This window comes from Chromobacterium haemolyticum DSM 19808 (genome assembly GCF_000711885.1).
Lineage (GTDB): Bacteria > Pseudomonadota > Gammaproteobacteria > Burkholderiales > Chromobacteriaceae > Chromobacterium > Chromobacterium haemolyticum.
In genome coordinates, this window is sequence record NZ_JONK01000007.1 from 1 (window position 1) to 57,671 (window position 57,671).

39 protein-coding genes are annotated in these 57,671 nt (G+C 62.5%); 21 read left to right on the forward strand and 18 right to left on the reverse strand.

Going from position 1 to position 57,671, the window contains the following annotated elements; genetic code table 11:
- Both BR71_RS23360 and BR71_RS06545 read right to left on the reverse strand, forming a co-directional pair.
- Positions 1–279: transposase (locus BR71_RS23360; protein ID WP_156038851.1), on the reverse strand; the 279-nt coding region annotated here is incomplete at its 3' end.
- A 119-nt stretch (positions 280–398) separates the two neighbouring features.
- On the reverse strand, positions 399–6,080 hold the full coding sequence (locus BR71_RS06545) for an alpha-2-macroglobulin family protein (protein ID WP_244269595.1): 5,682 nt from the start codon (positions 6,078–6,080) through the stop codon (positions 399–401).
- Between the two features lie 481 nt (positions 6,081–6,561).
- Between BR71_RS06545 and BR71_RS06550 the strand changes: the two genes are divergently transcribed.
- From BR71_RS06550 to BR71_RS24060, 6 genes are all read left to right on the forward strand, one after another.
- Positions 6,562–8,238 carry a ShlB/FhaC/HecB family hemolysin secretion/activation protein gene (locus BR71_RS06550; protein WP_052370385.1) on the forward strand — a complete coding sequence of 559 codons (1,677 nt, stop codon included), beginning with the start codon at positions 6,562–6,564 and terminating at the stop codon, positions 8,236–8,238.
- 28 nt (positions 8,239–8,266) lie between these two features.
- Positions 8,267–21,478 (forward strand): hemagglutinin repeat-containing protein, encoded by a 13,212-nt coding sequence (locus BR71_RS24055; protein WP_043634516.1) that lies wholly within the window; start codon positions 8,267–8,269, stop codon positions 21,476–21,478.
- The gene (locus tag BR71_RS23455) at positions 21,475–21,684 is read left to right on the forward strand and encodes a DUF4926 domain-containing protein (RefSeq protein WP_081862574.1); all 210 of its coding nucleotides are present in this window, start codon (positions 21,475–21,477) and stop codon (positions 21,682–21,684) included. Before BR71_RS24055 ends, BR71_RS23455 begins: the two co-directional genes overlap by 4 nt.
- A 20-nt stretch (positions 21,685–21,704) precedes the next feature.
- Complete coding sequence (locus tag BR71_RS06560; protein ID WP_156038853.1) at positions 21,705–22,070, forward strand: hypothetical protein; 366 nt, start codon at positions 21,705–21,707, stop codon at positions 22,068–22,070.
- 265 nt (positions 22,071–22,335) lie between these two features.
- Positions 22,336–22,602: a hypothetical protein gene (locus BR71_RS06565; RefSeq protein WP_156038855.1), complete on the forward strand. Its 267-nt coding sequence runs from the start codon at positions 22,336–22,338 to the stop codon at positions 22,600–22,602.
- A gap of 721 nt (positions 22,603–23,323) precedes the next feature.
- Positions 23,324–23,761, forward strand: a complete 438-nt coding sequence (locus BR71_RS24060; RefSeq protein WP_156038857.1) for a hypothetical protein — start codon at positions 23,324–23,326, stop codon at positions 23,759–23,761.
- Positions 23,762–23,919: 158 nt separating this feature from the next.
- On the opposite strand, the gene BR71_RS06575 is transcribed toward BR71_RS24060, so the two are convergent.
- Positions 23,920–24,912: a DUF2860 family protein gene (locus BR71_RS06575; protein WP_162179192.1), complete on the reverse strand. Its 993-nt coding sequence runs from the start codon at positions 24,910–24,912 to the stop codon at positions 23,920–23,922.
- A gap of 318 nt (positions 24,913–25,230) precedes the next feature.
- On the reverse strand, positions 25,231–25,443 hold the full coding sequence (locus tag BR71_RS24065; RefSeq protein ID WP_156038859.1) for a hypothetical protein: 213 nt from the start codon (positions 25,441–25,443) through the stop codon (positions 25,231–25,233).
- A 214-nt stretch (positions 25,444–25,657) separates the two neighbouring features.
- On the opposite strand from BR71_RS24065, the gene BR71_RS06580 reads away from it, so the two are divergent.
- The gene (locus BR71_RS06580) at positions 25,658–26,242 is read left to right on the forward strand and encodes a hypothetical protein (RefSeq protein WP_156038861.1); all 585 of its coding nucleotides are present in this window, start codon (positions 25,658–25,660) and stop codon (positions 26,240–26,242) included.
- Positions 26,243–26,310: 68 nt separating this feature from the next.
- Here BR71_RS06580 and BR71_RS06585 read toward each other — a convergent pair whose 3' ends face one another.
- Both BR71_RS06585 and BR71_RS06590 read right to left on the reverse strand, forming a co-directional pair.
- Positions 26,311–27,120, reverse strand: coding sequence for a hypothetical protein (locus BR71_RS06585; protein WP_043634541.1), 810 nt, complete (start codon positions 27,118–27,120; stop codon positions 26,311–26,313).
- A 1-nt stretch (position 27,121) separates the two neighbouring features.
- Positions 27,122–28,804, reverse strand: a complete 1,683-nt coding sequence (locus tag BR71_RS06590; RefSeq protein WP_043634544.1) for an ABC1 kinase family protein — start codon at positions 28,802–28,804, stop codon at positions 27,122–27,124.
- A 342-nt stretch (positions 28,805–29,146) separates the two neighbouring features.
- Between BR71_RS06590 and BR71_RS06595 the strand changes: the two genes are divergently transcribed.
- The 12 genes from BR71_RS06595 (at position 29,147) to BR71_RS06645 (ending at position 40,768) form a co-directional block, all read left to right on the forward strand.
- Entirely contained in the window at positions 29,147–29,923 is a 777-nt protein-coding gene (locus BR71_RS06595; RefSeq protein ID WP_043634549.1) for a C40 family peptidase, read from the forward strand.
- Between the two features lie 74 nt (positions 29,924–29,997).
- The gene (locus BR71_RS06600) at positions 29,998–30,219 is read left to right on the forward strand and encodes a hypothetical protein (protein ID WP_174243663.1); all 222 of its coding nucleotides are present in this window, start codon (positions 29,998–30,000) and stop codon (positions 30,217–30,219) included.
- A 79-nt stretch (positions 30,220–30,298) separates the two neighbouring features.
- Entirely contained in the window at positions 30,299–31,543 is a 1,245-nt protein-coding gene (locus tag BR71_RS06605) for a lipoprotein-releasing ABC transporter permease subunit (protein ID WP_043634552.1), read from the forward strand.
- Positions 31,536–32,237, forward strand: coding sequence for a lipoprotein-releasing ABC transporter ATP-binding protein LolD (lolD, locus tag BR71_RS06610; RefSeq protein WP_043634555.1), 702 nt, complete (start codon positions 31,536–31,538; stop codon positions 32,235–32,237). The genes BR71_RS06605 and lolD overlap by 8 nt, the downstream gene beginning before the upstream one ends.
- A gap of 34 nt (positions 32,238–32,271) precedes the next feature.
- Positions 32,272–33,555, forward strand: coding sequence for a mechanosensitive ion channel family protein (locus BR71_RS06615; RefSeq protein WP_081555873.1), 1,284 nt, complete (start codon positions 32,272–32,274; stop codon positions 33,553–33,555).
- 18 nt (positions 33,556–33,573) lie between these two features.
- Positions 33,574–34,197: a response regulator transcription factor gene (locus BR71_RS06620; protein ID WP_043634558.1), complete on the forward strand. Its 624-nt coding sequence runs from the start codon at positions 33,574–33,576 to the stop codon at positions 34,195–34,197.
- A complete protein-coding gene (gene nudB / locus BR71_RS06625) occupies positions 34,197–34,661 on the forward strand; it encodes a dihydroneopterin triphosphate diphosphatase (protein WP_043634562.1) in 465 nt (154 codons plus the stop codon). The genes BR71_RS06620 and nudB overlap by 1 nt, the downstream gene beginning before the upstream one ends.
- On the forward strand, positions 34,658–35,338 hold the full coding sequence (gene creB / locus BR71_RS06630; protein WP_043634566.1) for a two-component system response regulator CreB: 681 nt from the start codon (positions 34,658–34,660) through the stop codon (positions 35,336–35,338). Before nudB ends, creB begins: the two co-directional genes overlap by 4 nt.
- 2 nt (positions 35,339–35,340) lie before the next feature.
- On the forward strand, positions 35,341–36,759 hold the full coding sequence (gene creC, locus BR71_RS06635) for a two-component system sensor histidine kinase CreC (protein WP_043634570.1): 1,419 nt from the start codon (positions 35,341–35,343) through the stop codon (positions 36,757–36,759).
- A gap of 94 nt (positions 36,760–36,853) precedes the next feature.
- Positions 36,854–38,203: a cell envelope integrity protein CreD gene (gene creD, locus BR71_RS06640; RefSeq protein WP_043634573.1), complete on the forward strand. Its 1,350-nt coding sequence runs from the start codon at positions 36,854–36,856 to the stop codon at positions 38,201–38,203.
- A gap of 172 nt (positions 38,204–38,375) precedes the next feature.
- Positions 38,376–38,552 carry a hypothetical protein gene (locus tag BR71_RS24070; protein ID WP_156038862.1) on the forward strand — a complete coding sequence of 59 codons (177 nt, stop codon included), beginning with the start codon at positions 38,376–38,378 and terminating at the stop codon, positions 38,550–38,552.
- A 17-nt stretch (positions 38,553–38,569) separates the two neighbouring features.
- A complete protein-coding gene (locus BR71_RS06645) occupies positions 38,570–40,768 on the forward strand; it encodes a phosphocholine-specific phospholipase C (protein ID WP_043634576.1) in 2,199 nt (732 codons plus the stop codon).
- A gap of 62 nt (positions 40,769–40,830) precedes the next feature.
- On the opposite strand, the gene exaC is transcribed toward BR71_RS06645, so the two are convergent.
- Positions 40,831–42,351, reverse strand: a complete 1,521-nt coding sequence (gene exaC / locus BR71_RS06650) for an acetaldehyde dehydrogenase ExaC (RefSeq protein ID WP_019100764.1) — start codon at positions 42,349–42,351, stop codon at positions 40,831–40,833.
- A gap of 374 nt (positions 42,352–42,725) precedes the next feature.
- Here exaC and BR71_RS06655 point away from each other — a divergent pair, with 374 nt between their 5' ends.
- The gene (locus BR71_RS06655; RefSeq protein ID WP_043634579.1) at positions 42,726–44,537 is read left to right on the forward strand and encodes a sigma-54-dependent Fis family transcriptional regulator; all 1,812 of its coding nucleotides are present in this window, start codon (positions 42,726–42,728) and stop codon (positions 44,535–44,537) included.
- 87 nt (positions 44,538–44,624) lie between these two features.
- Here BR71_RS06655 and BR71_RS06660 read toward each other — a convergent pair whose 3' ends face one another.
- The 8 genes from BR71_RS06660 to BR71_RS06695 form a co-directional block, all read right to left on the reverse strand.
- Positions 44,625–46,397, reverse strand: coding sequence for a ricin-type beta-trefoil lectin domain protein (locus BR71_RS06660; RefSeq protein ID WP_043634584.1), 1,773 nt, complete (start codon positions 46,395–46,397; stop codon positions 44,625–44,627).
- A gap of 117 nt (positions 46,398–46,514) precedes the next feature.
- Positions 46,515–47,672 carry an N-acetylglucosamine-6-phosphate deacetylase gene (gene nagA / locus BR71_RS06665; RefSeq protein WP_043634587.1) on the reverse strand — a complete coding sequence of 386 codons (1,158 nt, stop codon included), beginning with the start codon at positions 47,670–47,672 and terminating at the stop codon, positions 46,515–46,517.
- Positions 47,673–47,935: 263 nt separating this feature from the next.
- Positions 47,936–48,388 carry a PTS galactosamine/N-acetylgalactosamine transporter subunit IIA gene (gene agaF / locus BR71_RS06670; RefSeq protein WP_043634590.1) on the reverse strand — a complete coding sequence of 151 codons (453 nt, stop codon included), beginning with the start codon at positions 48,386–48,388 and terminating at the stop codon, positions 47,936–47,938.
- Positions 48,389–48,492: 104 nt separating this feature from the next.
- Positions 48,493–49,368 carry a PTS N-acetylgalactosamine transporter subunit IID gene (gene agaE, locus BR71_RS06675; RefSeq protein ID WP_043634593.1) on the reverse strand — a complete coding sequence of 292 codons (876 nt, stop codon included), beginning with the start codon at positions 49,366–49,368 and terminating at the stop codon, positions 48,493–48,495.
- On the reverse strand, positions 49,358–50,140 hold the full coding sequence (agaW, locus tag BR71_RS06680; RefSeq protein WP_240314916.1) for a PTS N-acetylgalactosamine transporter subunit IIC: 783 nt from the start codon (positions 50,138–50,140) through the stop codon (positions 49,358–49,360). Before agaW ends, agaE begins: the two co-directional genes overlap by 11 nt.
- Positions 50,137–50,634 carry a PTS N-acetylgalactosamine transporter subunit IIB gene (gene agaV / locus BR71_RS06685; RefSeq protein ID WP_043634597.1) on the reverse strand — a complete coding sequence of 166 codons (498 nt, stop codon included), beginning with the start codon at positions 50,632–50,634 and terminating at the stop codon, positions 50,137–50,139. Before agaV ends, agaW begins: the two co-directional genes overlap by 4 nt.
- A gap of 8 nt (positions 50,635–50,642) precedes the next feature.
- A complete protein-coding gene (locus BR71_RS06690; RefSeq protein WP_043634600.1) occupies positions 50,643–51,803 on the reverse strand; it encodes an SIS domain-containing protein in 1,161 nt (386 codons plus the stop codon).
- Positions 51,800–53,095 carry a D-tagatose-bisphosphate aldolase, class II, non-catalytic subunit gene (locus BR71_RS06695; protein WP_043634603.1) on the reverse strand — a complete coding sequence of 432 codons (1,296 nt, stop codon included), beginning with the start codon at positions 53,093–53,095 and terminating at the stop codon, positions 51,800–51,802. Before BR71_RS06695 ends, BR71_RS06690 begins: the two co-directional genes overlap by 4 nt.
- 271 nt (positions 53,096–53,366) lie before the next feature.
- Between BR71_RS06695 and BR71_RS06700 the strand changes: the two genes are divergently transcribed.
- A complete protein-coding gene (locus tag BR71_RS06700; RefSeq protein ID WP_043634606.1) occupies positions 53,367–54,167 on the forward strand; it encodes a DeoR family transcriptional regulator in 801 nt (266 codons plus the stop codon).
- A 51-nt stretch (positions 54,168–54,218) separates the two neighbouring features.
- On the opposite strand, the gene BR71_RS06705 is transcribed toward BR71_RS06700, so the two are convergent.
- The 3 genes from BR71_RS06705 to BR71_RS06715 form a co-directional block, all read right to left on the reverse strand.
- The gene (locus BR71_RS06705) at positions 54,219–54,827 is read right to left on the reverse strand and encodes a 3'-5' exonuclease (RefSeq protein ID WP_179140771.1); all 609 of its coding nucleotides are present in this window, start codon (positions 54,825–54,827) and stop codon (positions 54,219–54,221) included.
- Positions 54,827–56,632 (reverse strand): putative nucleotidyltransferase substrate binding domain-containing protein, encoded by a 1,806-nt coding sequence (locus tag BR71_RS06710; RefSeq protein WP_043634829.1) that lies wholly within the window; start codon positions 56,630–56,632, stop codon positions 54,827–54,829. The genes BR71_RS06705 and BR71_RS06710 overlap by 1 nt, the downstream gene beginning before the upstream one ends.
- Positions 56,633–56,699: 67 nt before the next feature.
- Positions 56,700–57,479, reverse strand: a complete 780-nt coding sequence (locus BR71_RS06715) for a class II glutamine amidotransferase (RefSeq protein ID WP_043634609.1) — start codon at positions 57,477–57,479, stop codon at positions 56,700–56,702.
- Positions 57,480–57,671 lie beyond the last annotated feature (192 nt).

Below are 57,671 nucleotides of genomic sequence, written 5' to 3' on the forward strand. Positions count from 1 at the left end.
GTGTTGGCGCAGTTGTATCAGCAGGGCTAGGTGTAGGCGGTCCCAAATGCCTAGCGCTTGCCAATCGCGCAGTCTTCGCCAGCAGGTCATACCGCTGCCAAAACCGAGTTCCTGTGGGAGGTCCTCCCAAGGAATGCCGGTAGTGAGAACAAACAAGATGCCGTTGAGGGCGGCAAAATCATCCAACCGCGGCCGCCCACCCCGGCGGGAACGCGGTGGTGGAGGAAGTAGTGGTTGCAATGACTTCCAGAGCTTCTGACTGACGACTTTCCGTTTCATCTTCGCCAAATGCGGGCATACGCATCTGACATCAAGAGGTTTTGTTAGCGGGTCTAAGAAATTGCGCACTGCGCACTTGCTGCCCCCTCTTTAATTTTGGCCACAGAGGGGGCGCTGCCTTAATTTTCCCCTTTCCCTACATGGAATACGCTATTTGGCAACATGCCGAACACGTCAGGCGCGTACAGCGCTTCCACCCGCGTCGGCGGCAGTTTGAAGGCGCCGGGGTTGTTCAGACGCATGGTGTAGCTGGTTTTAAGACTGCCGCGCGGCACGTAGCCGTAGTAGGCGCGGTAGCCGGAGAAGCGGCGCTCCACATAGTCGGCGGGGTCGCCGTCGTTGTCCGCCTTGGCGTTGATCGCCGAATCCCGGCCCAGGCCGGAACCCAGGATGGTGGCGCCGGCTGGGATCGGGTCGTTGACCACCACCCAGGTCATATCGCTTTGCGCCTGGATCTCCAGCGTGACCTTGACCACATCGCCGGGTTGGTACTGGCCGTTGGTTTTCTGGCTGACCGGGCTTAGCGTTTTCTTGATGCTGTAGCCGGCGTAGCGCGGAGCCTTGAGCGCAATGGCGGCCTCGGCCTGGACCGTGGCCCATGGAGCGCCGCCGCCGGCGTGTTTGAGCTGCAGGCTGCCGCCGGCAGCAGGCCAGGGCAGCAGGCCCAGCGCCTTGACGCCGTCCTGCGGCCAAGCCAGGTTCAGCTTGGCGCTGCCCAGCGCAGCGCTGGTCTGGCCGCTGACCGGCGTGGTTTCGAACTGACGCGAGAATTGCGCGACAGCCAGGCTGCCCCATAGATTAGAGGTGGTGGTGCCCCAATGGCCTTTTTGCTGTCGGCCGAGCAGGCCGGTGAGCAGGCGGGGCATGTCCGCCTGCCAGCCAGGCAGCTTGCGCACAGCCAGCAGCAGCTTGGCGGCGTTGACGTCGGCGTTGCCCATCAGCCACCAGGCGTTGTCGCTGGCCTCGGTGCTGAAGCCCATGCGGGTGCCCTGGTAGGTGAGCCTTGCGCGCAGCAGGTTTTCTGCCTCGCTCAGCCGCGCGGCGCGCTGCGGGATGTCGACGGCGCGGTTAAGCAGCGCCAGCCAGTCCACTAACATGGCGGTACTCATTTTCTGCGGGTTGAGGTCCAGCACGTCCAGCATGGCCGGACGGAAGCGGCCGTAACGCGCCAGCGCATCCATCGCGTTCAGACGGCGGGCGTCGGCGTCCTGGCGGCCCAGCGGCAGATCGCGTTTGAGCCGGCCTTCGACGAAGGCGGAAAGGCCGTCCAGCAGCCGCGCGCGCTGGGCTTCGGGGATGGAAACGCCGGCTTCGTGGGCGGCGGCCAGCAGATAGCTGCTGAGGATATCGCTGCCGCGGTCCGGCGCGCCTTCGGCCAGCGGGAAGTAGGCGGCCAGGCCGCTGCCGTCCAGGTATAGCGGCAGCTCGCTCATCAATTGATCCCAACGCTTGGCGTCGGCCAGGCCCAGCGCCACCGAGCTGCGCTGTTCCAGGCAGACATAGGGGTAGTCCTGGAACCAGCGGCGCACGCCGGGTAGTTCATTGCCCAGTTTGGCCTGCAGGCTGACGCGGATGCCGCCGCGGCCGGGCAGGGCGCCCGGCGGCAAGGCGACGGGGATGCCGAGCTCCGGCGCCACGCGCTGCAGCGTGGCTTGCTCCACGGTGATGGGCACCGCCGGTTCGATTTCCTGGCGCACCGCCAGCTTGTCGGCGGCCTTGCCGTCCACTTGCTGGGCGCTGAAGCTCCATTTCAGTTCCTTGACGTCGTTGGGCACTGTCACCGGCCAGCTCAATAGCCGCGCCTCGCCCACCGGCAGGCTGACTTCCTGCGGCGGCAGCGCCGGCAGGCCGGGCGCGCCGGCCTGAACCTTGACCTTGAGAGGCTTGTCGCCGCCGTTGCGCACGGTGACGCCGGCGCTGAACTGGTCGCCTTCGCGCGCCAGCGGCGGGATGCCGGAGCTCAGTTGCAGGTCCTGGGTGACGTTGAAACCGGCTTCGCCGGTGCCGAACAGGTCATTGCCCACATCGGCCACCGCCACCAGGCGGAAGCGGGTCAGCGAGTCGTTGATCGGCACTTTGACGCGGGCGCTGCCATTGGCGTCCAGCACCACGCGCGGCTGCCACAGCAGCAGGGTGTCCAGCAGCTCGCGGGTGGGCGCCTTGCCGCCGCCGCCGCCCGGCGGCAACGACTTGCGGCCGTAATGCCGCTTGCCCACCACTTCCAGCTGGGCGGTGGCGGTTTCCACGCCGTAGCTGTGGCGCTGGTACATGGCCTGCATCAGTTCCCAGCTGCGGTTGGGCTGCAGTTCCAGCAGCGCTTCATCCACCGCGGCGAAGGCCACTTCGGTGCCGGCCGGCGCCGGCTTGCCGCCGGGCAGCTTGACCTGAATGGCCACTTCGGCCGTTTCGCGGATGCCGTAGCTCTTGCGCACCGGGCTCACGGCCACGTCCAGCCGTTTGGCGGCGTCACCCACCTGGATTTCGGCAATGCCGTATTTGAAGGCCGGACGCGACAGGTCCACCATGCTGGTGGGCGGGGTGTAGTCGCCGCCTTCGTTCCAATAGGCGTCCCACCACTCGCCCGGCGTTTTCCAGCCCCAGGTGAAGAACGAGTACCAAGGCACTTCGCGCACGCGACCGCGCACCGCCAGCACCGAAACGTAGACGTTGGGCGTCCAGCCCGGTTCTATCTTAAGTTCGATCACCGGGTTCTTGCCTTCCAACTCCACCACCCGGGTTTCGATCACGCCTTCGCGTTCAATCGCCAGCCAGGCGGTGGCTTTGCGGAAGGGCATGCGCACCTGGAAACGGGCGGTTTCGCCGGGGGCGTAGCTGATTTTTTCCGGCAGGATGTCGATGCGGTCGTTGTTGTCCACGTCGAACCACAGCTCGTCGTGCTTGCTGACCCAGACGGATTGCGAGCTTTGCGCCAGGTTGCCGTTGTCGTCGGCGGCTTCGGCGATTAGCTCCATGTCGCCGGCGTCCTTGAGATTGACTTCACAGAACATCAGGCCGCGGCCGTCGGTGCTGCCGCTGCACACCTTGCCCTTGTCGTCGGTCTCTTCGTTGTGGTCCCAGGCGTAGAAGCCGCCCACCAGCCGCTTGCGGCTGGACAGGTAGCGGTGTTCGCGCAGGCTGATTTTGACGTTCTTGCCGGCCAGCGGCTTGCCGGCGGTGTCCAGCACCACGGCCTTGAGCTGCAAGGCGCGGCCGGCGGTGATCCAACTGTCCACGCTGATGCCCACTTGCAGGCCGGCCGGCCACAGGGGAATGCGGCGGGTCAAGGTTTGCACTTCGCCGTTGGGGTCGCGGTAGGCGGCCTCGGTGACCAGGTCATAACGGCGGTCCAGCTTGGGCAGCTTGTCCAGCGTGGTCTTGCCGTTGCCGTTGGCGTCCAGTTGCAGCGCGGCCTTGTCCAGCAGCACTTTGCCGTCCAGCGAGGATTCGGCCTGGTCGCGCTGGCGCTGCGGCGGCGAGAAGCTGTAATCCTCATAGCCCTTGATGCGCTGGTAGGCGTCGGCCAACATGGCGCTGACTTCCACCGGCCAGCCCTTGGCCGGGCCGCCGTTGCCCCAGGACAGGGATACGTTGAGCGGCAATTGCTTGGGCGCGATGCCGGCGTTCTTCACTGTGGACACGCGGCCAGTCATGGTGGGCAGGCGGAATTCCTCCACCCGGAAGTTGCCGCTGCGCAGCGAGTAGCCGTCCAGCTCCGGGCTGGACGGTTTGTCCTTGTCGTCCGGGCCGCGCGCGCCTTTGCGTTCCAGATACAGCGTGTATTCGCCCAGCTTGGCTTCCTTGGGCAGGGCGTAGCTGCTTTCCGCGTAGCGGCCGTTGCGCCAGCTTAGCGGCAGGCTGATTTCGTCGCCGCTGCCGTCGTGGACGATGCGCAGTTGCTGCGGCAGCTGGCCGGGCTTGAGCTGGGCCAGGCCGCGGCTGACCTGAGTGCGCAGCAGATGCTTCATCGACACGGTTTCACCGGCGCGGAACAGCGCGCGATCCAGGATGGTGTGGGCTAGGATGTTGGGGCTGTCGCTCCACTGGGTGGGGAAGGGGAAACGCCAGGATTCGATGCCGCGGTTCCAGCTGGAACGGACGAAGGACACGTCGTCGTTGCCGTTGGCGTCCTTGGCGGCGGCGGTGATGAACAGGCCGGACAGCTCCTCGTTGTCGCAGTTGCCGGCCGGCAGCACGGATTTGACCGTGGCCACCCCCTTTGCGTCGGTTTTGCCGGACCACAGCGCGTTGCCCTTGCAATCGTAGATGTTGACGCGGGCGGCCGGCACCGGCTTGCCCTTGTCCAGCGTGGTCACCCACACCGCGGCGTTTTCCTTGGAGCTTTTAAAGTGCACCGCCATATTGGTGACCAGCGCGGCGGTGCGCACATACATGGGCTTGGAGCTGGCCAGCAGCGATTTGCCCAGCAGCCGCGAGGATACTTCCACTACGTAGAGGCCGGGCTTGGGCAGGGGGATGCCCACCACTTCAAACGGCCATTTCCCCTGTTTGTCCGGCTGGCTGGGCAGCTTCAGCGGCTGAGCGGCCTTTTCCTTGGCCAGCAGGGACAGGCGCCGGCTTTCTATGGTCTTGTCCTTGCCTGCGGGCAGATAGCTTTCGTGATAGCGCAATACCTTGGCCAGCCAGGTCATCATGTCCTGGTCCTTGTTCAGCCGCAGCGCCTGGCCGCCCAATTGCACCGATTTGATGTTGAGGTCGCCCTCCACCCCGCGCAGGGTGATGGGCAGCGCCGCGTCCGCGCCGGACTCTATGATGCCAAAGGGCGCGGCGGCGAATTTGGCCAAGGGCGGGTAGTCGGCCAGCTTGATGGCCAGCGGGAAGCGCTCCGCGTTGACCAGCGGCCGGCCCACCTCGTCGCCAAACTCCTTGGGCAGCTTCAGCGTCAGCGTTTCCAAGGGCGGGAACGGCGGCGCAAAGCTGATGCTGTCCACCGGCTCGCCCTTGCTGCGCGCCTCCGCCTGCGGCGGGCGCTCGGCGCCGGCGCCGCTGAGGCGCACCGCCATCGCCAGTTTTTCCGGCACCGGCGAGCTGAAGTTGAGGGTAATGGGCTTGAACGGAATGCATGCGCCCTTAGCGTTCTCGCGCAGGCAGCTCATGCTGGCGGTGAACGGCGGCCGCACCTGGTAATTGAGCCGGTCCGGCGTGGCCGCGCCGCGCTGGTGCACCAGCGTGAGCTTGCTGTCCGGCGCCAGCCGCTGGCCGCAGCGCAACGTCAGCACCTTGGCGGATTGTTGTTCCAGTTTCAGATGCTTGAGCAGCGCCGCGCGCTCCCCGGCCGGCAAGGGCTGGACCGGGATGCGTTCCGGCAGGCTGGAAGATTGGCAATACAAGGAGGAAGCCGGCACGCCGGCGCCGTTGAATTGCAGCACGAAGGCCTGGTCTTCCTCGATGCGGCCACTGTGCGGCCAGCGTTCCACCACCACTGGCGCGCCGGTGTAGAAGCGGAAACTCAGGCCAGCGCCCACGACACTGCCTTGCAAGTCCTTGAGGCCGGGTTTGGGCGTGAAGCGGCAGTCGGTATTGGCGGCCGGGGTTTCGGATACGTCCAGCACCCAGGTCTTGTCGTCCACCCAATGCCCCTTGGCTTTCAGGCCGCAGCTCCAGGCGAACGGCGCCGGCGCGGCGCTATTGCCCAGTGGAATCATGCTGCTGTTGAAGGTGGCGCGCACCTGCTGCACTTCTTTGACTTCGCCCTGTGGGCTGAAGGTAGTGACGCCGGCGGCAAGAGCGGCGGCGCAGGCGAAACTCAAAAGAGCGGGGGCAAGGCGGAATGGCAAAGACATGGGCGAAGCTCCGGAAAATACCATGGCGATTATACGCGGCTGGCCTGCGCTTGAGCGTGGAAGAGCTGCAATCTTTGTTTGTTGTTTTGGAAGGAGTATTAAAAGCCGAACACAAACGAGTGGTTTTTACCATTTCACTGCGATTTTCTGAGTGAAACGCAGATGATTGTCATTTTGAAAAAGGTTTTTATGGGCTTCTACGCCGGGCGCCGTGAGATGGATCACAGCGCGCTGTACAACCTAAACAGACTGGCGGGGCGTCAAGAATTCTGACGGGTTGAGGGCGCATTGAAAAAAGCGTGCTTGTCTCGCTATAAGCTCTATTTAGTTATTGCTGATTTTGATGGGTTTTATTTTAATATCATGATTTTTCTTATTATTTTTGGGAAAAATCCTACACAACAAACCCAGGCAGTCATGCTACGGTCCGGACTTCATGTCAATGCGCTGAAACCCAGCAGACAGATGGTGAAATCTGGATATGTCATCAATACACTGGCCTGTTGCCCTGGTCTGTATCTTGGCCGGCGTCCATAGCTCTTGGGCCTGGTCCAATACCCATCCTTCCCCGGATCAGGCGCTGATCCTGCAGCAGGAGCGCGAGCGTGCCTTGCAAGAGCAGGTACTGCCGGCGGCGCCTGATGTACGTCTGCCGCGGCAGGCCGACGTTTTGGCGGACTATCCGGCCAGCGAGGCCCCGTGTTTCGCCATTCACGAACTGCGCATGGTTGGCGAACTGGCCGAGCGCTTCAGGTGGGCCTTGGCCGCCGCCGACGCCGTCGGCCGCTGCCTGGGCGCTCAAGGGGTGAACCTGGCGATGAAGCGGGTGCAAAACGCCTTGATCGCCCAGGGTTATGTGACTACCCGGGTACTGGTCACGCCGCAGGACTTGAAGCCGGGGGTGCTGACGCTGACGTTGATTCCCGGTCGCATCCAGTCCATCCGCTTTGCTGAACCGGCGTCGTGGCGCGTGCGCTGGTCAAACGCGCTGCCGGCGCGGCCGGGGGATGTGCTCAATCTGCGCGATATCGAACAAGCGCTGGAAAACTTCAAGCGGGTGCCGACGGCGGATGCCGATATCCAGATCGAACCGGCGGGCGCCGATGGTAAAAGCGACCTGGTGATTGCCTGGAAAGAGACCTTGCCCATCCGCCTATCCTTGAGCCTGGACGACGGCGGCAGCGACGCCACCGGCCGCTACCAAGGCAGCGCCACGCTGTCGCTGGACAATCTGCTCACCGTCAATGACCTGTTCTATTACAGCCAGGGCAAGGACTTGTTCCAGCATGATCCGTTGGGTTCTAAAAGCCGTTCGCTGCATTACTCGCTGCCCTTGGGTTACTGGCAACTGGGCCTGACTCTCAATGATTACCGCTACCACCAGACCATAGCCGGCGCCAACGAGAAATATCTGTATCGCGGCGATAGCGAGAACAGCCAACTGAACTTGTCGCGGGTGGTGTTCCGCAGCCAGGCGCACAAAACCACGCTCAGCCTGCGCGCCTACCAGCGCAAATCGCGCAACTTCGTCGAAGACACGGAAATCCGCCTGCAGCACCGGCAGACCGCTGGTTGGGAGCTGGGGCTGAACCAGCGTTCTTATCTGGGCGACGCCACGCTGGACGCCGGCCTTAACTGGCGGCGCGGCACCGCCATGCTGGGCGCCTTGCCCGCGCCGGAGGAGGAAACGGGCAGCGGCGGCTCTCGTCCCAGTGTCGTGACTGCGGACCTGAGTTACAACCAGCCGCTGCAAATCGGCGCGCAAAAGTTGCGGATCAACAGTCAATGGCGCGGCCAGTGGAGCAAGGGCGCGCTGGTGCCGCAGGACCGCTTCGTCATTGGCGGTCGCTACACCGTGCGCGGCTTCGACGGCGATCTGAGCCTGTCCAGCGAGCGCGGCTGGCTGTGGCGCAACGAGTTGTCCTGGGCAATGGGCCCCAGCGGCCAGGAATTGTATCTGGGGCTGGATCTGGGCCGCGTCAGCGGCGCAGCCAGCGCTCTGCTGATAGGCCGTCAGCTGGCGGGCGGCGCAGTCGGCATGCGCGGCAGTTTGTTCAAGCGACTGTCCTACGACATGTTCACCGCTTGGCCTATTCAGAAACCCGCCGGCTTCCAAACCGGCGCCGCGTCAGGATTCAGCTTGAATATTCAATTCTGAATATCTTAATTTTTTGGGGGAGTGGGACATGAACCGTCTTTGCTATCGTCTGGTTTTCAATCAAGCGCGGGGCCTGATCATGGCCGTCGCCGAGATCGTCAAGCCGATGGGAGCGGGCGGCGGCCGCTCCGCCGCGTCGGTGGCGGCAAGCCGGCGCTTGGGTGTGACCTTGCGCGGCATTGTTTGGGCCAGCTGGTGCGCGTTGGCTGGAGCATCCGCGCTGGCCGGCGGCATCGTGGCGGACCCGAACGCGCCAGCGGCCCAGCGGCCCAACGTGATCAATACTGCCAACGGTCTGCCGCAGGTGAACATTCAGGCGCCCAGCGCCGCCGGGGTGTCGCGCAACCAATATAGCCAGTTCGACGTCGACAAGCGCGGAGCCATTCTCAACAACAGCGGCACCAGCGTGCAGACACAATTGGGCGGGTGGGTTCAGGGTAACCCCAACCTCAATCCAGCCGCCCCGGCGCGGGTGATTCTCAACGAGGTCAACAGCGCTAACCCCAGCCAGCTGCGCGGTTTCCTGGAAGTGGCAGGCGGCCGCGCCCAAGTCATCGTGGCCAACCCTTCCGGCATTCTCTGCGACGGCTGCGGTACCATCAACGCCGGGCGCATGACCCTTACCACCGGCCGCCCGGAATTGAACCCGGACGGCAGCCTGGCCGGCTACCGCGTGGAAAGCGGGGTCATCCGCATTGAGGGCGCCGGCATGCAGGCCGGCAGCACCGAATACGCCGAACTGATGGCGCGGGCGGTGGAAGTGCAGGCCGGCATCTGGGCACCGCAGCTGAGCGTCAGCGCCGGCCGCAACCGCATCAGCGCCGATCATCAAAACATACAGGCCCTGGCGGCGGACCGCGCCGGCCGGCCCGGCTTCGCCATCGACGTAGCGCAACTGGGCGGCATGTACGCTGGCAAGATCCGCCTGCTGGCCACCGAGGCCGGCGTCGGCGTGCGCAGCAGCGGACAACTGAGCGGCGGCGAGCAGCTGAAGCTGGACAGCGCCGGCCAACTGACTCTGAACGGCCGCCAAAACGGCGGCGATATCCAATACCGTGCCGCCGGCAATATCGAGCACGGAGGCGCCAGCTACAGCCGCGGCAAGCTGGAAGTGAGCGGCGACGCCGCTTTGCGCCAGAGCGGCACCATGGCGGCGGCCGGCGATGTGAAAGTCAGCGCACGCGACATCGTCGCCAATGGCGATTTCGCGGCCGGCAGCGATGACAAGGGACAAGTGGGCACGACGGGCGCCCTGAGCCTGAAAGCCGGCGACAGCTTGCAACTGAGCGGCCATGCGCTGGCCGGTTCCAGCTTGGACCTCAACGCGGCGGCGATGAACGCCGCCGACGCCAAACTGCGCGCCAACGATAGCGTGACGCTGACGGCGGAGAACGGGCTGGGTCTCAGCCGCGCCAACGTGAACACCGGCCGCTTGGTGGTCCAGGCCGGCGGCCGCATCGATAGCGACGCGGCCACGCTGCAAGCGGGTCAGTGGCAGGCCAGCGCCGCCGCGCTCAACAACCTGGGCGGCGTTTGGGAGCAGATAGGCCAGGGCAGCGGCGACTTCCGCATCAGCCAACTGCTGGACAATCGCGGCGGTCGCATCGAGGCCGACAGCCTGGCGCTGAGCCTTGGCCAATTGGACAACGGCGGCGGCAAGTTGCTGGCCTTGAGCGACGCGGCGCAGTCCTGGAGCGTGCGGCAAAGTTTGAGCAATCGGGGCGGCTTGATCGGCGGCAACGGAAGCCTGAGTGTGAACGCCGGCAGCCTGGACAATGCCGGCGGCGCCGTGCAGAGCGCGCGTCGCCTTACATTGCGCATCGATGCCGCGGCAGGCAACCGTGGCGGCAAGCTGCTGGCAGCAGAGGGCTTTAGCCTGGACGCGGGCAGCCTGGACAACCGCGATGGCGGGCGCGTCGACGGCGGCGGGAGCCTGGTCTTGAATACCTCCGGTCTACTGGACAATCGGGCTGGCCTGCTGGCGGGCAGCGCCAATGTCGCCGTCAGCGCCGGGGCGCTGAGCAATGCCAAAGGCGCGATAGAAAGCCAGGGGGAACTGAGGCTCAGCGTCCAAGGCTTGCTGGACAATAGCCAGGGCAAGTTGCTGAGCGGCCGCGCGCAAACACTGAAGGCAGGCAGCTTCGCCAACGACGGCGGCAGCATAGGCAGCCGCGCCGGCTTGACCCTGGCAAGCGGCGCGGCCAGCAACCGCGGCGGCGAAATCCTCAGCCTGGGCGATGGCGAGCTCCAACTGGCCAGCCTGGACAATGCCGGTGGCAAAGTCCTTAGCGACGGCAAGCTGCGCGTGCGGGCGCAAGGCGACGTCCTGAACCAGCAAGGGGTGGTCAGCACGCTGAAGCAACTGGAACTGCATAGTGGCGACGGCAAAATAGACAATGCGGGCGGCAAGCTGCAAGCCGGCGATACGCTGGCGCTTAGCGCGCAACAGCTGAACAACGCCCAGGGCGGCGTCATCGACGGCGACGGCAAGCTGACGCTGAACAGCGCCGGTCAACTGGACAACGATGGCGGGCGCATCCGCAGCGGCGCGGCGGTGGCTGTGACGGCTGGCGGCCTGAGCAATGCCGGGGGTGCGCTGGAAAGCAAGACCACGCTTGTAGTTAAGGTAGATGGCGCGCTGGACAACCAAGGCGGCAAACTGTTGAGCGAACAAGCGCAGAGCTTGCAGGTCGCCAGCCTGAATAACGACAAGGGCAGCATAGGCAGCCGAGCTGGCTTGACGCTGGCAAGCGGCGCTGTCAGCAACCGCGGTGGCGAAATCCTCAGCCTGGGCGATGTCGAACTCAAGCTGGCCAGCCTGGACAACGCCGGCGGTAAGGTGCACAGCAACGGCGAACTAGCGCTGCGAGCGCAAGGCGACATTCTGAACCGCAAGGGTCAGCTCAGCGCGCTGAAGCAAATGGAGCTGCATAGCCAGGCCGGCAAGCTGGACAACCAGGGCGGCAAACTACTGTCCGGCGGTGTGCTGAACGCCGGCGCGCGGCAATTGGACAATCGCCAGGGCGGCATCATCAACGCCTCAGGCAAACTGACGCTGGATAGCATCGGCCGGTTGGATAATGCCGGCGGCCGGATCGATAGCAGCGCCGACATCGCGCTGCAAGCGGGAGACTTGCAAAATACCGGCGGTGTGGTGGAAGGGGAGGCCGCCGTCAGCGTCAGCGTAGATCAAGCGCTGAGCAATGCTCAAGGCAAGTTGCGCAGCAAGCAGGCGCTGAGCTTGACGGCCGGCAGCGTCAACAACGACGGCGGGGAGATCTCCAGCCATCAGAGCTTGAGCTTGCAGACCGGCGCGGCCAGTAATCGCGGCGGCGAAATCCTCAGCCTGGGCGATGGCGAGTTCCAACTGGCCAGCCTGGACAATGCCGACGGCAAGCTGCTTAGCGACGGCAAGCTGCGCGTGCGGGCGCAAGGCGACGTCCTGAACCAGCAAGGGGTGGTCAGCACGCTGCAGCAACTGGAACTGCATAGCCGCGACGGCAAGATAGACAATGCGGGCGGCAAGCTGCAAGCCGGCGACACGCTGGCGCTTAGCGCGCAACAGCTGAACAACGGCCAGGGCGGCGTCATCGACGGCGACGGCAAGCTGACGCTGAACAGCGCCGGTCAACTGGGCAACGATGGCGGGCGCATCCGCAGCGGCGCGGCGGTGGCTGTGACGGCTGGCGGCCTGAGCAATGCCGGGGGTGCGCTGGAAAGCACGACCACGCTTGTGGTCAAGGCAGACGGCGTGTTGAATAACCAAGGCGGCAAGCTGTTGAGCGAGCAAGCACAGAGCTTGCAGGCCGGCAGCCTAAACAATGACAAGGGCAGCATTGGTAGCCGCGCCAGTTTGAAGCTGGAAAGCGGAGACAGCAGCAACCGCGGCGGCGAAATCCTCAGCCTGGGCGATGGCGAACTCAAGCTGGCTAGCCTGGACAACGCCGGCGGTAAGGTGCACAGCAACGGCGAACTAGCGCTGCGAGCGCAAGGCGACATTCTGAACCGCAAGGGCCAGATCAGCGCGCTGAAACCACTGGAGCTGCATAGCCAGGCCGGCAAGCTGGATAACCAGGGCGGCAAACTACTGTCCGGCGGTGTGCTGAATACCAGCGCGAAGCTGCTGGACAATAGCAAGGGCGGCGTCATTGATAGTGGCGGCAAGCTGACCATGAGCAGCGCCGGCAGGCTGGACAATGCAGGCGGCCAGATCGGCAGCGGCGCCGACATCGCGTTGCGAGCGGGAGAACTGGAGAACGCCGGCGGTGTGGTGGAGGGAGAGGCCGCCGTCAGCGCCGTCATCGACCAAGCGCTGAGCAATGCTCAAGGCAAGCTGCGCAGCAAGCAGGCGCTGAGCCTGAAGGCCGGCAGCGTCAACAACAACAGCGGTGATATCACCAGCCTGCAAGGCTTGGACTTGCAGACCGGCGCGGCCAGCAACCAAGGCGGCGTCATCGCCAGCTTGGGCAATGGCGAGTTCCGGCTGGAAAGTTTGCGGAACGACGGCGGCAAAATCCTTAGCGGCGGCCCACTGCAGCTGCAGGCGCAGCGCGACATCCAGAATGCGCGCGGCCTGATCGGCTCCGATCAGCAACTGACGCTGAACAGCCTCAACGGCAAGGTAGACAATGCCGGCGGCAAGCTGCAGGCCGGCGATACGCTGGCGCTTAGCGCGCAGCAGTTGGACAACGGCCAGGGCGGCGTCATCGACGGCGACGGCAAGCTGACGCTGAAAAGCGCCGGTCAAATGGGCAACGACGGCGGACGGATCCGCGGCGGAGCCGAGGTGGAGCTTCAGGCCGGCGGCCTGAGCAATGCCGGCGGCGCGCTGGAAAGCAAGACCACGCTTGTGGTCAAGGTAGAGGGCGCGCTGGACAACCAAGGCGGCAAACTGTTGAGCGAACAAGCGCAGAGCTTGCAGGTCGCCAGCCTGAATAACGACAAGGGCAGCATAGGCAGCCGAGCTGGTTTGACGCTGGCAAGCGGCGCTGTCAGCAACCGCGGCGGCGAAATCCTCAGCCTGGGCGAGGGTGAACTCAAACTGGCCAGCCTGGACAATGCTGGTGGCAAGGTGCATAGCAACGGCGAACTAGCGCTGCGAGCACAAGGCGATATTCTGAACCGCAAGGGCCAGATCAGCGCGCAAAAACCACTGGAGCTGCATAGCCAGGCCGGCAAGCTGGACAATCAGGGCGGCAAGCTACTGTCCGGCGGCGCGCTGAACACCAGCGCGAAGCTACTGGACAATAGCCAGGGCGGCGTTATCGACGGGCGTGGCGCGCTGAAGCTATCGACCAACGATGGCTTGGACAACCGGGCCGGCAATATCAGCGCCGGTGCCGGCCTGACGGCGCAAGCGGCCAAGATCGACAACGCCGGCGGCGCAATGGAAAGCGAGGCCGCGCTGACCTTGAGCGCCAGCGGCCGGCTGAATAATGAGAAAGGCTTGCTGCTGAGCCACCAGCAGCAAAGCTTGAAAGCAGGCAACCTGAACAACGACGGCGGCGATATCGTCAGCCGAGCCGCCTTGAAATTGCAAACCGGCGCCGCCAGCAACCAGAGCGGGCGGATCACCAGCCTGGGCGACGGCGAGATCCAACTGGATCAATTGGACAACGGCGCCGGCAAGCTGCAAAGCGGCGGCGCGCTGACCTTGCTCAGCCAAGGCGAGATCAATAACCAACTGGGCCGCATCAGCGCCCAACGCGCCATGCGGCTGGACGGCGGCGCGCTGCGCAATCAGCAAGGTACGCTGGCCGGCGGCGAAGACATCACCGTGCGGGCCGGTCAGATGAGCAATCAGAATGGCGCGGTGGCCAGCCAGCGCGGTCTGAGCTTGACGCTGGACGCGCTGGACAACCGCGACGGCAAGATGCAGACCCTGGGCGAAATGACGCTGAACAGCGTCGGCCTGCTGAACAACCAGGACGGCAAGCTGGTGGCGAATCAAGGGTTGCAACTGAGCGCCGGCGAACTGGACAACCAGCGCGGTCTGATCTCAAGCGGCCAGGCCATCAGCGTGGGCGCCGGCGCGCTGCGCAATCAGCACGGCAAGCTGATCAGCAGCGGCGATGCGAGCTATCAGCTGACGCAGTTGCTCAATCAAGATGGCGAGCTGCAAAGCGGCGGCGCGGTGCAGCTGAGCCTGAGCGGCGCACTGGATAATAGCCGGGGCAAGATCATCACGGACCAAGGCCTGCAGTTGAAGGCCGCAGCGGTCAACAACGCTAGCGGTATGCTGAGCAGCCGCGGCGCTTTATCGCTGAGCGCCGGCGAGCTGGGCAACCGCTACGGCAGCCTGCTGAGCCTGGGCGACATCAAGCTGGGCCTGAGCGGCTTCGACAATCAATACGGCCAGGTGCAGACCGCGGGCGCGCTGGAGGCGCAGCTGAGCGGCCTGATCGACAACCGCCAGGGCAAGCTGATCGCCGACCGCGACCAGCGGCTGCGCGCCAGCCAGCTGCACAACCAAGGCGGCGCAGTCAGCAGCGGTCAGGCCTTGAGTCTTCACGCCGGGCAATTGAACAATCAGAGCGGCAATATGGTGGGGCAGACCAGCCTCAGCCTGGACTTGCAACAGGACTACGTCTTCCGCGACGGCGACACCCTGGCTAGCCAGGGGGCGCTGAGTTTGCGCACCAAAGGTAGCCTGCATAATGAAGGACGCTGGGCCAGTGCCGGCAACATCAGCTTGCAGGCAGCCAACATCAGCAACGCCAGCGGGGCCAAGCTGGTCTCGGGCGGCAGGTTGGACATCAATAGCGCCGGCCAGGCGCTCAATCAGGGTCGGCTGGACGCCGAGCAACTGAGCTTGACCGCGTCCGCGCTGGACAACACCGGCATGATCAGCGGCCGCGACGTCACGGTGAACGGCGGCGTCATCGACAACCACGGCGGCCAGGCGGTGCTGGCCGCCACCCGCAGCCTGAGCCTCAATGCAGGCAGCCGCCTGAGCAACCGCGACAGCGGCTACATCTACAGCGGCGGCGCCTTGAGCCTGAGCAGCGGCGACCTGATTGAAAACATCTCCACCACCATAGAGGCCGAAGGCGATGTTTCCATCCGCGCTGGCCGGCTCAACAACCAGCGCACTCATGTCGACATCAAGCGCGCGGCGGAAAGCGAAAACTATAGCTGGTACAAGTACAACTACTATTGGGACGTGTTCGAACGCGTGGGTGGCTGGGACTGGTCAGCCGTCACCAAATCCCTGCCCGTCAACGACGCTGAAGCGGCCAAGACGCGTTACGGCACCATCCTGCAGGTGAATGAAGCCAAGAAGCAGGCTCTGGTCCGCTTTCAAGGCACTCAGGAACGTTGGGTTAACTACAACGCCATCAAGAAAAACGACAGCGGCGGCTACGACATGACCTTCTACCAAGGCTACAGCTGCTTCCAGGGGGCGGCCTGTCCTTATGAGCACACTGTGTGGCGCGAGGTGTGGTCTGGCCGCAACGAGCAATGGAACCCGGCCATCCACATCAATCCGCTGGAATTGGACTTTGTCGATCCTAATAACAAGTTCAACTTGCGGAACCGTTCCGCCAGCGGCACCAAGACCCGCGACAAACTGATCTCCGTCGGCGAGGTCGCCAGCCTGAGCGCAGGCGGCAATATGACGGTGAACATCAGCGGCCAGCTCTTGAATGACGCCAGCCGCATTGCCGCCAATGGCGGCATCACCATCAACGGGGCGGACAATGGAGGCGGAGACGCGCGCGTGATCAACCGCGCCTATTCCGTCAACGAGCGCATTCAGGAAACCGGTACCGACCACTACGACCGCAACACGCGTCACTGGTTTCCCACATACACCTTGGACAAAACGGTGGCGTTGCAGACCATAGACGCCACCATCGCCGGCCACCAGGGCGTCAGCGTGCGCGCGCCCAGCATAGAAAACATCACCATCAACCCGGCCCAGGTTAGCGCGGCGGAGGCGGCCAAGGCCGCCGCTCAAGCGGAGCAAGCGGCCTGGGACGGCTCGCAAACCGCAGCCAACGCCGGTCAAGCTAGAGGCGGCCAAGGTCCGGAAGCCGGTCGTCTGGGCCAGGTGCAATCCGGCGGAGAAGCCTTGCCCTTAAGTTTGGGCGCGGGCGAACGCATCGCCCCAAGTGCCGGTAATAACGCGGTGGCCGCGGTGCAAGCCGGCACGGCGGCTCAGCAAGTCAAGATGGAACAAAACCCATCCACCGTCGGCCCGGCGCTTGAAGGCGCCAAACTGGCCCATACCCAGGCCGGCGGCGCCCCCGTCGCCGCGCAAGTGGCCACGGCCCAGCCGCGCGCGCAAACGCATCCGCTCAAGGGCAGCCCCGCCCAGCCCGGCTTGCTGGACCGCCTGCCCAACAACCAGCTGTTCCAGCAAAACCCCAGTCCCACGGCGCCTTATCTGATAGAGACCGACAGCCGCTTTACCGAGTACAGCAACTTCGTCAGCAGCGACTACATGCTGAAGCAGTTGAACTACGACCCGGCCGGCGTGCACAAGCGCCTGGGCGACGGCTATTACGAGCAAAAGCTGGTGCGTGATCAGATCCTGGCGCTAACCGGCCGCCCATCGCTGCGCGGCGAAGACGCCACCGAGCAATTCAAGGCGCTGATGAACCAGGGCGTGAGCGTGGCCAAGGACTTCCGACTCACCACCGGCGTGGCGTTGACTCCGGCGCAGATAGCCGCCTTGCAGCAAGACATCGTCTGGATGGTCAAGGAAACCGTCCACACCGCCAACGGCCCGCAAACCGTATTGGTGCCCACCGTCTATCTGGCGCACAACACCGTGGGCCTCACCGGCGATGGCGCGGTGATTGCCGGCAAGGACCTAAGCCTGTCTGCCGCCAGCCTGAGCAATAGCGGCAAGCTGCAGGCGGACCAAAGCCTGGTGGCCAAGGCCGATGTGATCCGCAACACCGGCGGCCTGATCCAGGCCGACACCGTCAAGCTGCTGGCGGACAGCCTGACGCTGGACACCGATCTGCAAAACGCCGGCCGTCAGGCCGCCGTCAGCGGGCGCGACATCAGCCTGAGCAGCGCGGATATCGCCTTGAAAGGCGCCAAGATCGACGCGACCGAACTGCTCAGCCTCAGCGCCAGCAACAATCTGACCTTGGGCACCGCGCGCAGCCGCAAGGAAGGCAGCGTGGACCTGATCGCCGGCAGCATGGGCAACCGCGACGCCACGCTGGGCGCCGACGTAGGTGGCAGCGGCGTCGCCACCGTCAGCGGCGTGTGGGAGACCGCGCAGGGCAGCAGCCTGCAATCCGGCGGCAAGCTCAACTTGAGCGCGGGCAAGGATCTGACGTTGACCGGCTCCAGCGCCCAGGCAAAGGGACAGCTCAATGTCAGCGCCGGCAACCGGTTGTCGGTATTGGCCGACAAAACCACCAACAACACCAAGCTCACCGCTGATAGCGCCAGCTCTCGCGTGGAGGCGCGTTATCAGGCCGATACGCTGATGGCAAGCCAGCTCAGCGGCGGAGCCGGCGTGGTCGCCGTGGCCGGCCAGGCGCTGAGCGTGCAAGGCAGCCGAGTTGCCAGCGATCAGGGCCAGGTACTGTTGTCCGGTACGCAAGTGGATATCGGCGCGACGGCGCGCCATGTGGAAATAGACGATTACGAAAACAACCACATCGGACAGACCCGCAGCCAGCGCCAGCAAGCCATTCGCGACACGCAAGCGCAGGGCAGCCAGATCGGCGGTCAGCAGGGGGTGACCATCCAGGCGCGCGATACCGACATCAAAGTGCAGGGAAGCGATATCGCCAGCGATAAAGGCGATCTCAAGCTCAGCGCCTCCCGAGACATCCAAGTGGGCGCGGCGGAGGAAAGCTACAGCTTCCAGGAACAATCCAGCAGCACCCGCAAGGGCTTGGCCAGCAGCAAGCAAAGTCAGGGCAAGACCGATAATTGGCAAACGACAGCCAAGGGTAGCAGCCTGTCCGGCGACAGCATTCGTATGCAAGCTGGACAGGACCTGACCGTGGCCGGCAGCAGCGTGGCGGCGACCCATGATGTGGACCTGCTCGCCGGCCGCGACGTCAGCATCGCCACCGCTGAAAATCGCCAGTCCAACCATCATGAAGAAAGCGTCAAAAAGTCCGGTTTGCTGAGCAGCGGCGGCATCGGCTTCAGCATCGGCAGCCAGAAGCAGCGCGACCAAGTGGGCGAAGCGAGCGTCAGCCATACCAGCAGCACCGTCGGCAGTGTGTTGGGCAATGTCAATATCGACGCCGGCCGCAATGCCTTGATCAAGGGTTCCGATCTGGTCGCCGGCGGCGACATCGACGTGCTGGCGCAGAACATCCGCGTGGAAGACGTGACCAACCGCTATCAGCGCGACGAGAAGCACGAAGCCAGCAAGAGCGGCCTGACCGTGGCCTTGTCCGGAGCGGTGGGCTCCGCAGCCAATACCGCGGTGCAACAGGCGCAGGAACTGAGCAAGGCGCCCAGCGGCCGCCTGGCCGCGCTGCAAGGCATACAGGCCGGCCTGTCCGGCTACCAAGCCTATCAGGCCTATCAGCAGGAAATGCTGAAGCCGGCGGAAGAGCAAAGCTTTGTCGGCGTCAGCTTGTCCGTGGGCAGCCAGAAGAGCGAATCCCACAGCCAGCGCCAGCAAAGCCAGAGCCAGGGCAGCCAGCTCACCGCCGGCGGCAATCTCAGCCTCACCGCCACCGGCAGCGGCGCGAAGGATACCCAGGGCAAGGCGCAGGACGGGGACATCAGCGTTACCGGCGGCCATCTCAAGGCCGGCAAGGACCTGACGCTGGACGCCGCGCGTGACTTGCAACTGCAAGCCGGTCATCACCAGGACAGCCAGAGCGGCGGCAACAACAGCAGCGGCTGGAACGTGGGCGCCAGCATAGGCATAGGCCAGGGCGCGGGCATTTCCGTGTTCGCCAACGCCAACAAGGGCAAGGGCAAGGAGGAGGGCAATGGCAGCCGCTGGAACGAAACCGTGCTCAGCGCCGGCGATACCCTGAACCTGCAAAGCGGCCGCGATACCAGCCTGACCGGCGCGCAAGCCAGCGGCAAGACCGTGGTGGCGGACATTGGCCGCAACCTGACGCTGCAAAGCCAGCAAGACCGCGACTACTACCACAGCCAGCAAAGCAATCTCTCCGCCGGCGCCAGCTTCACTTTCGGCAGCATGAACGGCAGCGCCTCCATTAGCGGCAGTCGCCAGAAGGCGGACAGCGACTTTGTCAGCGTGCAGCAGCAAACCGGCCTCTACGCCGGCCAGGGCGGCTTCGATATCCAGGTGGGCCGCCACACCCAGCTGGACGGCGCGGTGATCGCCAGTACCGCCAAGGCGGACAAAAACACGCTGGATACCGGCACGCTGGGCTTCAGCAATCAGCACAACCAGGCGGACTTCAAGGTGGAAAGCCAAAGCTTCGGCTTCAGCAGCGGCGGCAGCCTCACCGGCACGCAGAAAGGCACGCTGATGAGCCAAGGCGCCAGCAGCGTGCTGGGCGGCGGCAACAGCAGCGGCCACGCCGAATCCACCACCTACGCCGCGGTCAGCGAAGGCGCGATCAAGGTCCGCGACCAGGACAAACAGCAACAAGATCTGAAAGACCTGAGCCGCGACGCCGAACACGCCGCCAACGGCCTGAGCCCGATCTTTGACAAGGAGAAGGAGCTCAATCGCCTGCAGGAAGCGCAGCTGATCGGTCAGATTGGCGCGCAAGCCACCCAGATCGTCGCCACTGAGATGATGATGAAGGCGAACGAGGAGTTGCGACGGAACCCCGCATATGCGGAGAGCAAGGAATATAAGGAGCTGAACGACAAGTGGGGCACCGGCAGCGACTTCCAAAGAGCGGCGCAAGCCGCCACCGCAGCGCTTCAAGGCCTGGCCGGCGGCAATGTGCAGGCGGCCCTCAGCGGCGCCGCCGCGCCTTACCTGGCCGGCGTAGTTAAAAACCTGACCGACGGCAACAAAGAAGCCAATGTGATGGCGCATGCCTTGTTGGGCGCGACGCTGGCCCAGTTGAAGGGCGAGAGCGCGGCGGCGGGGGCCGCGGGCGGCGCAGCGGCGCCCATCGTGGCAGACTTACTGTTAACTCAGCTATACCCTGGGAAAAAAGTCGAGGATCTCAATGAGTCCCAGAAACAGACCATTTCCGCGCTGACGACGATGGCGGGCAGCCTGGCGGGCTCGCTGGCTGGGGGGGACAGCGCTGGGGCGTTGACTGGGGCGCAGACGGCTAAGAATGAGGTGGAGAACAACTACCTTAAGCATAAAGAGGCGAAGCGCCTTGAGGATCTGAAAACGAAAGCTAATTGTGATAGTAACTGTATAAAAGAAATTAAACAGCTCGAGGCAATTAGCAAGATTAGAGATCAGGGGCTGGATAAGTGTGAGGGAGTAAATAGCAATCAATGTAATCAGCTAAGACAGGAGGTAAGACAAGCTGGTGCGGAATATATTAGGGCTAATGAAAGCCTTCCTTCACTCTGGTATGGAACTGAAAAGGAAGAAGCCTTGCAACTGGCTCGCGACAGCATGGGCGGTATTTATGTGAAAGATGTTGCGGCTGGTTATGTTGGGACAGTGTTCGATGGGGTCGTACAGGCATTTGGTGCAGCGGGTACATTAGGCAAAGCCGTGCTGAGCGATGAACAAGCCAGTTCTCATATAAAACAGGCTGCTGGTGCTGCATGGGAGTATGTGAAGAACCCTGAGAATTGGCCGTATTTGTTAGGGATGATGACACCTGCGGATAGGGAGAAGCTGGCTCAGGCTTATGCTTCAGGAGATAGTAAGCAAATCGGGCGAATGATGGGTGAGCAAGCTGCGAATCTTCCCATTGGCGGAGGTGGTGCTGGTACTATCAAAAAAGTGGACAAAGCGGTAGAGTTGGCAACAAAAGGTGGCAAGGCTGCTGAAAAGGCTGCCAAAGGGGCAAGTAGCGTAGAGCTTGCTGCTACCCGAGCAAGTGTCGATGACAAATTGGCGCGCTATTTGTTGAATGCAGAACATCCGGTTGGTGGTCCAAAAGCGAAGTGGTTTGATTCTGCTCTTGGATTTAATCCTGGCAATGCAGACCAGCTTGCAAAACAAGTAGTCTTTAATGAAGCCTCAGCAGTTCAAACGGCAGTTACTGAACACGGCATTAAATTTAATCAAGTCATTCCCATCACTGGAGCAAATGGCAAAGTTATTGACGTGACATTTGGGTGGATTCGAAACAATGACGGCATCGTCAGATTAACAACAGCTATTCCGACCAAGAAATGAATACAAAATTCTTTGAGTATGACGTGGTGAGATCAACTTGCTCTCTCGGGGATGGTGTGCCGAGTGGGACAACCGGAGCCATTTTGATGGTGTTTGCATCAGAACATCCTCAGTATGAAGTCGAGTTTGTTGACAGCGAAGGCGAATCACTAGCCGTCTTAACAGTGAAAGAGGAGGATTTAGAACTTGTGCAGCGTTCTGGTTGATGCTTCAGCAGACTATTTTAGTGTTGACCATGATGGCGGGTAGCCTTGCGGGCGGTAATAGTGCTGGCGCGCTGGCCGGTATTAGCCGCCTGCTGGCGTACGATTTTAATGGTGGCCATGAGTTGGGCTTTTTTGAACAAAATCTTCAATATAAAGTTTCAATAGAAAATATTGAGGAACATGGTTTTATTTATTTTGCTGTGGAATACAAATCAAGTGTCAGAGTAATGTGTGCAAAATGTTATGAACTCAAGAATGATGAAAAAGGTAAAGGTCAGTGGAGGGTGGTAGATTGCTTGAATATGACAGAGGCCGTTGTTGGCAAGGCGGAGCTTGTCTCGATGATGGCAAGTGTAAAGGAGTATGTGGTAAAAACTTTGTCGTAAGCCATGTTGAGCTGGCTGTATGGGTATAGCTAATTCGATTCTTTTGCGATAGCTGAGTTGCTGCTGACTCAAGTTTGGAGTGCTACATCAATATTGTTGAAAGTGACTAAATGTATCAATTTCAGCCCAGGCAAAGAAGCGTATTTTAGCGATGTGTGTTGTAATGCGCCCCTAAAATACAAGGGCATCTCCGTAAGATTGGAAAGAGTGTTGAGTGTGTTTCATAAAGCCTCTAAAGGCCATGTTTGATTTGCAAGGAGGCCTAATGAATCTAAAGAGAGAGCAGACTTTGTTGGAGCTTCCCTTTTCTCGCGTGGAGATAAAGTTTAAAACAGTAGGCTCTTTGTTTAAATGGAAAGATAAAAAAATAGGCGTGGTGCTTGTGCATAAATATGATGGCAGTGGAAATGTTGTATGTACGATTGAAAAGAAATTTGAAGGGGTGCAGGAAAAGTTGAAAGCTGTCGGACAAGGTGTGCAGCTTGCGGAAGATATCAATCAATCCCAAGTCATTCTTTACGCAAGTTTGTAGCAAGTAGAGTGGGCAAGCTCTATGACTTGCCCACTCCGGGGTAATAGCCAAGGCGATGCGCCAATGCGGCCTACCTTGTTGACTCATACTTCACCAGATGAACGGATGCCTTGCCGCCAAGTGGGCTGGGTTTGACGGTATGATTCAAGTAGTAAGTTGAGTTGTTTATTGGCACCGTCAAAATGAGCAATGATTTGTCAGTGCAAATAGCTAGTCTGCCGGATCGAAACAATGTTGTTGTTGAAATATTTCAGAATGATAGGCAGTTGGCAGAGATTTGTTATGAATATGAGGGCGAGGGAGTTGGGGTTTAAATTTTTCCACTGAAGGATGGGGCGATTGGTTTGGGCTTCACTAGTTTTATTTTTAACTTAATTAATGCCAAAATAATTTGGCGAATGGTTGGGTTTTATTTTGTTGAGATGCAATGATGCTTTTTGCGTTTTGAATAAAAAATAAAACAATGGGCGTCCTGGTGTTGCATCATGTAAATGGTGGAATTATTGATCTTGATGAGCTGCTGTTATTAGCTGTTTAAGCGAGTCGGAAAGCCTTGGCCAAAATGCTTGAAGATTGACAAATCCTGACATTTTTGCAGGTGTTTGGGACTTCTACAAAATTTTTGTCTAGAGTGGAGTAGAGGTTGATTTGGCTGCATGGCGCAAAGCTGACAGCGTTGCGAGTGTGGTACGGCTTATACTCTATTGACAAGGATGAATAAATGGAATCCCAAGCAAATTCTAGTTTTTTGAGAACGACATTTCGATTTGTGAGCGCGGATGGGCGATTGTTGAACTTAGATAGCGTATTGGTGTATTCGGTTGAAAAAGAGTGGACTTTTTTGCCTGAAGGCCTGGGGCCAAGCCAGAATCCGGGGATAGGCAATCTTGCTATCTCCAGCCGGCAGTTTGGCAGCTCCTCTAATTGCATTGTTACATTGGACATCGATCCGGTTATTGTAAATAATGTACCTTATGCCTCTGACGGGGCTAGCTTGATTTTTGGCATTGATGGCAGCAATGCGCATATCAATATTCATAAAGATGGCAGCATGGGCGTTGCCGGTATATATGGAGCCACGCCTGATATTGTGAAGTGGGAGTATGAAGTTAATAAAGTGGGCGGGGAGTCTACTTTCTACTGTAAGAGCAAACGATAAGGTAGGTGCCGGTATCGTATGATCTGGTAAGGTTTATCGGAAAATACAATGTAAAAAACCCGCGGAAGCGGGTTTTTTACATCGCAGCCATTCTTGCTCAAAAACGGTTGAGCTCAAAAACGGTTGAGCTCAAAAACGGTTGAGCTTGGTGCGCTTGTTTAAAACGAGTAAATCAGCCCCACGCCAAACGAGCGGATTTCAGCGTCGTAGAAGCTGATGTCGGCGTTGGATTTGCCGTAGGCGGCGCTGACGAAGCCGGACAGCGCCTTGTAGTCGAACAACTGGTGGCGCAGATAGCCGACATCGATGGCGTAGGCCTTGCTGTCGGCTTTTTTATTGCTGAACAGCGGGTTGGCCTGGTCGAAGCGTTGCTGGCGGTAGAGCAAGCTGGCGGTAAAGGTGTTGAGGTCGCTGCTGTAGGCGTAGTCCAGGCTCAAGCCGTAGCTCTTGTTGCTCATCGCGCCGCCGTCCAGCTTGTCTTTGCCCCATGTCAGGCCGGGGGTCAGCGTTTGATTGGGGGCGAATGCCCATTCATAGCCCGCTTTCAGCAAGGTGGCGTCGCCGTTGCGGTTCAGCGTGGCGCGGTCCGCCGCGCTGAGGCCGGCCACGCTCTGGCCGCTGCGCTCGTCGTCTATCTTGATGTTGCGTTGGGTAAGCTGGGCTTTGAAGCCGGTGCCCATGATGTTTTCCCAGCCCAGCAACACGCCGGTGGATTTGCGCTTGGTGCCGTCGCGGTCCACGCCCACGGCATAGGGGTCGGTCCAGGTGTTCTTGCTGAGGCCGCCGTAGAGCAGGCCGGCGGAGACGATGCCGTTGTTGCCCACTTGCTGGCGCACGCCCAGCTCCAGCGTGTCGTCCATGCCCAGCGGGTCGTGGATTTGGCTGTCGAACACGATCTGGGTGCGGCTGGCGGCGAGGGTGTAGCTAAGGCTCAGCACCGGCAGCGCGAAGCTGTCGTTGTGGGATTCCGGCGCGCTGTTCAGGCTGTTGGTTCTTTGGTTTTTGTCCCCTTTGAAGAGGTTGGATTTGACGCGGTTGCCGCCCACGCCCAGGCCGATGCTGCCGGAGAAGCCGTTTTCTTCCGGTATCGGGTCCGCCATTGCGAATTGAGCCGCTAGCAAAGCGGACAAGCCCACGCATATAGTGCGCATATTCATCATCCTCAAATAAAAAAGAGCTACTTTGGTTTTCGCCGACGCGGCATTGCATGGCGTCGATTTATGCAAAATGGATTGTTTGTCCATGTTAAGCCGTCGGCTGGCCGATGTGTCGCTTGCCGCGAAAATTTAGCCTGAGATCGCTTTGTTTTAGCCGCGGCTTGTTGCGGAATTGCCATCGCGAGGCGATCGCTCTCGCAGAGGGAGAGGCTGTTGCCGTGCGGACAAGCTGGGCCGGAACGAGTTTTGAAACCAGCCGGCCGGTGGCGAGGTGAAATGGGCAAGGCGGCCATGGCCGACTTTGTGCATGTATTAAGTTTGAGGCAGTGTTTTACGCAAGATCTGCTGCAGCGAGAGTTCGTAGGTGTTGAGCCGGTCAATACATTCAAACACGTCCAGCGGCGCGATGTTTTGCATCAACACTTGTTCAAGCCGGGGGAAGAAGCCAGCCCAGGGGAAATTGGGCGTAGCAATGGGGCCGGTTGCGGTGAAGAGCAGGGGATCTGTGCAGAACGGGCTCTGCAATCCCGGTGCCTGTAATCTCAAGCGCGGCCGCTTTATTGCCGGCCGGATCGCACAGGCAAGGCTTGGGTTTCTTTCGCATTGCGTTTTCTTGCAATGCAATATTTGATGGTAGTATCGATCGCTCAGCAAATATGCTCAGAGAAAGGCCGGCATGACGGGTTGTCGCGTTTTTATCTGGTCGGTCTTGTTGCCTTTGGCCTTGTCCGCTTGTTCCATGCAACGCTCCGCGGACGGCGCGCTCAGCCGTAGGCTGGATGTGCAGGAGGCTTTGTCTTTTGTGCATCAGGACGTGCCGCTGGCTGGCAATCACTTGGTGCTGCGCTCGTCGGCCTTGTCCGGACGTTATGAGCTGAAGTTCTACGACCGGCAGCTGGTGGTGCCCTTGGATGAGCGCTGGAGCAAGGTGCGGGTGATGAACGCCAGCGAGCAGGGTGGAGACTTGGTGGTGCTGCTGCGCGCGGACGACGCGGAGTGCGCGCCGGCCTATCGTTTGCTGAGTGTGCGGGATTATCAGGTCAAGAGTTGGACCCTAGTCGCCAGTTGCAATCAGAGTGAGGTTATGACGGTCAACTCGGATGACGGAGTTTGGCGCGCGCGCCAGCAGCGCAACCGTTTGAACGCGATGGTGTGGACCTGGCGGGACGGCCAGCTGGAAGCGAGACTAGAGCGGCCGGCGTCGGCTTACGATTCTCCGCGCACGGTGACGCGCGACGGTGACCGGGCAGGCCGTGGCCCGCGCCGCGAGCATGACCGCGACGAGATGCCGGACTGGGCGCGTTGGTTGCCGCCTGCCGGCTAGGCCAGCTGGGCTAGAGAGACCCTCTTTCGCCTTGTCTCGCCCTTGCTCGCGAGATCGTAAGCGGGTTCTTACTGTGGCGTCACCCTCACTTTGATGCTGCGCTCCAGCTGCACATTGCTGCGGCTGATGCCGATGAGCACGGTTTCCTGGCCGCTTTGGTCGCGGCCGATGCCCCCCACTGTCAGCCATTCTCCCACCGTGCCTTCCACCGTGGTGGCCAATTTGGCGCTGTCCAGGTTCTGGCCGTTGAAGGCTTGTTGGCTGGCGGCCAGTTCCAGCGTCACGCGTTGGCCGTGCAGCCGAGGGCGGGCGTAGAAGCCGGTGACGGCGTCCTGGTAGCGCACGCCCACTACTGGCCGGCCGTCGGCGCCGAACATCAGCCAGGGCAGCGGCCGGCTGCTGCCTATCTCGATGAAACCGGTTTTGCCGTCCAGCATGCGCAAGGCCTGGCTGGCTTGTAGCCGGGTGTTGGACTGGCTGGCGCCGCCGGCAATCACTACCTGGCTGCCGGGGCGTACTGTCATGGGCTTGCCGGTGCTGATGCTGTAGCCGCCGCCCTGCACCTGGCCGCCCAGTTGCACCGCGGATTTGCTTTCTCGGCTCACGCCATCCTGGGCCACTTCCACCAGCAGGGATGATGATTTAACGTCCAGCTGGCGGATCAGCCTGCGCAGTTCCGCGCTGCGGCCGGGCGGGGCGTCCAGGATTAGCTGGTTGCCCAGCGCGCCCAGTTTTTCGCCCTCGCGCAATTGCGGCCGCAGGGCGGCGGCCACTTCGTCGCCGTCGCGCCAGTTGAGAGTGATGACGTCGGCGGCGTTGGCCGCGGCGGCGAGGCCAAGCAGCGTGGCCGCGATCAGGGTGGTCTTGCTTGATTTCATGTCACAAATCCTTGCCGGAGCGCCAGATGGCCCATACCAGCCACACGCTGTTGAACATGGCCAGCATGAAGCCGACGAAGCCGAAGAAGGGCAGTCCGAATAGTTTGGGTCCGGCGTTGACGGTCATTACGATGGAGGAACCGATGATCAGGCAGCCGGTGACGATGCCCATGGTCAGCCGGTTGGCGCTGCGGTCCAGCTGACGGCCGAAGCTGTCCAGTCGCTGCAGGTCCAGGTTGACGCGGAATTTGCCGTGGCGCATGTCCTTGCCCATGCGCATCAGGTCTCGCGGCAGGCTGGAGAGCATGGCCAGCGCTTCGCCCAGCGAGTGGCGGCCGCGTTTGAGCAGGGCCGCCGGGTGGTAGCGGGCAATGGAAAGCTCGCGCACAAAGGGGGTGATATGGGCGATGAGCTGGAAATCCGGGTCCAGTTGGCGGCCCAGGCCTTCCAGTGTGATCAGCGCCTTGAACAGCATGGCCATGTCTGGCGGCAGCAGGATGGAGTGGTCGCGGATCAGTGCCATGATGTCGGCGATCAGCTGGCTGATGTTGATGCCCTTGAGGGGCACGTGTTCGTACTGAAACAGGAATTCGCCCACATCGTGGGCGAATTGGCGTTCGTTGACCGGAGTGTTGCCGGTCCATTCGATCAGCACGTCGATGATGCCGGCTTCGTCGCGGTTGGCCACGGCGGCGAGCAGATCGACGATTTCGTCGCGGCGGCCGTGGCTGATGCGGCCCACCATGCCGAAGTCGATGAAGGCGATGCGGTGCTCGGGCAGGAAGAAAACGTTGCCGGGGTGAGGGTCCGCGTGGAAGAAGCCGTGGATCAGGATCATCTTCAATACCGCGTCCGCGCCCCGCTGGGCCAGCAGCACCGGGTCCAGGCCGCTGTCGGCCAGTTGTTCCAGCCGGGCGGCCGGCACGCCGGCGATGTAGTCCTGCACATTGACGGCGGCGTTGGTGTAGTCCCAGTAGACCTTGGGTACCCGCACTTCCGGATCGTCGGCGAAGTCGCGGGCGAAGCGCTCCGAGTTGCGGGCTTCCACCGCCAGGTCCATCTCCCGTTTGAGCGAGCGGGCGAACTGGCCGACGATTTCCACCGGCTGAAAGCGGCGCACATCGGGGAACTCCAGTTCCAGCAGGCCGGCCAGGTGGTTGAGGATGCGCAGGTCCGCTTCCACTTTCTCCACAATGCCGGGGCGGCGCAGCTTGACCGCCACGTCGGTGCCGTCGTGCAGGGTGGCGCGGTGCACTTGGGCGATGGAGGCGGAGCCTATGGGGTTGAGATCGAAGTGGGCGAACACGGTTTCAGGCTCGTCGCCCAACGCGGCCTTGACCAGGCGGCGTACCGCTTCCGGACGCACCGGCGGCACCTTGTTTTGCAGCTTTTCAAATTCGGCGATCCAGTCCGGCGGGAATACGTCCACGCGGGTGGAGAGGATCTGGCCCAGTTTGATGAAGGTGGGGCCCAGTTCTTCAAAGGCGAGACGCACCCGCACCGGGGTGGGCGGGCGGTTTTCCGGCTCCGGCAGGTTGAGGTTCAGCCATTGGCCGGCTTTTTCCACCGCGCGCGGTAATTTTAGCCTTTGGGCGAATTCGCCCAGGCCGTGACGGATCAGGATGCCGCTGATTTCCTTCAGTCGCGGCAGGTCGCGCATGGCGATCAGGGTTTCTCTCAGCATCGGTTTTGCCTTGTGGGCATTGGTTTTCGCTCAAAAACAAAGGCTTGCCGTCCGGGCGCGCCGGTACCGTCCCGCCGCGCGGGGTGGTCGCCGGCCATGCCAATGCGATGGATTGTACGCCATTAGAGCGGCTAACAAAACTCCTGATGCTGCGTTGCGCCGACTTGCCGTACTCAAGTACTGCCTGCGTCGGCGCGCCTTGCCTCAGACGTGAAACTGACTTTTGTTAGCCGCTCTTAGTGCGGGCTGTCTCGTCCAAGGTTCAAGCGGGCCGGCCCAAAGCGCTGGAAACGGCCTGCCTGCGGCTTTACACTGCCGCCCCCGTCCGATAGAGTTTGGCCTATGAAATTGCAACTCCGCTTAATGACTCTGGTGCTGGCGGGCTTTATGGTATTCGCTGAAGCGGCTCCGGAAAAGGCCCCTCCGGAGGGGCGCCCCGCGGCGGAAGCTAGCGCGCAGTCCGGCCAGGACGATCCCATCTCGAAATTCTCCTCCCCCGCGGAAGACGCGGTGGGGGATCTGCTGTTGCAAGCCATGAGCCTCTTGGGCGTGGCCTATCGTTTTGGCGGCAATTCGCCGGAAAACGGCCTGGATTGCAGCGGTTTTATCCGTTATGTGTTTCAAAAATCCCTGAAAGTGAACCTGCCGCGCACTTCGGCTGAAATGGCCCGCGTGGGGAAATCCATCAATCGCAGCGAACTCGTGCCCGGCGATCTGGTCTTTTTCAACACCCGCGGCTTCAGTTATTCCCATGTGGGCATGTACATGGGCAACGGCAAATTCATTCACGCGCCGCGCACCGGCAAGAATATCGAAGTGGCCAATATCAACCAGAGTTACTGGAACGGCCGCTTCAACGGCGCGCGTCGGGTGAATCGCAGCACGGCGGCGCAGTCGGCGGACACGTCCGACGATCTGAACGTGGCGGTGTCGACGCGGAAGGCCTCGGCGGAAAGCGCCCCGGCGGTCAAGTGCCGCAAGGGCAAGAAGTGCAAGCCGGTGGCCGCCAAAAAAGGCGGCAAGGCGGAAGCCAAGAAGGCGGGCAAGAGCGGCGGCAAGGCGACGGCGAAGAAGGGCGGCAAGGCCGCCGGCGGCGCCAAGAAAAAAGCCAAGCGTTGATTGGCGGCTTAAGCTGATAAAGATGCAGGAACAACATTGCCCGCGTTGCGGGCAATGTGCTTTGGAGCGAGATGATGGCATTGAACGTGACTATTCCGGTGTGGAAAGACCCGCAAGGCAATGTGGTGGCTTGCGTGGAAAAACTGAAAGTGATGCAGGAGAACCTGGAAGAACTGGCACAGCTGGCGCAGGACGCGTTGGAAGACGCTGTGCTGATGGGCTGTGACGAAGGCCAGGTCAAGGATTTCCTGGTGCAGGTGATGCAAAGCCTGCACAACCCCTATCAAGGGCGCTGAGCGCCGTTTTCATCCACCCCCTCGGGTTGGCCGCCGCGCGCGGCGAGCCCGCGATTCGCTCCGGAAAGGGGCTTTTTTGATGCATTGGCCTTTTGAAGCCTTTATCGGCCTGCGTTACTTGCGGGCCAAACGCCGCAACGGTTTCATTTCCTTCATTTCCCTGATTTCCATCGTCGGCATTGCGCTGGGCGTGGCCGCGCTGATCATTGTGTTGTCGGTCATGAACGGCTTCCAGAAGGAAATACGCGGCCGCATCCTGAGCGTGGCCTCGCATCTGGAAGTGAGCACTTATGACGGCCGGCTGGATCATTGGCAGCAGGTGGCCCAAGTGGGCAGCGCGCAGCCGCATGTGTTGGCCGGCGCGCCCTTCGTCAACGGCCAGGGCCTGTTTACCGCTTACGGCAATGTGCGCGGCGGCCTGGTGCGCGGCATCGAACCGGCGCTGGAAGACAAGGTGGTGGACGTGGGCCGTCACATGGTGGCCGGCAAGCTGGAAAACTTGCGTCCCGGCGAGTTTGGCATGGCGCTGGGCGCGGAACTGGCGCGCCAGCTCAATGTGGGCCTGGGCGACAAGGTGATGCTCTTCGTGCCGCAGGGCATGATCACGCCGGCGGGCATGCTGCCGCGCTCCAAGCAGTTCACCGTGGTGGGCATTTTCAAGGTGGACATGTTTGAGTTCGACTCTACGCTGGCGATGGTGCACCTGCGCGACGCTCAGGTATTGTCGCGGATGGGGGACAGCGTCAGCGGCGTGCGCTTCAAGCTGGACGATCCCATGCTGGCGCCGACGGTGAAGCAGGCGCTGCGCGCCAAGTTGCCGCAAAACCTGGTGACGGACTGGACCGACACCAACTCCAATTATTTCCGCGCGGTGCAGATCGAGAAAAGAATGATGACCATCATCCTGACGCTGATCGTGGCGGTGGCGGCGTTCAATCTGGTGTCCACGCTGGTGATGGTGGTAACGGACAAGCAGGCGGACATCGCCATTTTGCGCACTCTCGGCGCGTCCCCGGCCAGCATCATGAAAATCTTCATGATTCAGGGCTCGGTGGCCGGGGTGCTGGGCACCTTGTCCGGGGTGGCCTCGGGCGTGCTGATCGCCTTGAACCTGGATGTGATCGTGCCGCTGATCGAACGCATTATAGGCAGCAAGATTTTGTCCAGCGAGGTGTATATGATCGACTACCTGCCTTCGGACGTGCAGTGGAACGACGTGTCCACCATCACCCTGATTTCCCTGCTGCTGGCCTTGTTCGCCACGCTGTACCCCAGCTGGCGCGCGGCGCGTACCCAACCGGCGGAGGCTTTGCGCTATGAGTAATGTGTTGTCGTGCCAGGGTTTGGGCAAGTCCTATAACGAAGGCAAGCTGCAACTGACAGTGTTGTCCGATGTCAGCCTGACGGTGGAGAAGGGCGCCAGCCTGGCCATCGTCGGGGCGTCCGGCTCAGGCAAGAGCACGCTTCTGCATTTGCTGGGCGGGCTGGATACGCCCAGTTCCGGCCGTGTGGAGGTCTTGGGGCGCGATCTGGCGACTTTGTCGGAATCCGAGCGTGGCCAGCTGCGCAACGCGTCGTTGGGCTTCGTTTATCAGTTCCACCATTTGTTGCCGGAATTCAGCGCGCTGGAAAACGTGATGATGCCGTTGCTGATTCGCCGCATGCCGCGCAAGCAGGCGGAGCGGGAGGCGAGCGAGATGCTGGGCCGCGTGGGGCTGGGGCAGCGCTTGCAGCACAAGCCGGGCGAACTGTCCGGCGGCGAGCGTCAGCGGGCCGCGATTGCTCGCGCGCTGGTGACCCGGCCGGCCTGCCTGCTGGCGGACGAACCCACCGGCAACCTGGACGTGCACACCGCCAAGCAGGTGTTCGATCTGATGCTGGAACTGAATCGCACACTGGGCACCAGCCTGATCATCGTGACCCATGATTTGGGGCTGGCCGCGCGCACGCAGCGCATGCTGCGGTTGAACGAAGGCAAGCTGGCGGAGACGGAGCGCGCCGCGGGCGAGCCGGCTTAACATTCGAAATCTAGACTCCAAAAGGGAGATTATTTTGCTGTTCAAGCGTGAAGAAATCGACTTCGATGCCTTGCTGGACATCCTGCAAACCCCGTCCGGCATGATGGAGGCGGCGATAGGCGTGTTGTGCGTGTTCATCGCCTTCCATCTGGCCCGTTTCGCCTTCAAGCAGTTTTTCGACCACAACCCGGAGCGCTATGAGCGCTTTTTGCCCTATGTGGGCTTCCGCCTCGTGCTGCCGGTGGCGGCGCAGGCCTTGGTGATGCTGTCTCGTTCCGCTTGGGTGCACTTGCTGCACGAGCGCGCGATGGTGCTGCATCTGCTGAGCGCGATGCTGTTCTGGCTGACCCTGATCCGGTTGTGTTGCGCGGTGGTGCGCCAGGCGCTGCCCAAGGGCCGTTTCGAACGCCATACCGAGCATTTTCTCGCCACGGTGCTGTGGCTGGGCTTTGTCAGCTGGGCCATCGGCTTCGACATGGTGGTGATCGAGTGGCTGGAGTCGATGTCGTTCTCCGTGGGCAAGAGCCGCCTGAACATGCTGACCATACTGAACGGCTTGCTGTGGGTGTCCATCATCGTGGTAGTGGCTTTGTGGGCCAGCCGCTTGATCGAATCGCGCTTGCTGAACCTGAAGCATCTGGACCCCAGCCTGCGCATCGTGTTCGCCAAGCTCACCCGCACCGGGCTGCTGATCGCCGCGGTGCTGATCGCGCTGCCGGTAGTGGGCATCGATCTGACCGTGCTGTCGGTGTTCGGCGGCGCGGTGGGTATTGGTTTGGGCTTCGGCTTGCAGAAGATCGCCAGTAATTTCGTATCCGGCTTCATCATCCTGCTGGACCACTCCATCCGCATCGGCGACCGCTTGATGGTGGAAAACCGCGTGGGCTACGTCACCAAGATGACCTCGCGCTATGTGGTGCTCAAGGGGGCGGACGGCACGGAGGCCTTGATTCCCAACGACTCGCTGATGTCCAACACCGTGGTGAATCAGTCGTATTCCGACAAGAGCATGTGGACCAGCCTGCCGGTGTCGGTGGCTTACGGCACCGATCTGGACAAGGCGCTGGAGCTGCTCAAGCAGGCGGCCAATCACCCGCGGGTACAGCAGGACCCGGCGCCGCGAGGCTTTGTCACTTTATTTGCCGACAGCAGCATCAATCTTGAGCTGGGCTTTTGGGTGGCGGACCCGGAAAACGGCTTCATGGGTTTGAAATCCGATTTGAATATGGCAATTTGGCGCTTGTTCCAGCAACATGGCATTCAAATGCCGTTCCCGCAGCGGGAAATCCGCATTCTCAACGATAAGCCGCAAGAATAAGGCAGGGGAGACGCCGCCATGGCAGGCAAACGCTTGGCAATCATAGACGACGACGCCGCGGTGCGGGAGTCGCTGGTATGGCTGCTGGACGGCCAGGGTTATCTGGCCAGCGGCTTCGACAGCGCGGAGGACTTCCTGGCTTGCCCGGACGGCGGCGACTTCAACGGCATCATTCTGGACCTGAGGCTGTCCGGCATGAGCGGCATCATGTTGCTGGAAAAGCTGGCGGGCTGGCCTTACTGTCCGCCGGTGATCATGCTCACCGCCCACGGCGACGTGCCGCACGCGGTGGCGGCGCTCAAGTTGGGCGCGCTGGATTTCATGGAGAAGCCGTTTGACGACGAGCGCTTGCTGGAGCGCGCCGAGGCCGCCGTGCTGCGCGACGAGCAGAACCGTCTGCTCCACGGCCGCCGCAGCAAGGTGTCCGCGGCCTTGTCCTTGTTAACGGACCGCGAGCGCGAGGTGATGCAGCTGATCCTCACCGGCAAGCTGAACAAACAGATTGCGGAAGAGTTGGCCATCAGCATGAAAACGGTGGAAGTCCACCGCGCTCGCGTGTTCGACAAAATGGGCGTCAAATCCGCGGTGGAGCTGGCCGGCTTGCTGGCCAGCCAGAGCCCGGCCAACGGGGGCAAGCGCTGATGGGCGACAAGCAACCGGTATCGGTGCTGGTGGTGATCCACACCGTAGACGGCCAGGCGCTGCTGATCGAGCGCGCCGACAAGCCCGGCTACTGGCAATCCGTGACCGGCAGCCGAGAGGGCGAGGAAGCCTTGCGCGACACCGCGCTGCGCGAACTGGCGGAGGAAACCGGCCTGGTCCTGACGCGGGACGATCCCCGACTCAGCGACTGGGGCCTGGTCAACCGCTACGAAATCTATCCGCACTGGCGCCACCGTTATCCGGAAGGCGTCACCCACAACGACGAGCATGTGTTCGGGCTGTGCCTGGAGCGGCCGGTGGCGGTGACGCTGGCGCCGCGCGAGCATCTGGCCCAGCAATGGCTGCCGTGGGACGAGGCCGCCGACAAGGTGTTTTCTCCGTCCAACGCCGAGGCGTTGCGGGTGCTGCCGCAAAAGCTGGCGCCGGTGGCGGTGCGGCCATGAAGCCCTTGATCTGGCTGGCAGAGGACGAAGCCGGCATCGCGGACACTTTGATCTACACGCTGGAAACCGACGGCTTCGCGGTTGAGTGGTTCGAGCGCGGCCTGCCCCTGCTGGAGCGGCTGGATCACGCCGCCCCGGCCTTGTGCATCCTGGACGTGGGCCTGCCGGACATCAACGGCTTCGAGTTGTGCCGCCGGCTGCGCGAGCGCGCTGATCTGCCGCTGATGTTTCTGACCGCGCGCAGCGAGGAAATGGACCGCATCATCGGCCTGGAGATCGGCGCCGACGACTACGTGGCCAAGCCGTTTTCGCCGCGTGAAGTCAGCGCCCGCGCGCGCACCATCTTGCGGCGCTACGCCAAGGGACAGGCCCCGGCCTCCGCTCCGGCGCCCGCCGGATTCGAGCTGGACGAGGCGCGAGCCTGCATCCATTTCGCCGGCCGCAAGCTGAACCTGACCCGCTACGAATATCTGCTGCTGAAAACCCTGCTGGCGGAGCCGGGCCGGGTGTTTTCGCGCCAGCAATTGATGGAGCGGGTGTGGCGCGACGCCGAGGACAGTTTCGACCGCACCGTGGACACCCACGTCAAAACGCTGCGCGCCAAGCTGCGCGATATCGACCCCGACGCCCAGCCCATCCAGACCCACCGCGGCCTGGGATATAGCCTGGGCGAGTGAGCATGCGCTTCGGCCTGCGGCTGTTCCTCGGTTATTTCCTGATCGTGGCGGTGGCCGGCTGGTTCGTGCTGGCCATCTTCACCCAGGAAGTGAAGCCGGGCGTGCGCCGCGCCACCGAGGGCACGCTGGTGGACAGCGCCAATGTGCTGGCCGGCATCGCCGCCGCGGACATGGCGGACGGCGACATCGCCAACGGACGGCTGGCCCGCGCCTTTCGCGACAAAGCGCGGCCGCCCATCGCCGCCAATATTTCCGGCATCGTCAAAAACGCCATGGAGTTCCGTGTCTACGTCACCGACGCGCGCGGCATGGTGATTTTCGACTCCAGCGGACGCGATTTGGGGCGCGACTACTCGCGCTGGAATGATGTTTACCGCACGCTGCGCGGCGAATACGGCGCGCGCAGCACTCGCAGCAAGCCGGACGATGAAAACAGCAGCGTGATGCATGTGGCCGCCCCGGTGCGGCTGGACGGGCGCATCGTGGGCTCGCTGACCGTGTCCAAGCCCAATGTGACGATGGAGCCGGTGATCCGTCGCAGCGAGCGCAAGATCATGCTGGCCGGCGGCGCGCTGTTGGGCGCCGCCTTGCTGATAGGCGCGGTGATGGTGTGGTGGATCAACCGTTCCATCCGCCGGCTGGTGGGCTATGCCGAAGCGGTGGCGGCCGGCCAGCCGGCCAATGTGCCGAGGCTGGGCAGCCCGGAGCTGGACAGCCTGGGCCAGGCAGTGGAGGCGATGCGGCGCAAACTGGAAGGCAAGGCCTATGTGGAAGGCTATGTGCACACCCTGAGCCACGAGTTGAAAAGCCCGTTGGCCGCGATACGCGGCGCCGGCGAGCTGTTGCGGGAAGACCCGCCGCCGGAAACGCGTCGCCGCTTCGTCGACAACATCCTGGCGCAAAGCCTGCGCATGCAGCAGTTGATCGAAAGGCTGTTGTGGCAGGCGCGGGTGGAGTCCCGGCTAAGGCCGGACGCCCAGCCGCTGGATTGGCCGGCCTTGATCGAGGAAACCGCCGACGGCAAGGCGCTGGCCGCCGCCCGGCGCGACGCGCGCATAGAGCGCCGGCTGACCCCGGCCAGCCTGAACGGAGACCGCCTGCTGCTGACTCAGGCGCTGTCCAATCTGCTGGACAACGCGCTGGAGTTCAGCCCGCCGGGCGGCGTGATCGAACTGCACGGCGCGCTGGAAGAGGGCGGTTATCTCCTCCGAGTGCGAGATCACGGGCCAGGCGTACCAGATTACGGGCTGGAGCGGGTGTTCGAGCGCTTTTACTCCTTGCCGCGTCCGGACAGCGGCAAAAGCACCGGCCTGGGCTTGAGCCTGGTGCGGGAGGTGGCGCAGTTGCACGGCGGCCGCGCCGAACTGCTTAATCACGCCGACGGCGGCGCCGAGGCTCGGCTGTGGCTGCCGTTAGGCTGAGGCGCGCGGACTTCACACGCTTTTCACACCAGCCCATTTCCGCTTCACTCTCCAGGCTTACGCTGTCTCCCGTGATGAAACCAGGAGGCAAGCGATGAAGAAAAACCCCTTATTGACCAAAATCCTGATCCTGCTGGCGCTGTCTTTGGCGCTGCTGGTGCCGGTGAGCGCGATCAGCAACCTGATCTCCGAGCGCAAGCATTACCAGGAAGAAGCGGTGGAGAAAGTGGTGGCCAGCACCAGCGGCGAGCAAACCGTGATCGGTCCGGTGCTGGTGATCCCTTATGTGGAAACCGTGGAGGAAAAGCAAAACGGCAAGACCCAAAGCGTCAAGCGCGAGCTGGAGCGTTACGTGCTGCCGCGCCAGTTGGCGATAGACGGCAAACTGAAGGTCAGCCCGCGCTCGCTGGGCATTTATCAGGCGCTGATTTTCGGCAGCGAGGCCGGCTTCAGCGGGCATTTTGAGATTCCGTCGCAGCCCGAGCTGCTCAAGCCGTCGATTCAGCTGAAAACGCCGTATCTGGCGGTGGGCATCAGCGATCCGCGCGGCATCGGCAAAGTGCCGCAATTGAGCGCTGGCGGCAAAGCGCATCCATTCGCGGCCGGCGCCGGGCTGCCGCGGATGAGCGAGGGCATACACGCGCCGCTGCCGCAGTTGCTGGATTTCGCCAAGGCGCAGACGTTGCCGTTCGCTTTTCAACTCAACCTCCAAGGCACGCGCAGCATCAGTTATGTGCCGGTGGGCGAGAGCAGCACGCTGAGCCTGGCGTCCAACTGGCCGCATCCCAGCTTTATTGGCAATTTCCTGCCGGTGCAGCGCAATGTGGACGCCAAGGGCTTCAAGGCGCAATGGGAGAGCAGCTGGTTCGCCAATAATCTGAACGACCGTTTTCAGCAGGCAGCCTTCAGCGACGGGAAATCCGGTTTGAGCGCCTTGCCGTCCTTCAGTACCGGCTTGGTGCAGCCGGTGGATCAATATCAGCAGAACGAGCGCTCGGTCAAATACGCGGTGCTGTTCATCGGCCTGACCTTCTTGTCCTTCTTCCTGCTGGAAACGCTGCGCAGCTTGCGCGTGCATCCCATCCAGTATGTGCTGGTGGGCATGGCGCTGGTCATGTTCTTCCTGATTCTGTTGGCGCTGTCCGAGCACCTGGGCTTTGGGCCGGCTTATCTGCTGGCGGCGACGGCCTGCGTTGGCCAGATCGGCTTCTACGTCAGCCACATTCTGGGCGGCTGGAAGCGCGGCCTGGGTTTTGCCGGACTGCTCAGCTTGCTGTACGCGGTGCTGTACGGCCTGCTGCAGTCCGAGGACAACGCCTTGCTGCTGGGCAGCCTGCTGCTCTTCGCCGCGCTGACCGCCATCATGACGCTGACCCGGCGGCTGGATTGGTATCGCTTCTCCGCGCGGAGCGAGGAGGCGTCGCCGGCACCGCCGCAGCCTTGACGAAATCATGATTTCTCGGTTTCACAAAACCGCCATCATCAGGTAACGCGTTCTCGCTATCGTTTTCCCGCCCGGCATCGCAGCCGGGCTGGGCAAGGGCCCGGATTCCGCTTTCCGGGCCCTTGGTTTTTCATCGCGGCGCGTCGCGCCGCCACACGACGACTGCACTCCGATGACGCTTACGACTCTTTCGCCAAGGTCCGCCCGTTGGGCGCGCCGGCTGCTTGCCTGTCTGCTGGCGGCCGCGCTAGCCGGCTGCCTGGGCGACAATCAGGACAACGCCGGCCAACCGGGCAACGGCAATTCCGATCAAACCAAGCCGCCGGCCAAGCTCCGCTGCGCGCCCTGAACCCGTACGAGCCCGTCATGACCGATACCCCCGTTTCCTCTTCCCGCCGCCAGTTCATCAAGCGCGGCAGCGCGCTGGCCGCCAGCTCCCTGACGCTGTCCTTGTTGCCGGCCTCCATTCAGCGCGCGCTGGCCATTCCCGCCAATAACCGCACCGGCACGCTTCAAGATGTCGAGCACATCGTGATCCTGACTCAGGAGAATCGCGCCTTCGACCACTACTTCGGCAGCCTGGCCGGGGTGCGGGGCTTCGGCGACCGCTTCCCGCTGCCGCTGGCCGACAGCGCCTTGCTCAAGCGCAAGACCGTCTGGTATCAGACCAACCAGGGAAACAGCGCCACCCCGCCGCGCGTGGTGGCGCCGTTCCATCTCAACACCGCGCAGACTTTCGCCTATATGCGGGTGGAGGGTACGCCGCATGTGTGGTCGGACGCGCAATACGCCTGGGGCAAGGGGGCGATGAACGCTTGGCCCACCTATAAGCAGAACCACTCCATGGGGTATTTCAAGGAGGCGGACCTGCCGTTCCAGTACGCGCTGGCCAACGCCTTCACCCTGTGCGACGCCTATCACTGCGCCTTCCAGGGCGGCACCAATCCCAATCGCGTGTTCCTGTGGTGCGGCGGCAACGACCCGCTGCAACAGGGCAAGGGTCCGGTGATCGCGAACGCCTACGACTCTGTCGATTACAACCCCAAGGGCGGCTATACCTTCACCACCTACGCCGAGCGGCTGGAAGCGGCCGGGGTGAGCTGGAAGATCTATCAGGACATGGCCGATAACTTCACCGACAACCCGGTGGCCGGCTTCCGCAGCTTCCGCGCCGCTTACTTCGGCGAGGCCGGCGCCAAGCCCGCGCTCAAGAGCAAGGGCTTGTCCACCTGGACGCTGGAGGATCTGCGCCAGGACGTGCTGGCCAACCGCCTGCCGCAAGTGTGTTACATCGTCGCCACCGCCGACGGCTCGGAACATCCGGGGCCGTCCAGCCCCGCGCAGGGTGCCGATTACACCGCCCGCGTGCTGGACGCGCTGACCGCCAATCCGGAGGTGTGGAGCAAGACGGTGTTCCTGGTTAACTTCGACGAGAACGACGGCTTCTTCGACCACGTGCCGCCGCCTGCCGCGCCCAGCTATCTAAGCTGGGATCCGGATCCGGCCAAGGCGGTGCTAGCAGGCGGCTCCACCGTGGCTACCGACGGCGAATACCACCATCTGCGTAGCAGCGAAACCAGCAACGAGCGCGCGGACCTGATCCATGTGCCCTACGGGCCGGGGCCGCGGGTGCCGATGTATGTGATCTCGCCGTGGAGTCGCGGCGGCTGGGTCAATTCCCAGGTGTTCGACCATACCTCGGTGATCCGCTTCATCGAGCAGCGCTTCGGCGTCAAGGAACCCAATATCAGCGCCTGGCGACGCGCGGTATGCGGCGATCTGCTGTCCTGTTTCGACTTCGTCAACCCCAACGCGGAACTGCCCAAACTCCCGGCCACCGCCGCGCTGGCGGCGCGGGCGCGAGCCTTGCCCGGCCGCACCAAGCCCAGCGCGCCGGCGCTGCCGGAACTGCCGGTCCAGGCCAGCGGCCTGCGCCGCTCGCGCGCCTTGCCCTACGAATTGCACGCCAGCGCGCGCGTGGACGGCAACGCCGGCACGGTGGAATTGATCTTCGCCAATAGCGGCCAGGCAACGGCGGTGTTCCATGTCTACGACCGCCGTCATCTGGACGCGCCGCCGCGCCGCTACGCGGTGGAGGCCGGCAAGCAGCTGTCCGGGTTATGGAGGGTGAATTACGACGCTAATCTTTATGACCTGTGGGTGCTGGGGCCCAACGGCTTCCATCGCCATTTCACCGGCGACGCCGGTCAACTGGGCTGTGTGAGCAAGGCGCAGCCGGAAATCCAGGTCTGCTACGATCCGGCCGCCGGCGACGTTTATCTGAAGCTGCACAATAGCGGCCGCGAGAACTGCGAGTTCCGGGTGCGCGCCAACGCTTATGCCAAGACCGACGCGCAGCGCGTTGTCGTGGGGCCGCAAGGCGAAGCGGTGCTGAACTGGACCTTGAAGGATAGCTACGGCTGGTACGACGTTAGCGTCAGCGCGCCGATCTTCCCCGGCTTCAGCCGCCGTTTTGCCGGACGGGTGGAAACCGGGCGCGACGGCTACAGCGACCCGGCGATGGGCGGGGCGGCAGTGGGCGATCAGTGGACGCCGCCGGCTTGAACGGATGGCGCGAACGAAAAAGGCGGGGCCGATCGGCTCCGCCTTTTTCATTGATGGAAGGACTAGAAGAAACCCAGCGGCTTGCGGTCGAAGCTCACCAGCAGGTTCTTGGTCTGCTGGTAATGGTCCAGCGCACGTTTGTGGGTTTCTCGGCCGATGCCGGACTTCTTGTAACCGCCGAAGGCCGCGTGGGCCGGGTAGAGGTGATAGCAGTTGGTCCACACCCGGCCGGCCTTGATCGCGCGGCCAACGCGGTAGGCGCGGTTGATGTCATGGGTCCACACGCCGGCGCCCAGGCCGAACTCGGTGTCGTTGGCGATGGCGATGGCTTCGGCTTCGTCCTTGAAGGTCGTGATGCTGACCACCGGGCCGAAGATCTCTTCCTGGAATACCCGCATCTTGTTATTGCCCTTCAGCAGGGTGGGCTGGATGTAATAGCCTTGCGCCAGCCCGCCTTCCAGCGGCTCCAACTTGCCGCCGCTCAGCACTTCGGCGCCTTCCTGGCGCGCGATGTCCAGGTAGGACAGGATTTTATCGAATTGCTGTTGCGAAGCCTGGGCGCCCACCATGGTATCGGTGTCCAGCGGGTCCCCGCGCTTGATCGCCGCTACCTTCTTCATCACCTCGGCCATGAAGGCCGGGTAGATGGATTCCTGCACCAGCGCGCGCGACGGGCAGGTGCAGACTTCGCCCTGGTTGAAGAAAGCCAGCACCAGGCCCTCGGCGGCTTTCTCGATGAAGGACGGCTCCGCCTGCATGATGTCTTCGAAGAAGATATTGGGCGATTTGCCGCCCAGCTCCACGGTGGACGGAATGATGTTCTCCGCCGCGCATTGCAGAATGTGGCGGCCCACCGGGGTGGAACCGGTGAAGGCGATTTTGGCGATGCGCTTGCTGGTGGCCAGCGCCTGGCCGGCCTCCTTGCCGAAGCCGTGCACCACATTGATCACGCCCGGCGGCAGGAGGTCGCCTATCACCTCCATCAGCACGGCAATGCCCAACGGGGTTTGTTCCGCCGGCTTCAGCACCACGCAGTTGCCGGCGGCCAGCGCCGGCGCCAGTTTCCACGCGGCCATCAAAATGGGAAAGTTCCACGGGATGATTTGGCCCACCACGCCCAAGGGTTCGTGGATGTGGTAGGCCATGGTGTTGTGGTCTATCTCCGCCGCCGTGCCTTCCTGGGCGCGGATGCAGCCGGCGAAGTAGCGGAAGTGGTCGGCCGCCAGCGGGATATCCGCGTTCAGCGTTTCGCGCACCGGTTTGCCGTTGTCCCAAGTCTCTGTGACGGCCAGCACTTCCAGATTGGCCTCGATGCGGTCCGCAATTTGCAGCAATAGATAGGAACGCTGTTGCGCCGAGGTCTGGCCCCAGGCATCGGCGGCGGCGTGGGCTGCGTCCAGCGCCTTGTCGATGTCGGCGGCGTCGGAACGCGGAAACTCGGCGATGGGCTGACCGTTGACCGGCGAGGTGGTGGTGAAATGCTGACCGTTGACCGGAGGCGTGAACTCGCCGCCGATATAGTTGCCGTAGCGAGGCTTGAAGGCGATCAGCGCGCCGGGCGTGCCGGGGTGAGCGTAACGCATGGTGTTTCTCCTGTTATGAATAGGCCGGTTGCCGCGCGGCGGCGGCAGTGGCTCAGCAGAAAGCGTGCCAGTGGCGGAGGTCTGGCGTGCATGTTGCAGTGCAAAACACAGTATGCCCAGCGTATGCGGCTATTCTGCCCATCACGCGTTGCGGCGCGGCATGGCTCGGCAAGCGCCAGGCGGGCCACCTGTCCCATTGGACGCGGCGCAAGCTGTTGCAAAACGCTACAGTGTCGCGCTTGATGCGACATGGGTGCCGGCGTGCCGCATGTTAAGGTGACGCGTGGGTTCATCCGCCGTCGCAACCGTCTTCGTTCCGTCTCGCGGCACTTGCGAGACCTTGCGCCGGCTTTCATGACCGGAGGGAGTTCACCATGGATCATCCCATCGCTTTGCCCGTGGAACGGGCGCGCCGCAGCTTCTTTCAGCAAGGGCTGGCGCCGGCGGGGCTCAGGGGCGAAATCGCCCAGTCTTGGCAGCGTTGCCGACAACAAGCCTTGCCGCCGCAGGCCGCGCGGCAAGAGGACGGCCTGGAGGGCGCGGCGCTGAACGCGCTGCGCGAGGCCAACTCGCTGCTGCTGCGGCTGGCTCAGCCCGAGCTGGACGGGCTGGGGGAGCAAGTCATCGACCGCCGCGGCATCGTGCTGCTCAGCGATGCCGACGGCGTGATTCTCAACGCCGCCGGCTGCCCCGGCTTTTTGCCCAAGGCGGAACAGGTGGCTTTGTTGCCCGGCATGGCCTGGGGCGAGCGGGACCGAGGCACCAACGCCATCGGCACCGCTCTGGCCTTGGGCGCGGCGGTGCAGGTGAACGGCGGGGAGCACTATCTGGCCAGCAACGTTGGGATTTCCTGCTCGGCCGCGCCCATTTTCGCGCCCAACGGCCGCCTGGCCGGCGCGCTGAACATCAGCAGCGACGCGCGCGCCCATGACGCGCACGCGCTGGGCCTGGTGAGGCTGGCCGCGCGCCAGATTGAACACCGCTGGCTGGCCCGATCGGCCTCGGAGCATTGGCTGGTGCGCTTCCATTTGAACCACGCTTTGCTGGGGTCGCCGCGCGAAGGCGTGCTGGTTTTCGCCGATGAGGTGCTGGTGGAAGCCAACAGCTGCGCGCTGGCCTGGCTGGGCCTGGTTTGGGCGGACCTGGGCCGGGTGCGCTTCGGCCAGCTGTTCGACGGCGAGCTGGAACCGGCCGACGGCTTGCGGACGCGGCTTAGCCGGCGCGGCCAGCATTTTCATTTGTGCATCACGCCTCCGGCGCGCAAGGCCTTGGCCGAATGGCAAACGCCCAAGACCGAGGCGGCGGCGCGACCCTCTGCCGAGTTGCAGCGCGCCGTCAAAGTGCTGAACGCCGACATCCCGGTATTGCTGCTGGGCGAAACCGGTGTGGGCAAGGAGGTGTTCGCTCGCGCTTTGCACGCCGCCAGCCGGCGCGGCCGCGGCCCCTTCGTCGCCGTCAACTGCGCGGCGATCCCCGAGGCGCTGATCGAATCGGAGCTGTTTGGCTACGAGGAGGGCGCCTTCACCGGCGCGAGGCGCAAGGGCATGGCGGGCAAGGTGCGCGAAGCCAGCGGCGGCGTGTTGTTCCTGGACGAGGTGGGGGATATGCCGGCGGCGATGCAGGCGCGCTTGCTGCGCGCCTTACAGCAGCGCGAAGTCACGCCCTTGGGGGGAGGTCAAACGCATGCGGTGGACTTCGCGCTGATTTGCGCCACCCATCGCGACCTGGCGGCGATGACGGCGTCCGGCGAGTTCCGCGCCGATCTGTTCTACCGCTTGCAGGACTACCCGGTACGGCTGCCGCCCTTGCGCGAGCGCGACGACCTGCCGCGCCTGATCGACGAGATGTGGGACGAACTGGGCGCGGAACAACGCGGCGTGCGCTTGGGCGGACCGCTGCGCGCGGCTTTGCAGGCCTACAGCTGGCCGGGTAACGCGCGCCAGTTGTACAGCGCCTTGCGCACCATGTTGGCCTTGGCCGACGATGGGGCGGTGCTGGGTGAAGAGGACCTGCCGTCCGGCTGCCGGGTCGATGCCCCCCGAGCTTGCCCTACGTTGACGGTGGGCCGCGACGAGTTGATCGAGCGGGCGCTGGCGCGTTGCCAGGGCAATGTCAGCCGCGCGGCGGCGGAGCTGGGGGTGGCGCGCAGCACAGTGTACCGGCGGCGCAAGCAGGCGCCGAGATAGAACGGGCGTGGCCTGCCAAGGCAGGCCAGCCAGGTTTTCAGCGGTTTTGCTTTTTTCGCTCTTGTTTACGAGACGTTGAGCGAGTGCTTACAGCTTGGCGCCGTGAGGCGCGGACCAGATCTGGTTGACTTGCGGGGCCGTCTCCGCGGCGCAGCGATAAGTATTGACGCGGGCGCCGGCAACCGAGATTGCGCCTTCGAAAACATCCAGGCAACCTTGGCTGTTTTTCAGATTGCCGGTCATGGTGTAGGTGAAGGCTTGCTTCCGGTCGTTTGGATTGCAGGCGTCTAGCTTAGCCCATTGCGAGTTGGATGAGTTGGCCGGTCCATTGGCGGACAGACAAAAATTAGAGTTCAAGAGTCTGATCCTGCCATTGGCCTGGCGCTGCCATTGTTGTTTGGCTGAGTTAGAGCAGTTGTCGATGATGATGCCCGCGCCGGGCTTGGCCGAGCCCTCCACCGATAAGCACTTGGCGGCCACGTCAAAGCTGGGCTGAACCGTCTGAATCTGGCCGGTGGGGGTCAGCGCGCCGCCGCCTACGACTCTGAGCATCATATTGTCGTGGGGAGCGATCCGCATCGTCACGGCCTTCACAGAGGACTGGCTTGCCCCGGTCCACAGGTGGTGCACGGTGTAAGCGCCGTTGGCCGCGGGTGCCAGGCCCAGTGTCGCGAGTTTCAGCGTATAGGTTTGCTCGCTAGCGTTCTTGTTCAAGACCAGGGCGGCCAGGCTGCCGTCCTTCAAGGGTTTGACGACGACGTCGAAGCCGGCGTTGGTGGCGGGGTTGTCGCGCAGGACGCGGTAACCGCCGGCGCCCAGGGGGTCCTGGTTGACCGCGATCACGCGCTTATTGCTCAAGATGGCGAGCGAATCCTTGAGGTGCGCGGTTTGAGGGTTGACCATTTTGCGGACGTCCGCGCTGATGAACAGAGGCGCGCCCATGATGGACCACAGGCCCATTTGACTTCTTTCTTCGCTGGTGGACAGGCCGTTATCGCCTAGCATGAGTTGGTCGGCGTCGTTCCAACTGCCAGGGCCGACATAGCGCGACAAGGCGATGGTGCTGTCGTAGCTTTGATAGACGCCGATTTCATAGCCTGCCTCCTTGAAATCCCAAGGGGAAACCGGGGGCGCCGTATCATGCGTGATCTTGATGTCCGGTCCCACCCGCCACATCTGGCCAAGTTTTTTGGCCAGCGCGAGCGCGGTGTATTTGGCGGGAGATTGAGGGTATTGGCCCGCCGGCAAGGAGGGGTCGAACACAATGGGCCGTCTGACGTTTTTCAGCGCCGCCTGCATTTGCGTATCCAATGTTTCCAGGGACACGCCGCCTTCTGCGCCGCAGTTGTCCAACTTGAGAAAATCCACGCCCCAGAACGCATAGGAGTTGGCGTCGGCCTGTTGATGTCCTTGCGCGCCGGCTGGCTGTCCTTGGCAGGTTTTTGCGCCGGCGGTGTTGTATACGCCGCCCAGCAGACCAAGATTGTGCAGGGTGTTCATATAGCCGGTCAGCTCATAATCAAAGCCAGGTTGTTGAGAGCCGGACCACTTGGTGTCGCCATGCAAGTAGCCCGCCGAGTTGCGCATCATCCAGCAGTCGTCAACCACAACGGTTTTGTAGCCGGCCGCGCTCAAGCCGGAGTCGTGCAGCGCCCGGCCCTGGTCCTCCATGAAGCGCTGGAAGGAGTAGGCCGCCGGGTTAGAGCCGTCTAGCGGTTTCTGCGGAACGCACTGAAACCTGGCCCAGTTATTGAAGCCCATGGGAGGCAGCGGCGCCAAGAGCTGCGCTTGAGCGGCCAGGCTGCACCAGGGCAGCGCCAGAATGGGCAGCAGGCTGCAACGGGAGAGTATGCTGGACATGTCGATTCCTTTATTGGCTTGCGATAGTCAAGAACCTGGGTGTTGAAACGGAAGGTCAAGCAACGACAACATGCGGCCCCGCATCCTTCTTGTTTTTCTATCCGCGCATTTCGCAGTTCACGCTGAAACCGGGGCGGATATCTTGCCTCTCACTTGGCGGCCCCGAACCCATAGCGCCTGCAGTTGCATCCGGGCGTCCAGCGCCAGCGCATTGGCGCGTTTGCCTATCGTCAGGGATCCCAGTTCATGATCCATGCCCAATAGCCGTGCAGGGTGCAGGGAAGCCATTTCGATAGCGGAAGCCAAGTCCGCGCCGGCCAGCTCCACCATATTGCGCACCGCATCCAGCAGCCCCAGAGTGCTGCCGGCCAGGCTGCCGCTGGCTGTGCGCACAATGCCTCCCCGCATTTCCACCATGCTGCCGGCCAGTTCATAAGCGCCGTCCGGCATGCCGGCTGCGCGCATCGCGTCTGTGATCAGCAGCAGGCGTTCGCCGGCGCAGCAGCGGCATAATCGCAAAATGGCGGGGTGAACATGGTGGCCGTCGGCGATCAGCTCCAGCCAGGCCTTGGGGTGAGCCAAACCCGCGCCGGCCATGCCCGGCGCGCGATGGTGCAGGCCGCTCATGCCGTTGAAACAGTGCACAAGGCCGGATGCGCCGGCGTCCAGCGCGGCTTGGGTTGTGGCGTAGTCCGCGCCGGAGTGTCCCAGCATGACCCGCACGTTCAAGGCGCTCAGGTAATGGATGGCGGTGATGGCATGCGGCTTCTCCGGCGCCAGCGCCACTACCTTGAGCGAACCGGCCGCGCAATCGTTCAGGCGGGAAAGCTCCGCGATGTCCAATTCGCGAAACCAGCGCTCTTCATGCGCTCCTTTGTGGCGGGGGGTAAAGTAGGGGCCTTCCAGATAGCTGCCCAGGATTTCCGCCCCGGGCGGCGTTTCATGGAGTACGTCCGCGATCAAGGCCAGCACTTGTTCCAACTCTGGCAGCGGGGCGGTGACGGTGGTGGCCAAAAATGCGCCCACGCCTTCATCGGCCTTGGCCGCCGACAGCGCGCGCAGCGAAGAGGCGCGGCAGTCCATCACGTCCACGCCTCGCCCGCCATGCACATGAGTATCGATCAGGGCGGGAACCAGCCACTCGGCGTCGTACCGCTCGTAAGCGGACGGAAGGGGCTCTATCGCTGTAATGACGCCGTTTTCATGGGCAAGAAGCTGATGCTCCCGCCAGCCCTGCTCGGTCAATAAGCGGCGTGCGCGGATGATGCTGCTCATGGTGAACTCCGGTTGATGCGGGCTAAAACCTGCTTGCGATCTGCTGCGCGTCGGCGAGATCGTTAGGCGAGGGCCTTGAAACCTGCCTCGTTTGCGAGGCTTTGAACAGGTTCTAGAACGTGTTTACGATCTCGCGAGCTAAGGCGAGACAAGGCGAAAGCCGTTGAGAAAGCGGAATGCACAAGCAGTACATGAGCATTTCGAAACGGTACTCACCGTGCCACGCCTCTCAACGCGCAGCAGATCGCATATAGGTTCTAAGCTCAGATGCCGGCGCCGGGCGCGCTATCCAGCCAGCGCGGCTTGCTTGGTTTCTGCAGTTCATCGGCAAGGCTGGTCAAGCCGCGGCGGCCGCAGTCCAGCGCTTGCTGGCGGAAGGTTTCCAGATTTTTGCCGTTACGTTCTCCCAGCATTTCCACCGCCAATTGCAAATTGACTCCCGTCAACACTTCCACTTTCACATGGCGGTTTTGCACCGCCAGCGTGGAGGCGATGCGGAACGGCGTGCCTCCGAGAAGGTCGGTGAAGAACACCACGCCTTGCACGTGATCCAGCAAAGCGAGCGCATCGCGGCATTGCTGCTCCAACAAAGCGGTGGAGGAGGTGGAGGGGAAGTCTATGGCGATGCAGTTGTGCTGTTCGCCCAGTATTTGTTCGGCGGCGCTAAGCAGGCCGCTGGCGAAGCGGCCATGACCACAGAAAATGACGTTCAACATCGGTTTGCTCCGGTTGCAGGGGCCAAGGCCCCGTGGTTGATGCTTATGCCGTGCTGAGGCAATAAGGACGGGCGTGGTGGTCGCCGATACGAGGCAAGTCATACTTACAGAAAGCCGCCAAAGGTGCCGGCCACGCCCAAGGCCAGGGTGATGACGATGAGCCGCAAAGGACTCCAGCCGCGGCGCACCAGCATATACATCGCCAGGGTGTAGGCCAGGGGCAGGCAGGCGGGCATCAGCTTGTCGATCACGTCGGTCTGCAACTTGACCACCGCGTCGCCGGCGGTAATTTTCAAGGGGGTGGAGAGGCGCACGTAAGTGGCGACCAAGGCGCCGATCACGGTTATGCCGACAACGGAGGCGGCGTGAGCGGCCTTGAGCGTGTTGGCTTTGATCAAGGGAATCGCCGCGATGCCCATCCGGTACGCGTAGTGAGCCAGGGAGAAGCGCAGGCCGAAGTGCACGGTGTTGAACAAGGCGAAGAAAAGCACGGCGCCCAGCGCGGAGCCTTGCAAGGCGAGATCGGCACCGATGCCTCCGCAGATAGGAAGCAAGGTCAGCCAGAACATCGCATCGCCGATGCCTCCCAGCGGGGCGCCCAGCGCGATCTTGGCACTCTGGATGCTGTTGACGTTCTGTTTGGAGCGTTCCATCGCCAGGACGATGCCCATCACGAAGGTGACCAGGAAGGGGTGGGTATTGAAGAAGCCCATATGCCCCTTCATCGCGCGCGCCAAGTCTCTTGGGTGGATATGGATTTTACGAAGCGCCGGAATCAGACCGTACAGCCATCCCGCGCCCTGCATTCGCTCGTAGTTGAAGGAGGCCTGCAACAGCAGGGAGCGCCAGGCGAAGCGATTAATGTCCTGCCGCGTCAATTCCGCGCCAAGGCTCTGGTCTTCGTAGCGGTCGTCATCCATGTCCGCGGCACGGGATTCCGCCTGCTGCGGCAAGGGTTGGGTCATAGTGTTAGATGCCATCTTCCGCTGCCTCCTGAGGCGCGCGCGGCGGCGTTTGACCGCCTCCTTTGCGCATGATGTCTATCATCGCCATGGCCAGCGCGGCGGTGGCGATGGCCAATACCGGCATCTTGAGCCAGGCCGCGGCAACGAAGCCGAGGATGAAGTAGGGGATATAAACGTTTTTCATCATGATTTTGAGCAAGACGGCAAAGCCGATGGCGGGCATGATGCCGCCAGCGACGCCAAGGCCGTCGATCAGACGCTTGGGTAGCATGTCGATCATCGTTTTGCTGTGCTCGGCTCCAAAGTAGATGGGCAGAAAGGCGCAGAGAAAATAGAAAGAACCCAAGGCCAGCAAGGCCAGATAATTCACCCGTTCAATGCCTTTGTAGTCGCCGGCGGCGGCCATGCTGTCGCAGCGCGACATCACGCCGGACATCACGGAAAACAGAAAGGTGATGCCCATCTGTACCGCCACGGCGAACGGCACCGCCACGCCAACCGCCACCTCGGGCTTGACACCGGTGGTGATGGCGAAAGTGGCGCCGACAATGGTGCCGATGATGACGTTGGGTGGCTGCGCGCCGGCCAGCGGGGCAAGCCCCATCCACACCAGTTCCAGCGTGCCGCCCACCAGAATGCCGGTGTGCGCGTCGCCCAGAATCAGGCCAACCAAGGGTCCCAGCACCACGGGCCGGTGAAAATGGGTAAGGCCGTTGAACAGGTCCAGCCCGGCGGCAAAGGCGAGCAGGCCCAAGGCCAGGCCTTGTAACAGACTGATCTCCATCATGACTCTCTTTCTTCTTGGTCTTGCAACAAGGGATAGACGTCCTGTTCCGGCTCGGTGGGCACGCCTTGGATAAAACATTCCACGCCTTTTTCGCGCAGCGCCCGAAAGTCGCGCACGTCCTGTTCGTCTACCGATACGGTTTTGTAGAGCTGACGCTTGCCGTTGGCGTAATGCATATTGCCGACATTGATGCGTTTGATCGGCACGCCGCCTTCGATCAATTGCAGAAAGTGCCCGGGAGTCTTGCAGACGATGAGGATTTTTTGCCGATCCGCGGCCAGGTGAATCTGGTCGATCACTTTTTGCAGCGGCCAAAACCGGATGGCGATGCCCTCGGCCAACACCATCTCCATCAGGTTTTGCTGGAGGGTGTCCGCGGCCACTTCGTCATTGGCCACCATGACCAGGTTGGCGCCGGCGAAACCCACCCACTGCACGCCCACCTGTCCATGCACCAGGCGTTCATCGATGCGACTCAATACGATATTCGGCATTTCGCCTCCTAAGCCTCGGAATAGGGATAAATAGTGACGCCTTGCACCACGCGGTTGACATGTCCGTCGGGAGAAGGCGAGTCCGGAGAGATGCCCAGCAGCAAGGAGGCTTCAAAAGCCATGTACTGCAAATACGGCAGATAGCAAAAAGCCAGACTCATATCGTCGCCTTCTCTTCCTGGCGGCAGATACAGCCGTTCGCCGGCATCGATGACGGGATCGTGGCGGTCGGCCAGCGCCACGACTTGTTCCGCTCGCGCGTCTCGGCGCAGCTCCTTCAGCAGGTCCAATTCGTAACGGCGCACATGCGGCTGGTTGGAAATCAGCTGTATCACCACCGTCCGCTCGTCAATGACGGACTTGGGTCCATGGCGAAAGCCTATGGCGGAGTCGAACAAGGCCACGATGCGGCCCGCGCTTAACTCCAACATCTTGAGCGCCCCTTCGCGCGCGATGCCCTTGAGTTCGTTGCTGCCGAGATACACCACGCGTTTTGGCGGAGCAGCCGCCCAGCCAGCCAATTGCCGCGGCAATGCGTCTATCAGATGCCGCCCGCGCTGGAGCATGTCCAGGCATTCCGCGGCGTTGAAGCGTCGCGGCAGCAGAATGGCCAGACAAGCAAGCAACATGCAGCTAAGGCTGCTGGTCATGGCGAAGCCGCGATCATTGCTGTCCGGCGGCATCAGCACGCTTAGCGCGCGCGGGTTCTCCAGGCTGCCGCGATAGAGTTCGCCATGCTCGCTGCAGGTCAGCACCAAGTGGCGGCAGGAGGGTTGCAAGCTGTCTGCCAGCTTTATGGCCGCCAGACTTTCCGGACTGTTTCCGGAGCGGGCGAAAGAGACCAGCAGAGTGGGGCGCTTGGCGTTGAAGTAGCTGGCGGGGGAGGTGACGATATCGGTGGTGGCGATGGACTCCACCTGCCTGCCAAGATGGCGGCTGAGATAGGGCGCGAGCGTTTCGCCGACGAAGGCGGAACTGCCTGCCCCAGTCAAAATGATGCGCAAATTGGGGTGGGCGAGCAGCGGCGCAAGAAAGACGCTGATGGATGGTCGTTCGGCCTCGACGATGTCCAGTGTATCGGCCCAGGCGAGCGGCTGCTGGTCGATCTCCTGGGCGGTGGCCAGCCCTCCCGCCTTCACCAGGCCTTCACGGCTATGTCCCAGAATCATGGCTGTTTCTCCGTCTCCGCCCGACAGGCGGCCGCGTAGGGGCGCAGCACCTCTTGGATGCAATCAATGACCAGCGCCTTGGGCTTGGCCTCCAGCGTGCCGGCGCGCACGCGCTGATACTGGGCGGGCAGATACTGGCTGAGCAAGGTTTCGGGCAGGGTTACGGCGGACAGGTTGTTGAGCAGTGTCTGGCAACTGGCCTCGACCGCCGGGATGGGCCAGTAATAACGAATGCGGTCCGAATAGCTGAAACTGCGGGCCAGCCGGCATTCTGTCTGGCTGCCGTGATAATGACTTTGCCAGAAGGCGGGGCGCTCCAGCATCGATTGCTCCAGAACCTTGCGTAAATGGGAGCGCTCTTTTTCCGGCAGCAATTCGTTTTCGATGCCGGCAAGCGCGTACAAAGCCTCGCGCAACGCGAAAGTAAGAGCCGGGCCGACCTTGAGGATGGCGAAATGATCGCGGACCAGCTGACGGTAGGCCGTGGGAGTTTGGTAATCGGTGGAATGGGCTTCGTAAACCAGGCCCGGATGTTCCTCTATCATGCGGCTGAGCGCGGCGGCGGCGGCGGGCTGGTAATTGGCCACGCTGATGTGGTTGAACTCTACGCCGGGCTGCACCACCAGCGCGATCACGCGCGGCCAGGCATCGCTCAGGCCCGCGGCGGCAAAGGCCTCGCGGTGCGCAAGAAGCGTGCGCTCGGCGGCTTCCGGCCGCGTGACTGCAAGCTCATCCAGATGTTCCTGCGCGCCGCCGGGTGTGGGCACTTCGGTGCCTACCACGTATAGAATCTCGCTGCGGCCATACAAGTGCCGGCCAACTTCCTCCGCCACACAGGCGAGGTCCGCCGCGCGCGCGGCGACGAGCGTGTCGTCCAGCGGGAGTTCATCATCGGCGCAGGCCATGCTGCAATCGAGATGCAGTTTTTGGAAGCCGGCGGCCACATAGGCGGCGATCAAATCGCGGGCATGTTCCATCGCCTCAGCGGCGGGCAGGCTTTGCCAGCGATTGGGGCCGAGGTGGTCGCCTCCCAAAATCAGCTTGTTGACGGGGAAGCCGCAGTGTTGCGCTAGTTGGATCAGGTGTTCGCTAAAACCGCTGGGTCTCATGCCGGTGTAGCCGCCAAACTGATCCACCTGATTGGACGTCGCCTCTACCAGCAGGGGAGTCTGATTTTCGCGTGCCTGTATCAGTGCGGCTTCCAGCACAAGGGGGTGGGCGGAACACACGGAAAAGATGCCTACGTGCTCGCCTTGCCTGTGGCGCCGCACTAGCTGTAGCAGGGGGTTCATTTGTTGTCTCGCTAGTTAATGGGAACGATTTTTGATTTCGTTTTGTTTCTTCTTATGGTATTTTTCATGCTTTTTAAGCTAAACGAAATGCATTGGTGATTTCAATAGCCAAAACAAGAAAGGAAAAGAAAGATTTTGATTTGTTGCTTTTTTGCCGAAGTGGGCGGGCGCGGCAGGCTGTGGAATAATGGCGGCAGGGCAGCCGGAAGGCGCTGATTTTGAGTCGCGTCAAAAGAAAAGAAACCGAAACTGCGTACTGCGGGAGCGCAAGATGATAGAAAGCAAAAACAGTGTCAGCACCAGCGAGCGCCGCGAGCGCATCGTTCAACAATTGAACAAGCACGGCAGCGTGCAGGTTTCCGAACTGGCCGCGCAGTTTCAGGTGTCGTCGGTCACCATTCGCAATGACTTGGCGTTTTTGGAAAAGCAAGGCGTAGCCACCCGCTCTTATGGCGGTGCGCTGGTGTTTGATTCGATGCCCGCGCCCAAGGAACGCGCCATTTCAGACAAGAGCCTGCTCAATGCCGGCGTCAAGCAGCGAATCGGACAACTGGCCGCCAGCCTGGTTGCGCCGGGCACGCGCGTCATTCTCGATTCCGGCACCACGACCCAGCAAATCGCCAGTTGCCTGCGCTCGCATCAGGATTTGATCGTCATGACCAATGGGCTGAATATCGCGAATGTCTTGGCGGATGCGCCAGGCGTGGAACTATTCACGACGGGAGGCCAGCTGCGCCGCACGTCGCTGTCTTTCTACGGCACCCAGGCCGAGCAGTCCCTGCGGGACTATCATTTCGATCTCTTGTTTCTCGGCGTGGACGGGCTGGATTTGGAGCATGGAGTCAGTACGCATTATGAGGCGGAGGCCAGGCTTAACCGCTGCATGTGCGAGGTGGCCGACCGCGTTGTGGTGGTGACCGATTCCAGCAAGTTTCGCCGCACCAGCTTGCACAAGATTCTCGACACTCGCCGGATCGATACTTTGATTACCGATACCGGCATTCCTTCGGACTACCTGGCCGGCCTGCAGCAGGCGGGCGTGAAGGTGATGCAGGTAGAGGCGGGCGTGTAGACGGGAAGGTCCGCCAGGTTCGCGGCAGGGAGGCGGTGTTGAAACGCCTCCTCAGCCATAGCCGCGTTGTTTCAGCGCCAGGTAGAGCATGGCCGCGTTGATGGCGTCGTTGAGCGCGTCGTGGCGCGGCGGCGCGGGCATGTCCAGATCTTGGCAGATGCTGGCCAGCCTAAGGTCGATGTGGGCGTCCGGGTTCTGTCTCAGCTTGTAGTCGTAATAGCGTCCGGAAATCTCAATGCGCCGCTGTGGCAGAGGCACGCCCAGCCAGGGGCGGACGTAGCGGTTGAGCACCGCCAGGTCGTATTCCAGGTAATAGCCCAGCAGCGGCCGGCCGCCGATGAAATCCAGCAGCCGCCGCACGGCGTCCTGGGCCGGCAGGCCCTGGCTGACATCGATAGGCCGCAGACCGTGGATGCGCACATTGTCCGCCTGGGGCGCTTGTTCCGGGCGCACCAGCAGATAGAGCGCCTCGCTGGCGAGGATGCGGTTGCCGCGCAACTTGACCGCGCCGATGGATAGCAGTTCGGCGTCCGCCGGATTCAGGCTGGTGGTTTCGCAGTCCAGGCTGACCAGTTCGTCCGGATGCTCGCGATACATCTCGGCGTAAGCCGGGTCGCGCAGCCGGCGTCGCTGCCATTGCCGCAGCAGGGCGGTGAGCATCAGAAGCTGCCCAGCCGGTAATGGTGGCGTAACTGCGCCTTGAACCGCTTGACCACGCCCAGCGTGTCCTTGAGCAGGTCCCGTTCCAGTGAGGACAGCTTTTCCGGCTCCAGTAGATTGTCGGCCGGTTTGCCGGCGGCAAGCCGCTCCAGCCCCTGATCCAGCCGCAGTTGCATCAGATAGGACAGCGCCTCGCCCACGTCCTCGGCCAAACCCCGCTCCAGCCGGCCCTGCGCCACCAGTTCCTGCAGCCTTTGCTGCGAGTTATTTTCGCTCACGCCATATTCCAGCGCCAGCGCGCGGATACCGTGCACCAGAGGAAAAATGCCGCCTTTTTTCAGGTCCAGCGCGGCGCGGCCGTCACGGTCGCGAGTTTGCAGATGGGAAAACAGGCCCAGCGGAGTGTCGAACTGTTCAATGGCGCGGGCGAAACGGGAGAAGAAGCCGGCGTCGTCGCGCAGGGTGGCGCGCAGATAGTTTTGGGCGTCCTCCAGCAGGGCCGGATCGCCGCAGACGGCTTCCGCGTCCACGAAGATGGCCAGCCGCATCAAGGCGTCTCCGTCCGGGCGGTGCACCCAGCGATGGAGGCGATCGCGCAGCTCTGCGCCGCTGAAACGCCAATCAGGGTGGCTGAGCATGATGTTTCCGGGACAGGGCGGGTAGCCGAAACGGGCCAGCGCGGCGGAAAAGGCCTGACAGCTGGCTTCCAGTTGCGGCCATGGCGCGCCGTCGCGCAGCAGCAGCGCGTTGTCCTGGTCTGTTTTGAGGATCTGCTCGCCGCGCCCTTCCGAACCCAGCACCAGCAAGCAGCTGTTGGCCACCAGCTCCGGCGGCGCAATCAGCCGCCAGGCGCGGGCGAACAGCCGGGCGTTGAGGCTTTGCACCAGCCTGCCCAGTTGCAGCGCCTTGACGCCGTGGCCGGACAGGATGCGCACCAGCCGTGGAATCTGCTCCGCCACCTCCGTCAGTTCGTCCAGCGTGGCCGCGCGTTCCAGCCGCTGCGCGATCAGGTGGGAGTGGTTGGAAAAGTAGGAGAGCACGTCCACCTGGGCCAGCATGCTCACCGGCTCGCCGTGTTCGGTTACCACCAGGCGGCGCAGATTGCGGCGCGTCATCAGCAGCAGGGCGTTGAACAGGAAGTCGTCGATGTCTATGGTCAGCAGCTCGTACTGGCAGTATTCCGCTGCTGGCGCGTCCGAGGGCACGCCGTTGAGCACGATGTCGCGAAAGTCCGTGGTGGTGAGGATGCCCAGCCGCCCGTCGCCGCGCAGCAGCACGGACTTGGACTTGTGCGCTTTCATCGCCGCCGCCGCATCGCGCAGGCTGGCGCCGCCATCCACAAACACCGGCTGGCGGCCGCCGACGTCGCGAACGGTGGCCGTCAGCAAGGTTTGCAGCTCGCGCTGTCCCGCCCGCTGCGCCAGCCGGCCCAGCTTTTCCGACACGCTGGCGTAAAAGTAGGCGCCGAAGCGCGGGTTGCTCTCGGTCAGCGCCAGCACTTCCGCGCGCGGCAGGCTGTAGAGCAGCGCCTCTTCCTGCGCGATGAAACTGTGGGAGGTCTGGCCAGCGGCGGTGGCGCGGGCGTCGAAACCGTCCTGGGCACGGTACAGCGCGACGATTTCGTCGCCGGCCATTTCCCTCACCACGCCCTTGATCACCACGTACAGAGCCGTCACCGGCGCATCCGGCGTTAGCACGGTTTGTTCGCTGGCGTAGAACAGGATGTCGGCGCAAGCCTCCAGGCGCAGGCGTTCGTCCGGACTCAGGGCGTCGAATGGGGCGTAGCTGAAGTCGAATCGCTGCATGGCGGCCTCGCAGAACAAGACATTGCCGCCAGCATAACACCGGAGGCAATGGCTTGTCGGCGGGCGTTCAGCCGGGCAGGTGTTGCGACAGCGGGGAGCCGTCGCGGAACAGCAGCAGCTCGCCGGGGGCGAGTTGCGTCCAGTTTTCGTTGTCGGTCAGCGGCTGGGTGGCGATCACTGCCACGCGGTCGTGCGGGGTGGTGACCGAGGCGAAATCCACGCTAACGTCGTCGTCCACCAAATGCGCGGTGTTGAACGGCGCCTGGCGGATGATGTAGTGCAGATGGGTGGAGCAGTGGGCGAACAACACCTCGCCGTTGCTCAGCATGAAGTTGAACACGCCGTGGTTGGAGATCTCCGCCGCCAGCCGCGCCACTTCGGCGAATAATTCGTCCAGCTGCGGTTGCTGGCACCATTTGGCGCGCAGCCGCTCCATCAGGTGGCAGAACGCCCGTTCGGAGTCGGTGCTGCCCACCGGGTTGTAATGGCTGCCGGCCTCGGGCTGGAAGTTTTCCAGGTTGCCGTTGTGGGCGAAGATCCAGTAGCGACCCCACATTTCTCGCATGAAGGGGTGGGTGTTGGCCAGGTTGACCTCGCCTTGGGTGGCTTTGCGGATATGGGCGATCACGTTTTCCGACTTGATCGGATAGTTGCGCACCAAGTGGGCCACCGGCGATTCCACGGACGGTTTGTCGTCTAGGAAGATACGGCAGCCCTTGTTCTCGAAAAAGGCGATGCCCCAGCCATCGGCGTGGTGGTCGGTCTGGCCGCCGCGACGGTGAAAGCCCTCAAAGGAGAACAGGATGTCGGTTGGAGTATTGCAATTCATGCCCATTAACTGGCACATGGTTTTGGGTTCCACGGTAGAGAGGTTGTCATGGCCGGCCGCGCCGGCTGCGGTTTTGTTACAGAGCTTAGGCGATAAGCGGGGCCGCGGCAATCCCGCCGCACCGGCCGTGGAGCCCGGGCGCGGCGGCGGAATGGGCGCTCAGAACCTGTTTACGATCTGCGGCGCGTCGTGAAGCGTTGCACGGTGAGT

Bases quoted from the DNA above. Each gene is read 5' to 3' on its own strand.
- lolD (WP_043634555.1), top strand. From the start codon at position 31,536: ATGAGTAATGTGTTGTCGTGCCAGGGTTTGGGCAAGTCCTATAACGAA.
- BR71_RS06690 (WP_043634600.1), bottom strand. From the start codon at position 51,803: ATGATTCTGGGACATAGCCGTGAAGGCCTGGTGAAGGCGGGAGGGCTG.
- BR71_RS24060 (WP_156038857.1), top strand. From the start codon at position 23,324: ATGGAATCCCAAGCAAATTCTAGTTTTTTGAGAACGACATTTCGATTT.
- nudB (WP_043634562.1), top strand. From the start codon at position 34,197: ATGGGCGACAAGCAACCGGTATCGGTGCTGGTGGTGATCCACACCGTA.
- BR71_RS06565 (WP_156038855.1), top strand. From the start codon at position 22,336: ATGAATCTAAAGAGAGAGCAGACTTTGTTGGAGCTTCCCTTTTCTCGC.
- BR71_RS06705 (WP_179140771.1), bottom strand. From the start codon at position 54,827: ATGCTCACCGCCCTGCTGCGGCAATGGCAGCGACGCCGGCTGCGCGAC.
- BR71_RS06645 (WP_043634576.1), top strand. From the start codon at position 38,570: ATGACCGATACCCCCGTTTCCTCTTCCCGCCGCCAGTTCATCAAGCGC.
- nagA (WP_043634587.1), bottom strand. From the start codon at position 47,672: ATGAGCAGCATCATCCGCGCACGCCGCTTATTGACCGAGCAGGGCTGG.
- BR71_RS06545 (WP_244269595.1), bottom strand. From the start codon at position 6,080: ATGTCTTTGCCATTCCGCCTTGCCCCCGCTCTTTTGAGTTTCGCCTGC.
- exaC (WP_019100764.1), bottom strand. From the start codon at position 42,351: ATGCGTTACGCTCACCCCGGCACGCCCGGCGCGCTGATCGCCTTCAAG.
- BR71_RS06600 (WP_174243663.1), top strand. From the start codon at position 29,998: ATGGCATTGAACGTGACTATTCCGGTGTGGAAAGACCCGCAAGGCAAT.
- BR71_RS06695 (WP_043634603.1), bottom strand. From the start codon at position 53,095: ATGAACCCCCTGCTACAGCTAGTGCGGCGCCACAGGCAAGGCGAGCAC.
- BR71_RS06710 (WP_043634829.1), bottom strand. From the start codon at position 56,632: ATGCAGCGATTCGACTTCAGCTACGCCCCATTCGACGCCCTGAGTCCG.
- BR71_RS24070 (WP_156038862.1), top strand. From the start codon at position 38,376: ATGACGCTTACGACTCTTTCGCCAAGGTCCGCCCGTTGGGCGCGCCGG.
- agaV (WP_043634597.1), bottom strand. From the start codon at position 50,634: ATGCCGAATATCGTATTGAGTCGCATCGATGAACGCCTGGTGCATGGA.
- BR71_RS23455 (WP_081862574.1), top strand. From the start codon at position 21,475: ATGAATACAAAATTCTTTGAGTATGACGTGGTGAGATCAACTTGCTCT.
- BR71_RS06620 (WP_043634558.1), top strand. From the start codon at position 33,574: ATGGCAGGCAAACGCTTGGCAATCATAGACGACGACGCCGCGGTGCGG.
- BR71_RS24055 (WP_043634516.1), top strand. From the start codon at position 8,267: ATGAACCGTCTTTGCTATCGTCTGGTTTTCAATCAAGCGCGGGGCCTG.
- agaE (WP_043634593.1), bottom strand. From the start codon at position 49,368: ATGGCATCTAACACTATGACCCAACCCTTGCCGCAGCAGGCGGAATCC.
- BR71_RS06550 (WP_052370385.1), top strand. From the start codon at position 6,562: ATGTCATCAATACACTGGCCTGTTGCCCTGGTCTGTATCTTGGCCGGC.
- agaF (WP_043634590.1), bottom strand. From the start codon at position 48,388: ATGTTGAACGTCATTTTCTGTGGTCATGGCCGCTTCGCCAGCGGCCTG.
- BR71_RS06700 (WP_043634606.1), top strand. From the start codon at position 53,367: ATGATAGAAAGCAAAAACAGTGTCAGCACCAGCGAGCGCCGCGAGCGC.
- creC (WP_043634570.1), top strand. From the start codon at position 35,341: ATGCGCTTCGGCCTGCGGCTGTTCCTCGGTTATTTCCTGATCGTGGCG.
- creB (WP_043634566.1), top strand. From the start codon at position 34,658: ATGAAGCCCTTGATCTGGCTGGCAGAGGACGAAGCCGGCATCGCGGAC.
- BR71_RS06585 (WP_043634541.1), bottom strand. From the start codon at position 27,120: ATGAAATCAAGCAAGACCACCCTGATCGCGGCCACGCTGCTTGGCCTC.
- BR71_RS06575 (WP_162179192.1), bottom strand. From the start codon at position 24,912: ATGCGCACTATATGCGTGGGCTTGTCCGCTTTGCTAGCGGCTCAATTC.
- BR71_RS06580 (WP_156038861.1), top strand. From the start codon at position 25,658: ATGCAACGCTCCGCGGACGGCGCGCTCAGCCGTAGGCTGGATGTGCAG.
- BR71_RS06655 (WP_043634579.1), top strand. From the start codon at position 42,726: ATGGATCATCCCATCGCTTTGCCCGTGGAACGGGCGCGCCGCAGCTTC.
- creD (WP_043634573.1), top strand. From the start codon at position 36,854: ATGAAGAAAAACCCCTTATTGACCAAAATCCTGATCCTGCTGGCGCTG.
- BR71_RS06715 (WP_043634609.1), bottom strand. From the start codon at position 57,479: ATGTGCCAGTTAATGGGCATGAATTGCAATACTCCAACCGACATCCTG.
- agaW (WP_240314916.1), bottom strand. From the start codon at position 50,140: ATGATGGAGATCAGTCTGTTACAAGGCCTGGCCTTGGGCCTGCTCGCC.
- BR71_RS06595 (WP_043634549.1), top strand. From the start codon at position 29,147: ATGAAATTGCAACTCCGCTTAATGACTCTGGTGCTGGCGGGCTTTATG.
- BR71_RS06660 (WP_043634584.1), bottom strand. From the start codon at position 46,397: ATGTCCAGCATACTCTCCCGTTGCAGCCTGCTGCCCATTCTGGCGCTG.
- BR71_RS06605 (WP_043634552.1), top strand. From the start codon at position 30,299: ATGCATTGGCCTTTTGAAGCCTTTATCGGCCTGCGTTACTTGCGGGCC.
- BR71_RS06590 (WP_043634544.1), bottom strand. From the start codon at position 28,804: ATGCTGAGAGAAACCCTGATCGCCATGCGCGACCTGCCGCGACTGAAG.